Source organism: Streptomyces sp. NRRL S-1022, assembly GCF_000720135.1.
Taxonomy (GTDB): Bacteria; Actinomycetota; Actinomycetes; order Streptomycetales; family Streptomycetaceae; genus Streptomyces.
In genome coordinates, this window is sequence record NZ_JOIU01000015.1 from 1 (window position 1) to 56,922 (window position 56,922).

The following is a 56,922-nucleotide window of genomic DNA, read 5'->3' on the forward strand; positions in this document are numbered from 1 at the left end:
CCCCAACCCCCCCGCCCTGCCCCGCCGTTCCGTGCTCGCCGGTGCCGGCGCACTCGGCGTCGGGGCGGTGCTGGCCGGCTGCTCCGCCGGGCCGGAGTCGACGAACGAGACCGGTGGCGGCGGCCGGGGGAAGGACCGGACGCTGACCGCCGTGATCGGGTACGGCAACGACGGCAGCTGGGACCCGACACAGACCGCGTCGGCGTTCGCGATGGCAGCCAACCACCACATCTACGAGGGGCTGCTGGACACCGACCCGATCACCCGGGCGCCGTACCCCGCGCTCGCCACCGCCGTGCCCCGCGACCCCTCCGCCACCACCTGGCGGTTCACGCTCCGCCCGGGCGCCACCTTCCACGACGGCAAGCCGGTGACCGCCGACGACGTGGTGTTCGTCTTCGACCGGATCCTCGACCCGGGCACCCAGACCCTCGCCAAGGGCTTCTTCGCCTCCTGGCTGGAATCGGTACGCAAGACCGACTCCCGGACCGTCGAACTCAGGCTCGGGTTCCCCTTCCCGGACGGCCTCGCCCGGCTCACCCTCGCCAAGGTCATGCCACGTCACGTGTTCTCCCGGCCCGGCGCCTGGGACGACGCGGTCAAGGGACTGGCCGTGGGCTCGGGGCCGTACCGGCAGACCGCGCACCACCCGAAGTCGAACACGACCTTCGAGGCGTTCGCCGGCTACAACGGCCCGCGCAGACCGGCCTTCCGGACGATGAACTGGCTGACCATCGTGGACGCGGCCGCGCGCGTCGCGAAGATCTCCGGCACCGGCGCGGGCGCCCAGATCGCCGACAACATCCCCTACGCCAACATCCCCCGGCTGGAGCAGGGCGGGCTGAAGGTGGCCGGCGGCGCCGGGATGAACAACCTCTTCCTGATGTTCAACACCCGGCACAAGCCGTTCGACGACGTCCGCGTCCGCCAGGCCCTGCACTACGCCATCGACACCGAGAAGATGGTGCGGGTCGCGCTGAAGGGCCACGGGAAGCCCGCGTCCTCGTTCCTCGACGAGGGCAACCCCGGCTACCGGCGCGCCAGGACGGTCTACGGCTACGACCCCGCCCGGGCGAAGGCCCTCCTGGAGGCCGCCGGGGTCACCGGCCTCAAGGTCGGCATCCTCGCGGTCAACGTGAGCTGGATCGTGGACTGCCTGCCGACCATCAAGGCCTCCTGGGACGCCATCGGCGTGCGCACGACCCTCGCGCCGCAGGAGACCACGGCCGTGTTCACCAAACTGGACCAGAAGCAGGACTACCAGGTGGTCGCGGCGGCCTCCAACCCGAACCAGTTCGGGCTCGACGCCGACCTGATCATGCACTACAACTACGGCCCCGGGAACCTGTGGATGCAGTACACGCGGTGGGCCGGCCACCCCGTCGCCAGGCGGCTCTTCAAGGACATGGACCGGGCGACCCGGGAGCCGGACCCCGCCCGGAAGAAGGCGATGATCCAGGACTACATCGACGTCGTCGCCGAACAGGCCGTGCTCTACCCGGTCGTCCACAACGAGCTGATGACCGCCTGGGACCCGCGCCGGCTCAGCGGGATAAGGCCCCAGCCGTACCCGGGCGTCAACCTGCTCCAGGCCCGCTGGATCTGACGGCATGACGGCCGTCGTACGGATCCTGCTCCGCCGCGTCGCCCTGCTCGTCCCGCTGCTCCTCGGCATCGTGCTGTTCGTGTTCCTGGTGATGCGGTTCTCGGACGCCGACCCCGCGTCCGCGTTCTTCCAGGGCGCCAACCCCACCGCCCGGCAGCTGCACGAGTTCCGGGAGCGCAACGGGCTGCTGGACCCGCTGCCCGTGCGGTACGTCCACTTCGTCGGCCACCTGCTCCGCGGCGACCTCGGCACCAGCGCCCTCACCCGCGCGCCGGTGGCCGACCAGGTCACCACCGCGCTGCCGCTCACCCTCCAGCTGACCTTCCTGGGGCTGGCGATCGCGGTCGTGCTGGCGCTGGCTGGCGGGGTCACGGCGGCGGTGTACCGGGACCGGCTGCCGGACCAGGCCATCCGGATCGTGTCGCTGGTCGGGGTGGCCGCGCCCGGGTTCTGGCTGGCACTGCTGATGATCCAGTACCTGGCCGTGGACCGGGGCTGGTTCCCGACCGGCGGCTACGTCAACCCGGCCGACTCGGTCACCGGCTGGCTGCGGACCATGGCCCTGCCCGCCGTCGCGCTGTCCCTGCCGGTCGCCGCCCAGCTGACCCGGATCGTGCGGACCTCGGTGGTGGAGGAGCTGGACAAGGACTACGTGCGGACCGCCGTCGGAAGCGGGCTGCCACCGCGCGTGGTCGTCGGGCGGAACGTCCTGCGCAACGCGCTCGTCAATCCCCTGACCGTGCTGGGGCTGCGGGTCGGCTATCTCCTCGGCGGGGCGGTCGTCATCGAGACGATCTTCTCGCTGCCCGGGATGGGCAAGCTGATGATCGACGCCGTGCAGAACGGTGATCCGGCCGTCGTGCAGGGGGTCGTGCTGACCACCGCCACCGGGTTCGTCGTCGTCAACCTCGTCATCGACATCCTGTATCTGCTGGTCAACCCACGTTTGAGGGCGGGCTGATGGTCACGCGTGCGCGCATCGCCGAACGGCTCTCCCGGCCCGGAGTCCGGCTGCGCGGCCCGCGCCGGCTGCCGCTGCCGTCGAAGGCCGCCGTCTGCTTCCTGGCCGTGGTCGTCCTGGTCGCCGTCCTCGCGCCGGTGCTGGCGCCGGACGATCCGCTCGACCAGCAGGACCCGGTCGGCGGGAGCGGGGCGCCGTCGGCCGCGCACTGGATGGGGCAGGACAGCCTGGGCCGGGACGTCCTGAGCCGGCTGATGTACGGGGCCCGCTGGTCGCTGTCCATCGGGCTGGGCGCGACCGGGCTCGCGCTCGTCGCCGGCGCCCTCCTCGGGGCGTTCGCCGCCACCTCCCGCAAGGCCGTCGACGAGACGCTGATGCGCTGCCTGGACGTGGTGATGGCGTTCCCGGGCATCGCGCTCGCCGCCGTCCTGGTGGCCGTGTTCGGCGGCGGGATCCAGGTGCTGATCTGCGCGATCGCCTTCCTGTTCACCCCGCCCGTGGCCCGGGTGGTGCGGGCCAACGTGCTGGACCAGTACGGCGAGGACTACGTCACCGCCGAGCGGGTGGTCGGCGCCCGCACCGCGCACATCGTGCTGCGCCACGTGGCCGTCAACTGTGCCGCTCCGGTGCTGGTGTTCTGCACGGTCCAGGTCGCCGAGGCCATCGTGTTCGAGGCCTCGCTGTCCTTCATCGGCGCGGGGGTCCGGCCGCCGGACCCGTCCTGGGGCAGTGTCATCGCCGACGGCAAGAACATGGTGCTGACCGGCGGCTGGTGGGCGACCGTCTTCCCGGGGCTGCTGATCCTGCTCACCGTGCTGTCGCTGAACATCCTCTCCGAGGGCGTGTCGGACGCCTGGGCCGCGCCCGCCCCGCGGGAGGTACGGGCGCCGGAGGACCGGCCGCAGCCGCCCGGGCCCGGCACCGGCGAGGTGCTCGCGCTGCCCGGCCTCGCCGAGGCCGCCCGGCGGCTGCGCTCCCGGGCCCGGCCGCGTCCGGCCCCCGGCGGGCAGCCGGTGCTGGCCGTGGAGAACCTCGCCATCGGCTTCCCGGACCGGCACCGGGGCGTGGACATCGTGACCGGGGTCGGCTTCGAGGTGTATCCCGGTGAGGTGCTCGGTCTGGTGGGCGAATCGGGCTGCGGCAAGTCGCTGACCGCCCTCACGGTCATGGGGCTCCAGCCGAGGGGCGCCCGGATCAGCGGGCAGGTGCGGTTCCGGCAACGGGAGCTGCTGGCCGAGCCGATGCGGGTGCGGCGGCGGCTGCTCGGCCACGAGATGGCCATGATCTACCAGGACGCGCTGTCCTCGCTGAACCCGGCGATGACCGTCCGGGCCCAGCTGAAACAGCTGGTCCGGCGCGGCGGCAGGCGCGGTCCGCGCGAGCTGATGGAGCTGGTCGGCCTGGATCCCGACCGCACCCTGCGCAGCTATCCGCACGAGCTGTCCGGCGGACAGCGCCAGCGCGTGCTCATCGCCATGGCGCTCTCCCGGGACCCGAAGCTGATCGTCGCCGACGAGCCGACCACCGCCCTGGACGTCACCGTGCAGGCGCAGGTGGTGGAGCTGCTGCTCCGGCTGCGCGCGGAGCTGGGTTTCGCGCTGGTCCTGGTCTCGCACGACCTGGCGCTGGTCGCCGACGTCACCGACCGGGTGGTGGTGATGTACGGCGGGCAGATCGTGGAGACCGGGGTGACCGCCGACCTGGTGGCGGCACCGGCCCACCACTACACGCGCGGGCTGCTGGGCAGCGTGCTCTCGCTGGAGTCGGCCGCGCGGCGCATGACCCAGATCGAGGGGGTCGTACCGTCCCCCGCCGGCTTCCCGGCGGGCTGCCGGTTCGCCGACCGCTGCCCGCTCGCCACCGAGGTGTGCCGCACGACCGCCCCGGTCCTCGCGGGCACCCCGGTGCACACGGCCGCCTGCCACCATCCGGCGGTGGCACTGACCTCGGCGGAGAGCGAGGAGGCCCTGCAGTGACCGCTGTCGTGGAGGTACGGGACGCGCACGTCGTCCACCGGGCGCGCACCGGCGGCCTGTTCCGGCGGGACCGGGTGTACGCCCTGACCGGCGCCGATCTGTCCGTGGCGCCCGGTGAGACGGTCGGCGTGGTCGGCGAGTCGGGGTGCGGGAAGTCGACGCTGGCGAAGGTGCTGGTGGGCATCGAGCGGCCGGTGAGCGGGACGGTGTCGTTCGGGGGCCGGGAGCTGTGGGCGATGCCGGCCGCCGAGCGCCGGGCCACGGTCGGCGCGGGCACCGGCATGATCTTCCAGGATCCGTCGACCGCGCTGAACCGCCGGCTGCCGGTCCGCCGCATCCTGCGCGATCCGCTGGACGTCCACCGGCGCGGCACCCGAGCCGAACGGGAGGACCGGGTCCGGGAGTTGATGGCACTGGTGGGCCTGCCGCGGGCGCTCGCCGACGCCCTGCCGGGGCAGCTGTCCGGCGGCCAGCGCCAGCGCGTCGCGATCGCCCGCGCGCTCGCCCTGGAACCGGCGCTGGTCGTCGCCGACGAGCCGACCAGCGCGCTGGACGTGTCGGTCCGCGCGCAGGTCCTGAACCTCCTGCTGGACCTGAGGGAACGCCTCGGGCTGGCCATGGTGTTCGTCTCGCACGACATCCAGACGGTACGGCGGATGAGCGACCGGGTGATCACCATGTACCTGGGCCGGATCGTGGAGGAGGCCCCGGCCGGCCGGGTCACCGACGCCGCCCGGCACCCGTACACCCGCGCCCTGTTCTCGGCGACGCCCGGACTGCTGGACCCCGTCGACCCGATCCCGCTGACCGGTCCGGTGCCCTCGGCGACCCGCCCGCCGAGCGGCTGCCCGTTCCGCACCCGCTGCTGGAAGGCCGACGCGGTCTGCGCCGCCTCGATGCCGGAGTTCTCGGCCGCGTCACGGCCCGGACACCGCTTCCGGTGCCACCATCCTGTCCAGGAGGACATGCCGACCCGAGACCTAGCGCGCCAGGAGCCCTGAATGACCTTCCCGCTCACCGGTGTCGTACCGCCCGTCTGCACGCCCCTGACGCCGGAGCGGGAGGTGGACGAGCCGTCGCTGCTGCGCCTGGTGGACTTCCTGGTGGAGGCCGGGGTGCACGGGCTGTTCCTGCTCGGCTCGACCTCGGAGGCGGCCTTCCTCACCGACGCGCAGCGCCGGCGGGTGGTGGCGGCCGTCACCGCGCACGTGGGCGGCCGGCTGCCCGTCCTCGCGGGCGCCATCGACATGACGACGCCCCGGGTGCTGGACCATGTCGCGGCGGTCACCGCGGCCGGCGCGCAGGCCGTCGTCGTCACCGCCCCGTTCTACGCCCGCACCCACCCCTCGGAGATCGTCCACCACTACCGCCGGATCGCCGCCGCGAGCCCGGTCCCGGTGATCGCCTACGACATCCCCGTCGCCGTGCACACCAAGCTCCCCGCCGACGTGGTGCTGGGGCTCGCCGGGGACGGCGTGCTGGCCGGGCTCAAGGACTCCAGCGGGGACCTGGCGGCCTTCCGGGAGATCGTCGCGGGGGCCCGGGCGCTCCCCGGGTTCAGCGTGCTGACCGGCTCGGAGCTGATCGCCGACGCGGCGCTGACGCTGGGCGCCGACGGGGCGGTGCCGGGCCTGGCCAACGTCGACCCGCACGGGTACGTCCGCCTCTACCGCCGGTGCCGGGCCGGCGACCAGGAGGGCGCGCGGGCCGAACAGGAGCGGCTGTGCGCCCTGTTCGGGATGGTCCGCGTCGGCGATCCGGCGCGGATGGGCGGCAGCTCGGCGGCGCTGGGCGCGTTCAAGGCGGCGCTGCACCTGCGCGGGATCATCGACTGCCCGGTGACCGCCGAGCCGCAGGTGCCGCTGTCCGGCGCGGAGGTCGAGCAGGTCGGCAAGTTCCTGGCGGCGGCCGGCCTGCTGGGCCCCGGCGCGGACCGGCACTGAGGACGTACCGGCTGCCGGCGGCGCCTCCTCGTCGAACGCGGCGGGCGGTCACGGTCGTGACGAGACGGCCGTCCCCTGCTGTGACACCCGCGGCAGGCGGAGCCGGCGGAACTCCAGCGACTCGTAGGGGCCGTGGACGCCGGTCTCGTAGAGGACGCCGATCGTGCCGGGGGCGAGCTGGACCAGGTCGGAGTAGGCGGCCGGGCGGTCCGCAAGGACGTGGAGCCGGGTGAAGGCGCGGCCGGTGTCCGAGCCGGCCCACAGGGCCAGGGCGCGGCGGGCGTCCGGCACGGAGGGCGCGGAGAACAGCAGGGGCGTGCCCGGGCCGCCGGCCGCCAGGACGCTGCCCTGGACCACGGGGACGGCGTTCAGGGCGGGCTGGACGGTGAAGGGGCGCTCCAGGGTGCGGCCGCCGTCGCGGGAGGAGGCGTCGAGCCGGTTGCCGGGGTCGGTGCCGTTCTGGTCGCGGGCGCTGAAGTAGACGCGGCCGTCGGGGAGCTGGGCGGCCCCGGTCTCGTTGGTGTTGGTGCGGCCGTCGTAGGTGTCGTCCACGAAGCCCAGCCGCCAGGTGCGGCCGAGGTCGTCGCTGTAGAGGGCGTGGCCGCCGTAGTACCCGGCCTCCTGGCCGGTGTCGTGGGAGCCGGCGGGCGGGGCGGCGGAGTGGTCGGCGGGGACGAGGAGGCGGCCGGCCCACCGGCCCCGGGTGAGCGCGAGCGCGTGGCCGGGTCCGGTGGCGTACCAGCGCCAGCCCGGCCGCCACACCTGGGCGGTGATGTCCCGCGGGGCGGTGAAGTGCCGGCCGTCGTCCTCGCTGCGCTGCACGAAGACCCGGCGGGCCGGTCCCGGTCCGGCCTCGCCGCGCATGATCTGCGCCTCGGTCACGGTCCCGCTGTTCGCGCAGGTCACCAGGACGATCACGCCGGTGCGCGGGTCGACGACGGGCGCCGGGTTGCCCCGGGTGCGCCCCTGCCCGGCGGCCACCACGGTGAGCGGCCCCCAGGTGCAGCCGCCGTCGGTGGAGCGGCGCAGGACGACGTCGATGTCGCCGCTGTCGGCGGGCCCGGACCGGCGGCCCTCGGCGAAGGCCAGGACGGTGCCCTGCCGGCTCCTGACCACGGCCGGGATGCGGTAGACGGCGTAGCCGCCCTGCCCGGCGGTGTACGGCACGGAGGAGGCGCAGCCGCCGGGCGCGGCGTGCGCGGGTGTCCGGGCGGTGAGCGAGGTGAGGAGGGCCAGGCAGGTGAGGAGGGAGCGGCTGCGCGGGGTCACTCCCTGATGCTCCCCCGGTCGGCCGGGGCGGTCTTACTCCGTCCGGGTGAGTCAGGAGGGGGTCCGGGCGGCGGCCAGCAGGCGGGTCACGTCGTCGGAACAGATGGCGAGGGCCGCGCCGACGGTGGTGAGGGCGTCGCGTTCGGCGGGGGTGTAGGGGCCGTCGGCGAGGGCGATGCGGGCGCCCTGGAGGAGCAGGGACTCGCGGCCGGCCGGGGCCAGGTGCGGGGTCAGCGGGTCCAGGGCCTCGTGCAGCTCTATGGTCAGCCCGGCCCCGCACGGCTGCTCGAAGTACCGGCCGGTGTCGGCGGCGAGGGCCTCGACCAGGGCGGCCAGCCGGTCCTCGGTGCAGTCGGCGAAGCCGGCCGCGCGGACCGTCGCGGCGGCCGTCTCCAGGGCCGTACGGGAGCCGGTGCCGCCCGCGGCGAGCACGGCGAGGGCGACGGTGTGCACGGCGTCGCGGAGCATCGCGGAGAAGCGGCGGGTGGTGGGGTGGTCCAGCACCTCGGTGCCGAAGTGGTGTCCGCAGGCGGCGCACTCCACCACGGGTCCGGCCGCCCCGCGCGGCAGCACGGGCACGCCGAGCAGGGTGAGCCGGCGCCGTCCGGTGAGCCGCTGGTAGTTGCGGTCGCCGCCGCAGCCGGGGCAGAAGAACTCGCCGTCCCCGACGGGTGTCCAGGCGGTGCGGGTGCGCAGGATGCGCGCAGCCCTGGCGGCACGGCCGTCTCGTCCCCGTACTGGCAGCACGTCGCACCTCCGTAACCGCACGGCCACATCGCCGCGCTGGCGTGATGTTAGCCACATCACCGAGGTGGAGTCAGTACCCCGGAAGAGACCTTTCCGTGACCTGAGGGGCACGATGGCCGGAAACAGACGGGCCCCGCCCACCGGTGTGCGGCGGGCGGGGACCTGTGGACGCCGGGCGGGACAGCGTCCCCGAGGGGCGCGGGGAAACTGCGCCGGCCAGGACGGCGCCGTTCCCGCCCGACGGCCGATGCCCTGGTCCGCTGCCCGGCTAAGCGCTAGCGGGCCGCGCGGTTCACCGCGGAGACGACCGCCTTCAGCGACGCACGCGTCGTGTTGGCGTCGATGCCGATCCCCCACAGGACCTTGCCGTCGATCGCGCATTCGATGTAGGAGGCGGCCTGCGCGGAGGCGCCCTCGCTCATCGTGTGCTCCTGGTAGTCCAGCAGGCGTACGTCGATGCCGATGGACTGCAGGGCGTCGAAGAAGGCCGAGATCGGTCCGTTGCCGGAGCCGGTCAGGACGGTGTCCTCGCCGTCGACGGTGGCCTCGACGGTCAGGGTGTCCACGCCGTCGGTGTCGGTGGTCGACTGGCCGGTCCTCACCTGGATGCGGCCCCAGGGATTGTACGGGTTCGGCAGGTACTCGTCCTGGAAGACCGCCCAGATCTCCTTCGGCGTGATCTCGCCGCCCTCGGCGTCGGTCTTGGCCTGGATGAGCCGGGAGAACTCGATCTGCATCCGGCGCGGCAGTTCCAGCTTGTGGTCGTTCTTCAGGACGTAGGAGACACCGCCCTTGCCGGACTGCGAGTTGACCCGGATGACGGCCTCGTAGGAGCGGCCGACGTCCTTCGGGTCGATCGGCAGGTACGGCACCGCCCACTCGATGTCGTCGACCGTGACGCCCTTGGCCTTGGCGTCGGCCTCCATGGCGTCGAAGCCCTTCTTGATGGCGTCCTGGTGGGAGCCGGAGAAGGACGTGTAGACCAGGTCGCCCACGTACGGGTGGCGCGGGTGGACCTCCATCTGGTTGCAGTACTCCCACACCCGGCGGATCTCGTCGATGTCGGAGAAGTCGATCTGCGGGTCGACGCCCTGCGAGAACAGGTTCATGCCCAGGGTGACCAGGTCGACGTTGCCGGTGCGCTCGCCCTGCCCGAACAGGCAGCCCTCGACGCGGTCGGCGCCGGCCATCAGCGCCAGCTCGGCCGCGGCGACGGCCGTACCCCGGTCGTTGTGCGGGTGGACGGACAGGCAGACGTACTCGCGGCGGGTCAGGTTGCGGTGCATCCACTCGAAGCGGTCCGCGTGCGTGGACGGCGTCGAACGCTCCACGGTGGCGGGCAGGTTGAGGATGATCTCGCGGCCCGGGCCGGGCTGCCAGACGTCCATGACCGCCTCGCAGACCTCCAGCGCGAAGTCCAGCTCGGTGTCGGTGAAGATCTCCGGCGAGTACTGGTAGCCGAATTCGGTCTCGGGGCCCAGCAGCTTCTCGGCGTACTCCATCACCAGGCGGGTGCCGTCGACGGCGATCTGCTTGATGTCGTCCTTGGAGCCGCGGAAGACGACCCGGCGGAAGACCGGGGCGGTGGCGTTGTACAGGTGGACGGTGGCGCGCCGGGCGCCCTTGAGGGACTCCACGGTCCGCTCGATCAGGTCCTCGCGGGCCTGGGTCAGGACGGAGATCGTCACGTCCTCGGGGATCGCGCCCTCTTCCTCGATGATCGAGCGCACGAAGTCGAAGTCGGTCTGGCCGGAGGCGGGGAAGCCGACCTCGATCTCCTTGTAGCCCATCTTCACCAGCTGGTCGAACATGCGCCGCTTGCGCTCGGGCGACATGGGGTCGATCAGTGCCTGGTTACCGTCGCGCAGGTCGGTGGAGAGCCAGCGGGGGGCGGCGGTGACGCGCTGGTCCGGCCAGGTGCGGTCCGGGATGTCGACCTGCTCGTAGCGGCCGTACTTGTGGATCGGCAGGGCGCTGGGCTGCTGGCGGTTGGCCATGATGGCGTGGGCTCCTCAGGATGTCCGGATATCCGAGTGGACGGCCGACGACGCAACGCCGAGCTCCGCGGGGAGGGGGTCGGCCTCGACTACAGGCCCTCGCCGCGGCAGCTAAGGAGAAGCAGCCAGAAACGCATGATGCTCCGCAGCCTAGCCGAGCCGTCCCGGGTGCGCGGGCCTGTCCCAGTATGCGGGACCGTGCGGCAAACCGGGACAAAAAGTGCGCCGCATCATAGCGGCGTAGCACATCGTCACGGATCGTCGCGTTCCCTGTCCCGGTATTTCACCAATCATGGTGGCAGGTAGTGACACGGCCATCACGCAGTGCGATGGTGCCTGGCATGACGACCAACGGGGGCTCCCAGCCCGTCTTCTGCACGATCGTGCCGCCGCACGTCCTCGACAGGCTCGCCCGCAACGAGGACCCCGCGCTCTCCGGTCCGGCCCGCCGGTCCCTGGAGCACGACGCCTACCAGCGCACCAAGCGCCGCCTGACCACGGTGATCGGCGCGACCCCCGTCGCCCCGCCCGCCGGCGCCGCCGCCGACCAGCCGCACCGCACGATCTACGACGCCCGGCACACCCAGGACCTGCCCGGCACCAAGGTCCGCGAGGAAGGCTCCGAACCCGGCACGGACGCCACGGTCAACCGCGCCTACGCGGGCCTCGGCGCCACCTTCGAGCTGTACCTGACGGCGTACGGCCGGCACTCCATCGACGACAGCGGCCTGCCGCTGGACGCCACCGTGCACTTCGGCGAGGGCTACGACAACGCCTTCTGGAACGGCGAGCAGATGGTGTTCGGCGACGGCGACGGCGAGATCTTCCTCGACTTCACCATCCCGGTCGACGTCATCGGGCACGAGCTGACCCACGGCGTCACCCAGCACACCGCGAACCTGGAGTACTACGGCCAGTCCGGCGCCCTGAACGAGTCGCTCTCCGACGTCTTCGGCTCGCTGATCAAGCAGTACACGCTCGGCCAGACCGCCACCGAGGCCGACTGGCTGATCGGCGCCGGCCTGCTGGCCCCGCGCGTCACGGGCACCGCCCTGCGCTCGATGAAGGCCCCGGGCACGGCCTACGACGACGACGTCCTCGGCAAGGACCCGCAGCCGGCGAAGATGGCGGACTACGTCCGCACCGGCCGCGACAACGGCGGGGTGCACATCAACTCCGGCATCCCGAACCACGCCTTCTACCTGGCCGCCACCGCCCTCGGCGGCTACGCCTGGGAGAAGGCCGGCCAGGTCTGGTACGACGTGCTCACCGGCGGCGGACTGAGGGAGGACGCCCTCTTCGCCGACTTCGCCACCCTGACGGTGAAGGCGGCCCGGGAGCGGTACGGCGCCGGGGGCGAACTCCAGGCCGTGCAGAAGGCGTGGGAACAGGTCGGGGTGCGGACGCTGTAGTTCCGTACTACACATCGACCCATGCGGATTCGAGTGTTGCGCACGGGTGGTTTCGCGGGCATCGAGCGCCGGGCCGAGGTGGACACCTCGGGCCGGCCCGACGCCCCCGAGTGGCAGGCCCTGGCCGAACGCGTCCTGGCGGCCGGCCGGAGCACGCCTCCGGCCGGTGTCCCGGACGGCTTCGCCTACGAGATCACGGTGGACGGCCGCACGGTGTACGCGGCGGACCCCCGACTGACCGAGGACGAAAGGGAGTTGGTCTCGCGACTGCTGAAGGAGGGTGCGTAACGGGCGGTTCACGCCGGGGCGTTGACTTCCGTTACCGGGGGTAAGGATGATCCGGCCATGGCGACTGACGCAGGCACTGCGATCCCCCGGTTCCCGCCCGGCTTCCTGTGGGGCGTCTCGACCTCGGCCCACCAGATCGAGGGCGCGGCCGGGGAACGGCAGCCGTCCGTGTGGGACGTGTTCACGGCCGAGCCCGGACGGGTGAAGGACGGCTCCACGGCGGCGGTGGCCTGCGACCACTACCACCGCTATGCCGAGGACGTGGCCCTCCTCGCCGGCCTGGGCGTGGACGCCTACCGCTTCTCGGTCTCCTGGCCCCGGGTGAACTCCCCCGGCGGCCTGGACTTCTACGACCGCCTGGTGGACGAGCTGTGCGCGGCGGGCGTCCGGCCCGTCCCGACCCTCTTCCACTGGGACCTGCCGGCGCACCTGGACTGGCTGGACCGGGACACGGCGGCCCGGTTCGCCGGCCACGTGGCGGTCGTCGCGGACCGGCTGGGCGACCGGGTGCACAAGTGGATCACCCTCAACGAGCCGGCGGAACACACCCTGCTGGGACACGCCCTGGGCGCCCACGCCCCCGGCCGGCGGCTGCTCTTCGACGCGCTCCCCGTCGCTCACCACCAGCTGCTCGCCCACGGACTGGCCGTACGGGCGCTGCGCGCGGCCGGCGCCCGTGACGTCGGCATCGCCAACTCCCACGGCCCGACCTGGGCCGCCTCGCCGGAGCAGGCGGACCTGGAGGCGGCCGGCTTCTACGACCTCCTGCTGAACCGCCTGTTCGCCGAGCCGGTCATCCTGGGCACCTATCCCGACGGCATGGGCGACCTGATGCCGGGGGACGTCGAGGCCGACCTGAAGGTGATCGCCGAGCCGGTCGACTGGTACGGCGTGAACTACTACGCCCCGACGCGGGTGGGCGCCCCGCAGGGCACCGCGACCGAGTTCGGCGGGCTGACGATGCCGGCCGAACTGCCCTTCTCGGTACGGGAGATCGAGGGCCGGCCGGTGACCGACTTCGGCTGGCCGGTCGTCCCCGAGGGGCTGACGGAGCTGCTCACCGGTTTCCGCGAGCGGTACGGCGACCGGCTCCCGCCCGTCGTCATCACCGAGAACGGCTGCTCCTACGAGGGCGTCGACGACCAGGCGCGCATCGCCTACCTGGACGGCCACATCCGCGCCCTGCACCGGGCGGTCGAGGCCGGCGTCGACGTGCGCGGCTACTTCGTGTGGTCCCTGCTGGACAACTTCGAGTGGGCCGAGGGCTACGCCCGCCGGTTCGGCCTGGTGCACGTCGACTACACCACGTTGGACCGCACGCCCAAGGCCTCCTACCACTGGTTCCGGGAACTGCTGCGGGCGCAGGGGTGACCACCGTCCGCTCCGCGGCCGCCGCCCTCGCCGAGCCGGACGGACCGGTCGGCCGGGGCTGGACGGCGTCGCTGGCACTGGCCAACGGGGCGATCTGGGTGGGCTGGTTCGGCCCGCTGCAGATCCTGCTCGCCGCCCAGGCGGGGGACTTCGCGCCCGGCTCCGGGATGTCGAAGGAGACGCTGCTGGCATGGGTGACGGGCGCCGGCGCGGTGGTCTCGCTGGTCGCGAACCCGCTGTTCGGCGCCCTCTCCGACCGGACGACCGCGCGCCGGGGCCGCCGTACCCCGTGGATCGTGGCCGGGTCGGCCGGCGGCGCGCTGTCGTTGCTGCTGCTCGCGGGCGCGGGCGGGGTGTGGTCGATGGCGGCGGGCTGGTGCCTGGCGCAGCTCACGCTGAACGCGGCCTTCGCGGCGGTCACGGCGGCGGTGCCGGACCGGGTGCCGCGGGGCCGGCGGGGCGTGGTGGGCGGCTGGCTGGGCGCGGCGCAGATCCTGGGCGTGGCCGGCGGGACGGGTCTTGCCGCGGCGGCGGGCGGGACGGCGGCCGGGTACGCGGCGTGCGCGGTGGTCACCGTGGTGGGGGTGGCGCCGTACGTCCTGTGCCACGCGGACCTGCGGCTGGCGCGGGAGGACCGGCCGCCGTGGTCCTGGCGGGGCTTCCTCGCCGGGTTCTGGCTCAGCCCGCGCCGGTATCCCGACCTGGGCTGGGCGTGGCTGACCCGCTTCCTGATCAACCTCGGCAACTCCCTGGTCCTGCTGTACCTCCTGTACTACCTGCGCGACGGCCTGCACCGCTCCGACCCCGAGCGGGGCGTGCTGGTCCTGACGGCCGTCAACAGCCTGACGCTGCTGGCGACCGTCGTGGCCGGCGGGGTGTGGTCGGACCGGGTGGGCCGGCGCAAGCCGTTCGTGGTCGGGGCGGGCGTGCTGATGGCCCTCGCCACGGCGGTCCTGACCGGCTGGCAGACCTGGCCGGGCGCGCTGGTGGCGGCGGCGGTGCTGGGCGTCGGCTTCGGTGTCTTCACGTCCGTGGACTTCGCGCTGATGACGGACGTCCTGCCCACGGCGCTGGACCGGGGCAAGGACCTCGGCGTGATCAACGTGGCCAACGCCCTCCCCCAGGTCGCCGCCCCCGCCCTGGCGGCCCCGGTCGTCACCCACCTCGGCGGCTACCGGGCCCTGTACCTGATCGCGGCGGCGATCGGACTGGGCGGGGCGGTACTGGTGGGACGGATCAAAGGGGTCGAGTGACCCTCACAGCGCACCGGCGTCGCGGGCGCTCCACAAGGTGGGGAAGTACGGCCGGTAGCCCAGTTCGCGGCGGATGCGGTCGGTGGAGGCGATGCCGAACCAGGGGTCGGGGTCGGGGCCGTCCGCCGGCGGTTCCAGGCCGAGCACCTGGTGCAGTTCCAGGACGCTGACCGTGGCGTCGTCGGCGATGTTGTAGGCGCGGCCGGCGGCCCCGGGGGCGTACAGCAGGCGCAGCAGGCCCTGCGCGGCGTCCGCGACGTGCACCAGCTGGAAGACCCGCTTGGCGGCGGGCCACCCGGCGATCTGCCGGGAGGCGTTGGCCAGGTGCGGGTCGCCCTCGCCGTAGACGAAGGCGAGGCGGCCTATCCGGACGTCGAGCCCGTCCAGGGCGAGCAGCCCGCGCTCGGCCTCCAGTTTGGACTCCGGGTACGTCATCCACAGCGGGCCGCCGGGCACGGCCGGGTCGTCCTCGACGAGCGGCCGGCCGCGTCCGGTGCCGTACACCAGGATGGTGCTGGTCTGCACGAACCGGCGGACGCCCGCGGCGGCGGCCGCCCGGCCCAGTTCCAGGGCGGCGTCACGGTTGACGGCCCGCATCTCCTCGTCGGTCACGCCCCGGAAGGAGGCCGCGATGTTGACGACGGCGTCCACTCCGGCGAGCGCCTTGCCGAGGACGTCGGCGTCGCGCAGGTCGCCGACGACGACCTCGGCGCCGCGGTCGGCGAGGGCGGCGGCGCGGGACGCGTCGCGCACGATCACCCGGACCTGCTCGTCCGGCCGGGCCTGGGCGAGCAGCCGGGGGACGAAACCGCGTCCCACCTGTCCGGTGGCGCCGGTGACCAGGGTCAGCATGGTGGTGCTCCTCTCGATCGGATCCCGTACGGATCCGTGTGGTGCACCCAGCCTCGGCCGCGGGCCGGGGCGGCGGGAGAGACCTTCCGATCGGGGGACCGGCAGTCCCTGGATAAGCCGGCCGGGCTGCCCCACCCTTGTGGGGTGAACCGAGCCGAACTCGCCGACTTCCTGCGCCGTGGCCGCGCCCGGCTGGAACCGTCCGACGTGGGCCTCGCGCCCGGCGCCCGCCGCCGTACGCCCGGACTGCGCCGGGAGGAGGTGGCCTCGCTGGCCGGGATGTCGGTCGACTACTACACCCGGCTGGAGCAGCGCCGGGGTCCGCGGCCGTCGCGTCAGATGCTGACGGCGCTGGGGCGTGCGCTGCGCCTGACCGACGACGAACGGGACCACCTGTTCCACCTGGTGGGCGAGGAGCCGCCGCGCCGGGACGCGGCCTCGGGCCATGTCCGGCCCGGTCTGCTGCTGGTCCTGGACCGGCTGTACGACTCACCCGCGCAGGTGGTCACGGACTGCGGCGAGGTGCTGGCGCAGAACGCGCTGGCCAAGGCGCTGGTGGGGGACGCGTCCGCCCGGCCGCCGCGCGAGCGGAACCTGACCCGGCGGTTCTTCCTGGACCCCACGGCCCGCGCCCTGTTCCCGGCCGAGGACCTGCCGGCCCACGCCCGGGACCACGTGGCCAACCTCCGCGCGGTGGCCGCGGCCCGCCCCGACGACCCGGAACCGGCCGCCCTGGCGGCCGAACTCCGGGCGGCGAGCGAGGAGTTCGCCCGGCTCTGGGAGGAGCACGAGGTGTCCTTGCGCCGCCCCCGCATGAAGCGTTTCCTGCATCCGGTGGTGGGCCTGCTGGAGCTGGAGTGCGAGGTCCTGCTGAGCCACCACAGCCACCACCACCTCATCATCCACACGGCCCGCCCCGGCACGGAGTCACACGACAGACTCCAGCTGCTGGGGGTGGTGGGCCTCCAGGACCTGACCCCCCGGAACACCGCCCGCTAGGCCCCCCGGAAACCCGCGCACCCCAGAACCCCCGCCGCCGCAACTGCTTCGGGTCCCGTTGCCAGTCCTCGGCGACCCCCACGTGCAGGCCGAGACCGTATCGACATGCGGCCACCGCCGCGCGGCCGGCCCACCCGGCAGGACCGCGTCTCAGAACCCCAGCCGCCGCAGCTGCCTCGGGTCCCGTTGCCAGTCCTCGGCGACCCCCACGTGCAGGCCGAGACCATATCGACATGCGACCACCGCCGCACGGCCGGCCCACCCCGCAGGACCGCGCCTCAGAACCCCAGCCGCCGCAGCTGCTTCGGGTCCCGTTGCCAGTCCTTGGCGACCTCCACGTGGAGGTCGAGGCCGTATCGACATGCGGCTACCGCCGCGCGGCCGGCCCACCCCGCAGGACCGCGTCTCAGAACCCCAGCCGCCGCAGCTGCTTCGGGTCCCGTTGCCAGTCCTTGGCGACCTTCACGTGGAGGTCGAGGAAGACCGGGGTTCCGAGGAGGGCCTCGATCTGGCGCCGGGACTTGATGCCGACCTCCTTCAGGCGCTTGCCCTTGGGGCCGATGACGATGCCCTTCTGGCTGGGGCGCTCGATGTAGACGTTGGCGTGGATGTCCAGCAGCGGCTTGTCCGCCGGCCGGTCCTCACGCGGCAGCATCTCCTCGACGACCACCGCGATGGAGTGCGGCAGCTCGTCGCGGACACCCTCCAGCGCCGCCTCGCGGATGAGCTCCGCGATCATGACCTGCTCGGGCTCGTCGGTGAGGTCGCCCTCGGGGTAGAGCGCCGGGCCCTCGGGCAGCATCGGGATCAGCAGGTCCGCCAGCAGATCGACCTGCTTGTTCGCGGTCGCCGACACCGGGACGATCTGCGCCCACTCGATGCCCAGCTCCTTGCCCAGCTGGTCGATCGCGATCAGCTGCTCGGCCAGGGTCTTGGAGTCGACCAGGTCGGTCTTGGTGACGATGGCGACCTTCGGGGACTTACGGATCCCGGCCAGCTCCTTGGCGATGAAGCGGTCGCCGGGCCCGATCTTCTCGTTCGCCGGCAGGCAGAAGCCGATCACGTCGACCTCGGCCCACGTCGTCCGCACGACATCGTTGAGCCGCTCTCCGAGCAGCGTGCGCGGCTTGTGCAGCCCCGGCGTGTCCACCAGGATCAGCTGGGCGTCCGGCCGGTGCACGATGCCGCGCACGGTGTGCCGGGTCGTCTGCGGCTGGTTGGCGGTGATCGCCACCTTCTGCCCGACCAGAGCGTTCGTGAGGGTGGACTTGCCCGCGTTGGGGCGGCCCACGAAGCAGGCGAAGCCGGCGCGGTGGGCGGCCTCGGCCGGCTGCTCGGAAGACTGGGTACGAACGCTCATGGCGTTCATTGTCCCTGATCCACGAGGCTCCGCCGTACCGCCCCGGTCCGCCGCCCCTCCCGGTGAGTTTCCGGAAACCCGCCCGCAACGAAACGTCACGGAAACACACCTGTACGCGACCGGAAACGGACACCGGTGACCCTCTGACGCAGCCCCCACACCGTTGGAGACGCCCGTGACCCTCGCCGCCGCCCACGTGAACACCGGCGACACCGCCTGGCTGCTCGCCGCGACCGCCCTCGTGCTGCTGATGACCCCGGGCCTCGCCCTGTTCTACGGCGGCATGGTCCGCACCAAGAGCGTCCTCAACATGCTGATGATGAGCTTCGTGTCGATCGCCCTGGTCACGGTCGTCTGGCTGGCGGCCGGCTACTCCCTCGCCTTCGGGGACGACATCGGCGGCGGGCTGATCGGCGGTCTCCACCAGGCCGGGATGCGCGGGCTCGGCCCGGGCAGCGTGCACGGCACGGTCCCCACCGTCCTGTTCGCCACCTTCCAGCTGACCTTCGCGATCATCACGGCCGCGCTGGTCAGCGGCGCGGTCGCCGACCGGACGAAGTTCTCGGCGTGGCTGGTCTTCGTACCGCTGTGGACGCTCCTCGTATACGTTCCCGTCACCCACTGGGTGTGGGGCCCGGGTGGCTGGATCCTGGACAAGCTCGGCGCCCTGGACTTCGCGGGCGGTCTGCCCGTCGAGATCACCTCCGGCGCCTCCGGACTGGCGCTCTGCCTGGTCCTCGGCCCCCGCCTGGGCTTCAAGAAGGACTCCATGCGCCCGCACAACCTGCCCATGGTGGTCCTCGGCGCCGGTCTGCTCTGGTTCGGCTGGTTCGGCTTCAACGCCGGCTCCGCGCTCGGCGCGAACGGTCTCGCCGCCGCCGCGTTCCTCAACACGCTCGCCGCCGGCTGCACCGGCCTGCTCGGCTGGCTCTTCGTGGAACAGAAGCGCGACGGCCATCCGACCACCCTGGGCGCGGCCTCCGGCGCGGTGGCCGGGCTGGTCGCGATCACCCCGTCCTGCGGCACGGTCTCCCTGCTCGGCGCCCTCGTGGTGGGCCTCGCCGCCGGTGTCGTGTGCAGTTACGCCGTCGGCTGGAAGTTCAAGCTGAACTACGACGACTCCCTGGACGTCGTCGGCGTCCACCTGGTCGGCGGAATCATCGGCACCCTGCTGATCGGCCTGTTCGCCGAGAGGGCGATGACCGGCGGCGCGGAAGGCCTCTTCTACGGCGGCGGGCTCGCCCCGCTCGGCCGGCAGCTGCTGGCCGTGGTGGTCGTGGCCGGGTACGCCTTCACGGTGACGTACGGTCTCGGCAAGCTGCTCGACAAGGTGCTGGGCCTGCGGGCGAGCGAGGAGCAGGAGTACACCGGCCTGGACCTTACGGTGCACGCCGAGACCGCATACGATCACGGCGTCCTGGGCCACGGCGCCCCGGTCAGCTCGTCCGTCCTCTCCTCCGCCCAGAAGGTCAAGTCCCAGGCATGAAGCTCATCACCGCGATCGTCAAGCCGTACCGTCTGGACGAGGTCAAGACCGCCCTGCAGGAGCTGGGGGTGCACGGTCTGACCGTGACCGAGGCCAGCGGCTACGGCCGGCAGCGCGGCCACACCGAGGTGTACCGGGGGGCCGAGTACCGGGTCGACCTGGTGCCGAAGGTGCGCATCGAGGTCGTGGTGGAGGACGCGGTCGCCGACGACGTGATCGACGCGATCGTCAGGGCCGCGCAGACGGGGAAGATCGGGGACGGGAAGGTGTGGTCCGTGCCCGTGGAGACGGTCGTCCGGGTGCGGACCGGCGAGCGCGGACCCGACGCGCTCTGACCAGCAGCGCCCCGGTCAGCACGCCGGCGGCGAACACCAGCGTCACCACCAGCCAGGGCAGCGCGAGGAAGCCGGCGCTCGCCGTCTCCCGGGTGTCCTGGGCGCGCGCGGTGAGCGTCACGTCCGCCCGGTCGAGCTGGGGCGCCCCGTGCCAGGTCTCGGTGAGCCGCACCCGCTGCCCCGGCAGCAGTTCGGCGGGCACCCCGGTCAGCTCCCGGTCGAGCAGCGTACGGCCGAACAGTCCGCGCGCCTTCAGCTCCACCTTGGGGCTGAGCGTGACGTTCCCGGTGTTGCGCAGCGTGTAGGAGACGGTGGCGGTGCTGTCGCCGAGGCCCGGGACCAGCGGCTGGTGGTGGCCGATCCGCAGGTGCTCGACGGCGAGCGCGGGCAGTGCGGGTCCGCCGACCCGGAGGTAGACGCGGGCGCCGACGGCCCGCCGGACACCGAGGGCCAGCCTGCCGCCGCCCGGGGCGGTCCGCTCGTCGAGCGCGACGATGGCGCCGGGGTGGTCGCCGGGTCCGGCGCTCCCGGGCACCCGGAGCGTGAAGGGCACGGTGACGGTCCGGTGCCCCGGCACGGTGATGCGGGACCTGGCGACTCTGGCCCAGGCGCCGACCCCGTGCATGCGTTCCCCGGCGGTGCGCACGGCGAAACCGCCGTCCCGAGCGGTGTTGTAGGCGTCGGCCGCGTACAGCCGGAAGGTGAGCGGCCGGCTGGTCCGGTTCCGTACGGCGACCTCGTCGGTGAGGGTCTGGCCGCGTTCGGCGGTGAGGATGAAGTAGGGCCGCGCGGCGATCTCCGTGGCGACCGGGTAGACGGACCAGCTGCCGTTGTCGGCGGCGTGCGCCGGGCCCGCCGGCAGACCGAGCGGGCCGAGGAGGCAGAGCAGGCTCAGGAGGAGGGCGTGCGGCTTGCGCATGGGTGCGGACCCCCTACGGACGAGGGACAGGGCAACGGGCGGGTGCGGACGCCCGTACGCTCAGGTGAGCGTCAGCGTGAGCACGCCGGAGTACGCGCCGGGCGGTGTGAACGCCGGTACGTCCAGGGAGAGCCGGGCGTCCACGGTGAACTCGCCGCCGGTGAGCGTGCCGTCGGCGGTGGAGGCGAGGGTCGCGCCCGCGCTGCCCACGGTGCCCGCCGAACCGGCCTTGCAGGTGCTGGGGCTGCCCGCCTTGGCCGCGCAGGCCGGGGTCCAGCTCAGCCGGCCGGCGTCGATCCTGGCGCCGGGGCCGGTGAAGTCGGTGACCTTGCCGGTCAGGGACCAGCCGGCGGGCCCGCCGCGGAAGTCCTTGACGGTCACCGTGTTCAGGCTGCCGGTGGAGGCCCCGCCCTGGCCGAAGTCGACGCCCGACAGGGCGACGGAGTCCCCGGCCTGGGACATCGACAGGGTGCCCGCCTTGACGGTGGTGGTCAGCTTCTGGCTGCCGGCCGGGACGGGTGTGTTGTCGTCGACGGCGTAGGCCGCGGGCCCGGCACCCTTGTCGGGGTTCCAGGAGGCGCCCTCGTAGGCCACGATCCCGGTCGTCGCCTTGTCGTTGACGACCAGGGAGCCGTTGAAGGAGCCCTGGGCGTTCGCGGTCACGGTCGCGGTGTCCGCGGTCTGCTTGTCGCCGGCCCGCCCGGCCAGCGTGACGGCCGCACCCGGCGTGAAGTTCTTCCCGCTCACGGTGACACCGGCCCCGGCGTCACCGGAGGCGGAACCCAGCGAGATGGCCCGGGTGTTGGCCGGGGTGCCGTCGGTCGCGGTGACGGTCTGCGAGACCGGGGCGGGCGGGGTGATGACCGTGCACGGGGTGTCCAGCTCCAGGATGTAGCTGGTGTGGATGTTGTAGTCGCCGGGCGAGAGGGTGATCTGCCCGGCCTTGGTGACGGTGAAGGTGCCGGTCATGGAGAAGGACGGGAAGGCGGCCTTCCCCGGCACCGGCGGGTTCTTCTTCGGCCCGGTGACGGTGATGTCACCGCTCTGGGCGCCGCCGAGGGTGACCTTGCCGGTCGGGGTCATGATGTCGGCCGGCAGGGCCAGGTCGGTGGGGTTGCTGGCGGCGGCGGTGACCACGGTGTAGGTCACGGTGACCGTGTCACCGACCTTGGGACTGGTCTTGTCCGCCGAGACGTTGGCGGTGGTGGTGCCGTCGATCGGCGGGATGCCCGCGACGGCCGGCGGGATGCAGTGCGTGGCGAAGTCCACGTTCGTGCCGGCGGCGCCGGCCGGGCAGGCCAGCGCGCCGCCCGCGGTGACCGCGAGCGCGGCCGCCCCGAGCAGTGACGCCCAGCGCCACCGTCGGGCTCTTCGGGGTGTCGGACCCATGGGCCCCCTCCTGAGGGTTGCGGGCGCAGCGGCTCGTCTGCGCCGACAGGGGGCATTGATGTGGAGCGGGGGTGAGAAGTCAATGGAGATGCCGCAGAAATCTGACGGATCATCAGTTTCTGCGGCATCGGGGTCGGTTACGGCACGATCCGGAACGGATCGCTCAGCCGGACGGTCAGCTGAAGACGAAGGGGCCGGGCGCCTGCTTGGCCGAGGCCGTACAGGTCACGGTGATCCCGAAGATGACCATCTTCAGCGAGCCGCCGTAGGCCTCCAGGCTGTCGCCGGGGGCCACGGTGCCGGGCAGCGGGCCGACGGTGACCGCCGAGCCGCTCGCCATGGCCGGGTTCTTCGTCCCGCTGAAGACGGTGGTGCCGCCGCTCGCCTTGACCATGGTGAGCGTGGAGGCGATCGAGTCCTGGGCCACCGCGACCGGCGTCTTGATCGCGGTGGAGGTGAGGGTGAGGGTGGCCGAGCCGCCGCTCTGGGTGGCGGTGAGCGTGGCCGCACCGCCGCCGAAGATGCCGCAGTTCGCGGTGATGGTCGCCGACTGGGGAGTGACGGCGGCCGCGGTGGGCGCGAAGGCCAGTCCGGTGACCGCGAGGGCCCCGGCCGCCAGTGCCGCACCTGTTGCCGTGCGCTTGCCTCTCATGGGGATCCGCTTCCCTTCCCTGGTGGGGAGTGCCATGTGGGGACGCCCGGCGGACGGGAGGCCTGCGCAGGCGGGTGCGGGCACGTGCGCGGCGGTGCGGATCTGACGGTCCGTCGGATGCTACGGACCATTGACGCGCGCGGGCCGGACCCCGGCAAGGTTGAATTCAGGCCGACCTGTTGTTCGGTCCGTTCAGGCCGACCTGTTGTTCGCTCCGTTCAGGAAGCGGCGACGGTGGCCCGCACGGTGCCGTCGGGCGACGCGAGCAGCACCGGCGTCCCGGCACCGCCCAGGTCGGCGACGGCGGCGAGGTCCTCGGCCGGCACCGACTCCGCCTCGCTCACCACGGCCGCCGCCTCCAGGGACGCGGCCCCCGACGCCACGGCCATGGCGACCGCCGTCCGCAGTGCGCTCAGCTTCAGCGAGGCGAGCCCCACCGACCCGGCGACGTACGTCCGCCCGGTGTCGTCCCGTACGGCCGCCCCCTCGGGCACACCGTTGCGGGCCCGCGCGGAACGGGCCAGGGTGACGATCTTGCGGTCCTCGGGGTCAAGCGCGGTGCTCTCGGTCATGCCCCGAGCATACGAAGTCCTGCCGGCCCCCCGGGCCCGCGCCCCACCGGCCGCGGCCGGCACCGGATCACGGCCGGTCCAGCCGCAGCCGCTGCGCGCGGGGCAGTCCCGCGACGACGAGGTCGTACGAGTCCTCGATCAGCTCCCGCACCAGCCGGTCGGGCAGGCCGCCGTCCACGGTGACGGTGTTCCAGTGCCGCTTGTTCATGTGCCAGCCGGGGACGATCAGCCCCTCGTGCTCGCCGCGCAGCCGGAGCGCGTCCTCCGGGTCGCACTTGAGGTTGACCGTCAGGGGCCGCGCGTCCAGGTGCGTCAGGGCGAACATCCTGCCCAGCACCTTGAAGACCGAGATCTCCGGGCTGAACGGGAAGTCCTCCGCGGCCGCGTCGAAGGACAGGCAGAAGGCGCGCAGCTCCCCGGGGGTCACTCGGCCTTCTCCTCCTCGGCGGCGGGCACGGGGACCGGCTCCACCAGCACCGTGACGATCTTGTTGCGGCGGCCGGCGGCGGCCTCGGCCGTCAGCTTCAGCCGGCGCTCGTCGGGCAGTTCGACCTCGGCGGAGGCGCCGGCGATGGGCACGCGGCCGAGCGCCTTGGCGAGCAGTCCGCCGACCGTCTCCACGTCCTCGTCGTCGTACTCCTCCAGGCCGTACAGCTCGCCGAGGTCGGTGATGTCCAGGCGGGCCGTGACCCGGAAGCGGTCGTCGCCGAGGTCCTCCACCGGCGGGAGTTCCCGGTCGTACTCGTCGGTGATCTCACCGACGATCTCCTCCAGGATGTCCTCGATGGTGACGATGCCCGCGGTGCCGCCGTACTCGTCGATGACGACGGCGACGTGGTTGCGATCCTTCTGCATCTCGCGCAGCAGGTCGCCGGCGTTCTTGGTGTCGGGCACGAACACCGCGGGGCGCATGGCGGTGGACACCAGGTCGCCCTCCGCCTCCCGGCTGATGTGCGTCTTGCGGACCAGGTCCTTCAGGTACACGATCCCGACGATGTCGTCCTCGCTCTCGCCGGTGACCGGGATCCGGGAGAAACCGGAGCGCAGGGCGAGGGTGAGGGCCTGGCGGATGGTCTTGAAGCGCTCGATGGTGACCAGGTCCGTGCGCGGCACCATCACCTCGCGCACCAGGGTGTCGCCCAGCTCGAAGACCGAGTGCACCATCCGGCGCTCCTCGTCCTCGATCAGCGACTCCTTCTCCGCGAGGTCGACCAGCGCGCGCAGCTCGGCCTCGGAGGCGAACGGGCCGCGCCGGAAGCCCTTGCCGGGGGTGAGCGCGTTGCCGATGAGGATCAGCAGGGACGGGATCGGCCCCATGATCCGGGCCAGCGGCAGCAGCACGTACGCCGCCGCGGTGGCCGTGTTGAGCGGGTGCTGGCGGCCGATGGTGCGCGGGGAGACGCCGACGGCGACGTACGACACGAGCACCATGACGCCGATGGCGATCAGCAGGGCCTGCCAGGTGGCGAACTCCTGGAGGCAGGCGTAGGTCACCAGCGCCGCCGCGGCCATCTCGCAGGCCACGCGGACCAGCAGGGCCACGTTCAGGTAGCGGGTGGGGTCGGCGGCGATCTGGGCGAGCCTGGCGCCGCCGCGCCGGCCGGACTTCACGGCCTCCTCGGCGCGGAAGCTGGAGACGCGCGCGAGGCCCGCCTCCGCGCAGGCGGCGAGCCAGGCCACGACCACCAGCGCGATCGCGCCGACCACGATCTGCGGAGACATACGACCCGCTTACGAGACGGTCGGCGCCGGGGAGGGCCCGGTCATGCCGCGCTCGGCCCGCCACCCGTCCACGATGGCGGCCTGGAGGCCGAACATCTCGGCCTTCTCGTCGGGCTCCTCGTGGTCGTACCCGAGCAGGTGCAGCACACCGTGGACGGTGAGCAGCTGGAGCTCCTCGTCCATGGAGTGCTGCGTGGGCGCCTCGGCCCCCTGCTTGGCGGCGACCTCCGGGCACAGCACGATGTCACCGAGCAGCCCCTGCGGCGGCTCGTCGTCGTCCTTGGACGGCGGGCGCAGCTCGTCCATCGGGAACGACATGACATCGGTGGGCCCGGGCAGGTCCATCCACTGGATGTGCAGCTGCTCCATGGCGTCGGCGTCCACGACGATCACCGAGAGCTCGGAGAGCGGGTGGATGCGCATCCGCGCGAGCGCGTAGCGGGCGATGTCCAGGATCGCCTGCTCGTCTACCTCGGTGCCGGACTCGTTGTTGACGTCGATCGACATGGTCGTGCTGGTCTACTTCCCCTGGGTGCCCTTGGCGCCGGACCTGCCACGGCCGCCCTTGGGAGCGCCGTTCTCGGTGCCGTACTTGCTGTCGTACTGCTCGTACGCGTCGACGATACGGCCCACCAGCTTGTGCCGTACGACATCGTGGGACGACAGCCGGGAGAAATGGACGTCCTCGACGCCCTCCAGGATCTCCTGCACCTGCCGCAGGCCCGACTTCTGCCCGTTCGGCAGGTCCACCTGGGTCACGTCACCCGTGATCACGATCTTCGAGTCGAAGCCGAGGCGGGTGAGGAACATCTTCATCTGCTCGGGGCTCGTGTTCTGGGCCTCGTCCAGGATGATGAAGGCGTCGTTGAGCGTGCGGCCGCGCATGTAGGCGAGCGGCGCGACCTCGATCGTCCCGGCGGCCATCAGCCGGGGGATGGAGTCCGGGTCGATCATGTCGTGCAGCGCGTCGTACAGCGGGCGCAGGTACGGGTCGATCTTCTCGTAGAGCGTGCCGGGCAGGAAGCCGAGCCGCTCGCCCGCCTCCACCGCGGGGCGGGTCAGGATGATCCGGTTGACCTGCTTGGACTGGAGGGCCTGCACGGCCTTGGCCATGGCCAGGTAGGTCTTGCCGGTACCGGCGGGGCCGATGCCGAAGACGATCGTGTGCTTGTCGATCGCGTCGACGTACCGCTTCTGGTTGAGGGTCTTGGGGCGGATGGTGCGTCCGCGCGAGGACAGGATGTTCTGCGTCAGCACCTGCGCCGGGGTCTCCGACCCGTCGCTCGTCCCGTTGTCGCTCGCCTTGAGCATGGCGATCGAGCGTTCCACTGCGTCCTCCGTCATCGGCTGCCCGGTGCGGAGCACCAGCATCATCTCGTCGAACACGCGCGAGATCAGGGCGACGTCCCCCTTGTCGCCGACCGCGCTGATCTCATTGCCCCGGACGTGGATGTCGGCCGCCGGGAAGGCCCTCTCGATCACACGCAGAAGGGAGTCGCCGGAACCCAGCACCGTCACCATGGGGTGCTGGGCAGGGACGGTGAACTGCGCTCTCGCCTGCTCTTGCGCGGGGGTGTGAGCTGTGGATGTCTCTGTCATGGGCCGGCGCTGAAGGCCTGCGCTTCCTCCTCGTCACGGCCGCACAGCTGAGGGCGGCCTCGCATGTCCAGGGTACGACGGAGGACTCGCAACGCCGTAGGACTTTTCATACGACCGGTTCATCCGGGCCGCGGCGACAGAAACCGCACTCCGGCCAAGCGCCGGCCGGCGGGGGCGGGCGCCGGCCGGCGGCGGCGGGCGCCGGCCGGCGGGGGCCGAGGGATCAGCCGAGGCGGGAGTCGGTCGGGCGGGCGTCAGTCGGAGCGGGCACCGACCGGAGCGGGCATCAGCCGAGCTGGCGCAAGCCGATGGCCGGCACCACCCGTCAGATGGAACAGCCGGAGCGGGCGTCAGCCCAGACGGGCGTCAGCCCAGACGGGCGTCAGCCCAGACGGGCGTCAGCCGGCGGGAGCGGCCGGCGGGAGCGGCCCGTGGCGCCAGCCGGGCGAGGCCGGCGGGGCTGGCCGAGGGGTAAGCCGGGGCGGACGTCGGCCAAGGGGCAGCCCGGGCGGACGTCGGCCGAGGGGCAGCCCGGGCGTACGCCGGCCGAGGGGTCAGCCGGAGCGGGCGTCAGCCCAGGCGGGCGTCAGCCGGCGGGAGCGGCCGGTGGCGCCGGCCGGGCGAGGCCAGCGGGGCCGGCCGAGGGGTCAACCGGGGCGGGCGTCGGCCGAGGGGTCAGCCCGGGCGGGCGTCGGCCGAGGGGTCAGCCCGGGCGGGCGCCGGCCGAGGGGTCAGCCGGAGCGGCGGAAGCCGATGGTGGGGACGGCTCGGCGCAGCGGCCAGGGGCGGTCCAGCTGCTCCGGGACCAGGCCCTCCAGGAACTCGTACCGGCGCAGGGCCGCGGGCGACTGCCCCGGCAGCGACTGCACGCGCCGCCACCACGCCCCGATCTCCGACCACCCCGGCGCCGACAGCGACCCCCCGAACTCCTGCACCGACAGCGCGGCCGTGAGCCCGGCGAAGGCCAGCCGGTCCGCCAGCGGCCACCCCGCGAGGGAACCCGTCACGAACCCGGCGACGAACACGTCCCCGGCCCCCGTCGGATCCAGCGCCTCCACCGCGATCGCCGGCACCTCCGCCGTCTCCCCGGTCCGCCGGTCCACGGCGTACGCGCCCTCCGAGCCGCACGTCACCACGGCCACCGGCACGTACTCGGTCAGGGCGTGCGCGGCCAGCCGCGGGCAGTCGGTCCCGGTGTACCGCTTCGCCTCCTCCGCGTTGGGCAGGAACGCCTCGCAGTGCGCCAGGTCGGCCAGGCCGGACAGGTCCCACGCGCCCGTCTCGTCCCAGCCGACGTCGGCGAAGATGCGGGTGCCCGCGCGGGCGGCCTGCGCGACCCACGGCGCGCCGCGCCCCGGCGTGAGGGAGGCCACGGCGGCCCGCGAGCGGAGCGGCCGGTCGGCGGCGCCCTCCTGGAGGAGGACGGCCTCCGCCGGCGGCTCGTGCCCGTGGGAGACCATGGTCCGCTCGCCCTCGTAGGCCATGGAGACCGTCACCGGGGAGTGCCAGCCGGGCACGGTCCGCGAGGCCGAGAGGTCGATGCCCTCGCCCCGTTCCAGCGCGTCCCAGCAGTACTCGCCGTAGTGGTCGTCGCCGAAGGCCGCGGCGAGCGCGGTGCGCAGGCCGAGCCGGGCCAGGGCGGCGGCCATGTTGGCGACCCCGCCGGGGCTGGAGCCCATGCCCCGGGCCCAGGACTCGGTGCCGCGGACCGGTGCCGAGTCCAGGCCGGTGAAGATGATGTCGAGGAAGACCGTGCCGGTGAGGTAGACGTCCCAGGGCGGGTCGCCGGGGGCGCGCAGCGCGGCGAGCGGGTCGACCTGGATCTGGCAGCGTGCTGCCTGGGTGAGGTGTTCCGGTTCCTCTCCGGTGAGGGTGTGCGACGGCGTCACGGTGCGCTCCCTGGCGTGGTGCGGTTCTGGCCAGTGTGCACCAGGTCACGCACCGGTATCCCGTGCGGCGCCGGTCACCAGCGGGGCATCACCGGTGTCCGCCAGCCCGGTTCGGCCCTGCGCAGGGCCGCGGCGTCGTCGCGGTCGCGCAGCGAGCCGTCGTCCTCGGTCCACCGCCGGTGCAGCCGGTCCAGTTCGCCGCGGTCCAGCTCGACGCCGAGGCCGGGCGCGTCGGACACGGCGACCCGGCCGCCCTCGAAGACGAGCCGCTCGGTGAGGACGTCCTCGGACTGCCACGGGTAGTGGGAGTCGCAGGCGTGGTGCAGGTCCGGGACGGTGGCCGCGACCTGGGTCATCGCGGCGAGGCTGATGCCGAGATGGGTGTTGGAGTGCATGGACACGCCGACGCCGAAGGCGGCGCAGATCGCGGCGAGCCGCTGGGTGCTGCGCAGCCCGCCCCAGTAGTGGTGGTCGGAGAGCACGACCTGGACGGCGTCCTTCGTGAACGCCTCCCTGATCTCGCCGAAGGTGGTCACGCACATGTTGGTGGCCAGCGGGACCTCCGTGCCGGCGGCCACCTGTGCCATGGCGGGCGTGCCGAGCGTCGGGTCCTCCAGGTACTCCAGGACGTCGCCGAGTTCCTCCGCGACCTTCAGCGAGGTCTCCACCGACCAGGCGCCGTTGGGGTCGAGCCGCAGCGGGTGGCCGGGGAAGGCCTCGGCGAGGGCGCGGACGGCGGCGATCTCCTCGTCGGGCGGGAAGACGCCGCCCTTGAGCTTGAACGAGCCGAAGCCGTGCAGCTCCTGGAGCCGGCGCGCCTGTCGCACCACGCCGGCCGGGTCGAGTGCGGCACCCCACGGGTCCGGTTCGGCGGGGACGCCCGCCGGGTGCCGGTCCCACTTGTAGAAGAGGTAGGCGCTGTACTCGACGGCGTCCCGCACCTTGCCGCCGAGCAGCGCGTGCACGGGCAGCCCGAGCGCCTTGCCCTGGGCGTCGAGGCAGGCGACCTCGAAGGCGGACAGCACGGACAGCCGGAGTTTGTCGGCGCTCTGCACACCGCGCAGCCCGCCGGCGTCCACCTCGCCCTGGACCCGGGACTCGTCGACGTCGAGGTCGATCCGGAAGAGGCCGTTCACATCCATGACCGAGCGTCCGATGAGCCGCTCGGCCAGCGGCCGGGCCAGTTCCAGGTACTTGGTGTCGCCGTAGGTCTCGCCGAGCCCGGTGACGCCGTCGGCGGTGACGAGTTCCACGATCAGCCGGGGGGTGTACGGCTGGTGCACGCCCTGGGTGTTGAGCAGCGGCGGGTCGGCGACCAGGATCGGGGTCAGCCGTACCTCGGCGATGGTCAGGTCACGGGTCACAGGGAGGCTCCTACGAGGTCGAGTCCGGCGGTGAGGAGGGCCTTCAGGCCGGCGAGGTCGGCGGGCGCGGGGTCGGTGAGCGGGGCGCGCACGGGTCCGACGCGCTGGCCGCGCAGCCGGGCCGCCGCCTTCACCAGGGACACGGCGTATCCGGGTGCGCGGTCGCGGAGTTCGACGAACGGGACGTAGAAGGCGCGCAGCAGCTTGTCGACGGTGCCGTGGTCCCCGTCCCGGAACGCGGTGAAGAAGGCGCCGGCGATCTCGGGGGCGAAGGCGTGCACGGCGGAGGAGTAGGCGGGGACGCCGACGGTGGCGTAGGCGCGGGCCTGGATCTCGGCGGTGGCGGCGCCGTTGAAGAAGAGGAAGCCGTCGGGGGCGGCCAGGGTGAGGCGCTGGAGCCGGTCGAGGTCGCTGTGGCCGTCCTTGACGCCGATGACGTTGGGGATGCGGGCGATACGCCGCAAGGTGTCGGCGGTGTAGGCGACTTGGCCGCGCTGGTAGGCGACCAGCGGCAGCCGGGTGCGGGCGGCCAGCTGTTCCAGCTGGGCGGCGAGGCCGTCCTGCGGGGCCTCGGTCAGGTAGTGCGGCAGGACGAGCAGGGCGTCGGCGCCGGCCTCCTCGGCGATCCGCGCGAACCGGGCGGCCTGGGCCCAGCCGTATCCGGTGCCGGCGACCACGGGCACCCGGCCGGCCGCCTCCTGGACGGCGACGGTGACGACCGTGCGGTACTCGTCCTCGTCCAGCGAGAAGAACTCGCCGGTGCCGCAGGCCGGGAAGACGGCGCCCGGCCCGGCGGCGAGCCGGCCGGTGACGTGGGCGCGGAAGCCGTCGGGGTCGAGGGCGCCGTCGTCGCGGAAGGCGGTGAGCGGGAAGGAGAGCACGCCCCGCGCCATCCCCTCCCGCAGCCGTCGCGCCACGTCCTGCGGAGCCGGGTCGCCGCCCACCTGGACCATCTCCTCTTATGAATAGCGTCTACATATGAGAACAGGCTAGACGTTCCTACCCCCTTGCAACACCCTCAAACGCGACAGTGGCCCGGATCACACCCGCCGGGCTTCTTCCGGAACCGCGTGCTTGATACAACTTGCTCGCGCGTTCCCGTCCCCCGACGGCCGTCGCCCAACCCCCTTCTCCCAGCCGCTCCTTCCGCCTGCCCCGGGAACGCCCGTGTCCGCCCCCCGCACCCTGCCCTGGCCCCTCGTCGCCCTGTTCGCGGCCGGGTACCTGGCCCCGTACCTGCTGCCCACCACCGTCGGCCGGCTCGCCGCCGGGCTCCCGCTCACCGCCACCCAGGCCGGGGCCGTCGGCAGCGCCCTGCTGCTCGGCTCGGCGACGGCGGGCTTCTGGCTGGCCTCCCGCGTCGACCGGATCGGCCCGCGCACCCTCGCCCGCGCCGGCCTCGCGCTCGCCGCCCTCGGCTACGGCGGCGCCGCCCTCACCACCGTCGTACCGGCCGTCGTCGCGGGCGCGGTGCTCGGCGGCCTCGGGTCGGGAACGGTGACGGCGGTGGCCGCGAGCGGGATCGCCGCCCAGGCCGACCCGCACCGGGTCACCACGGCGGGCCTGCTCGGCGTCTCCGCCCTCGCCGGCGCCCTGTACCTGACGATCCCCCACCTCGGCCCCGGCCACGGCCAGCCCCTGGCCGCGATCGCCCTGACCGCGCTCGCCGTCCGGCCGCTCACCGGCCGCCTGCCCGCCCGTACCGCCCCGGCCCGCAGCTCCGCCGGGTACGACCGTCTCCCCCACCCCCGGGCCGGACTCCTCCTGGCCGCCGCGATGCCCGTCTGGTCCCTCGCCCAGAACGCCCTCTGGGGCGTCAGCGGGCGGATCGGCCTCGACCAGGCCCACCTCGGCGAGGTCACCGTCGGCGCGGTCTTCGCGGTCGCGCTCGGTGCCGGGCTCCTCGGCGTCGTAGGCGCGGGCGCGCTCGGCCCGCGGCTGGGCCGGGCGCTGCCCATCGGCGCCGGTACGGCCCTCATCGCGGGCTGCGTCGCGCTCAGCGCGGCGGCCACCGGCCTGCCGGCGTTCGCAGCGGGCGAGATCGCCTGGAACCTGCTCTACCCGGTCGTGCTGTCCTACGTCATCGCCCTGGCCGCGTCGCTGGACCCGCGCGGCCGCTGGACGGTCCTGGTCGGCTCGGCGTCCTCCCTGGGCACGGCGGCGGGCCCGCTGGCCGGCAGCGTGCTGGCGGAACGGGCGGGCTTCCCCGGGATGGGGCTGGCGCTCGCCGCCGGGCTGCTGCTGATCGCCGTACCGCTGACGGCGGTGGCACTGCGGACCGGCAGGCGCGCCCTGCCGGCCACCGGACTCCCTGTGCTCGAGGTCCCGGTGGAGACGCCCGCCGTGCCCGTCCGGCGCGCCTACGACACCGCGTCCCCGAACGTGTAGGCCTCCACCTCGGCCAGACAACGGGCCCTGCGCTCCTCGTCGTCCTCCAGGAAGGAGGCGAGGAAGGAGTTGCGGGCCAGCTCGCGCAGCCGTTCCGCGTCCAGGCCCAGCGCCGAGCGCACCGCGTCGAAGTTGTCGCCCGCGTATCCGCCGAAGTACGCCGGGTCGTCGGAGTTGACCGTGCACAGCAGTCCGGCGTCGAGCATGGCCGGCAGCGGGTGGTCGGCGAGGGTGTCCACGGCGCGCAGCCGGACGTTGGAGAGCGGGCACAGGGTCAGCGGCACCCGCTCCCGCACCAGCCGCTCGACCAGCGCCGGATCCTCCATGCAGCGCAGGCCGTGGTCGACGCGCTCCACGCCGAGCACGTCCAGCGCCTCGGTGATGTACTCCGGCGGGCCCTCCTCGCCGGCGTGCGCGACCCGGCGCAGCCCGAGCGCGGCGGCGGCCTCGTACACCTCCCGGAACTTCACCGGCGGATGCCCGACCTCGGCGGAGTCCAGGCCGACACCGGTGATCCGGTCCAGGTACGGCTCGGCGGCCCGCAGGGTCGCCAGGGCCGACTCGGCGGACTCGTCGCGCAGGAAGCACATGATCAGCCTGGTGGAGACGCCGTGGTCGGCCTCGCTGTCGCCCAGTGCCCGCCACAGCCCCTCGACGACCGTGCCCATGTCCACGCCCCGCGTCAGGTGGGCCTGCGGGTCGAAGAAGATCTCCGCGTGCCGCACGCCCTGTGCGGCGGCCCGGGCAAGGTAGGCGTCGGCCAGGTCGGCGAAGTCCTGCTCGGTGCGCAGCACGGCCATCAGCGCGTAGTACAGGTCCAGGAAGGACTGGAGGTCCTCGAACCGGTAGGCCTCGCGGAGGGCGTCGGTGTCCGCGTACGGAAGGGTCACACCGTTGCGGGCGGCCAGCCGGAACGCCAGCTCGGGCTCCAGGGTGCCTTCGATGTGGAGGTGCAGTTCTGCTTTCGGGAGGGGCATCGAAGCATCGTACGGGTGGTTTACCGCCGTTTCGGAACCGGCACCCGCAGCAGGTCGTACGCCACGGTCAGCTCGCCCTCGAACCCGGCCGCCCGCGCCTGCCGCTCGAACTCCTCGGGGTCGGTGTAGCGCTGGCTGAAGTGGGTGAGGACCAGGTGCCGCACGCCGGCGTCGCGGGCCACGGCGGCGGCCTGTCCGGCCGTCAGGTGCCCGTGCTCCACCGCGAGTTCGATGTCCTCGTCGAGGAACGTCGACTCGATGACGAGCAGGTCGCAGCCCTCCGCGAGCGCGTGCACGCCGTCGCAGAGCCGGGTGTCCATGACGAACGCGAACCGCTGCCCGCGCCGCACCTCGCTGACGTCCTCCAGGGTGACGTCCCCGAGCCGGCCGTCGCGCTGGAGACGGCCCACGTCCGGGCCCCTGACACCGTGCGCGGCGAGCCGCTCGGGCAGCATGCGGCGGCCGTCGGGTTCGATCAGCCGGTAGCCGTAGGACTCGACGGGGTGCGAGAGCCGGCGGGCCTCCAGGGTGTACGAGCGGGTCACCGCGAGGATGCCGTCGGCGGCGACCGGCGCCTCGGTGAGGCCCACCGTCTCCCGGTAGGCGGTCGCGTAGCGCAGGCGGTCGAAGAAGCGCCGGCCGGAGCGCGGGTAGTGCGCGGTGATCTCGTGCGGCACCCGGTCCAGGTTGATCCGCTGGATGACGCCCGCGAGGCCGAGGGAGTGGTCGCCGTGGAAGTGCGTGACGCAGATCCGGTTCAGGTCGTGGGCGGCGACCCCGGCGCGCAGCATCTGCCGCTGCGTGCCCTCGCCGGGGTCGAACAGGATGCCCTCGCCGTCCCACCTCAGCAGGTAGCCGTTGTGGTTGCGGTGCCGGGTCGGGACCTGGCTGGCGGTGCCGAGCACCACCAGTTCACGTACGGACACGGTGGCTCACCCGGGGGGCCACTGGAGGCCCCGGCCGCCGAGGACGTGCGCGTGGGCGTGCCAGACGGTCTGGCCGGCGCCGCTGCCCGTGTTGAAGACGAGGCGGTAGCTGTCGAGCTTCTCCTCGTCGGCGACGGCCTTCGTCTCGGCGAGCACGTCGGCGGCCAGCTGCGGGGCGCCCGCAGCGAGTTCGGCCGCGTTCTCGTAGTGGGCCTTGGGGATCACCAGGACGTGGGTCGGGGCCTGGGGGTTTATGTCCCGGAAGGCCACGGTCGTCTCGGTCTCGCGGACGATCGTCGCCGGGATCTCCCCCTTGACGATCTTGCAGAACAGGCAGTCGTCCTGCGGTTCTCCGGCCATGAATGTGCCTCCTGTGATCATTTACGGTGGGCATCGTAGTCGGTCAGGCGGGCATGCCCGGCGGAGATTTCGCGGGGCTGGTCTCCAGGGCCTCCAGTGCGAGCCTGACGGCCTCGTCCAGTTGGGCGTCCCGGCCCGCCGCCCAGTCCTGCGGGGTCTGTACGACCTCCACGTCGGGGTCCACCCCGTGGTTCTCCACGTCCCAGCCGGCGCCCTCCAGCCACATCGCGTACTTCGGCTGGGTGACCAGGGTGCCGTCGACCAGGTGGTAGCGGCTGTCGATGCCGATGACGCCGCCCCAGGTGCGGGTACCGACGACCGGGCCGATACCGAGGGCCTTGACGGCCGCGTTGACGATGTCGCCGTCGGAACCGGAGAACTCGTTGGCGACGGCGACGACCGGGCCTCGCGGAGCGTCCAGGGGGTAGCTGGTGGGGCGCATGCCGCGCGGGACGTCCCAGCCGATGATCCGGCGGGCCAGCTTCTCGATGACGAGCTGGGAGGTGTGGCCGCCGCGGTTCTCCCGGACGTCGACCACGAGACCCTCGCGGGCCACCTCGACGCGCAGGTCCCGGTGGATCTGGGCCCAGCCGGGGGCCTGCATGTCGGGGACGTGGAGGTAGCCGAGGCGGCCGGCGGAGGCCGCGTGGACGTGGGCGCGGCGGCCGGCCACCCAGGCGTGGTAGCGCAGGGGCTCCTCGTCGGCGACGGGGACGACGACGGTGTGGCGGGGTTCGCCGCCGCCGGCCGGGGAGACGGTCAGTTCGACGGGGTGGCCCGCGGTGCCCACGAGCAGCGGGCCGGGGCCCGTCACGGGGTCCACGGCATGGCCGGCGACCGCGATGATCGCGTCACCGGGGCGGACCGCGACGCCGGGTGCGGCGAGCGGGGAGCGGGCGTCCGGGTCGGAGGTCTCCGAGGGCAGGATGCGGTCGATGCGCCAGCTGCCGTCCGCGTGCCGGGAGATGTCGGCGCCGAGCAGGCCCTGCCGGTGGCCGCCGGAGCGGCCGCGCGGGATGACGTAGGCGTGCGAGGTGCCGAGTTCGCCGTGCAGCTCCCACAGCAGGTCGACCAGGTCGCTGTGGGTGGCGAGCCGGCCGAGCAGCGGGCGGTAGCGGTCCAGGACGCCGGCCCAGTCGGTGCCGCCGAGGTCGGGCCGCCAGAAGTGGTCGCGCATGAGCCGGCCGGTCTCGTCGTACATCTGCCGCCACTCGGCGGCCGGGTCGACGGTCTGCCGGACGCGGGCGAGGTCGACGGTGACGCTGGTGTCACCGTCGTCCTCGGTGCCGGTGCGGCGGTCGCTCGGGACCACCCGCAGGCGGCCGTCGCTCCACAGCAGGACGCGTTTGCCGTCGCCGCTGACCTCGAAGTGGTCGGCGGTGGAGGCGAGGTGTTCCAGGCGGCGCTGGGCCAGGTCGTAGCGCTCCAGCTCGCTGTGCGGTTCGGGGTCCTCGGGGTGGGCGCGGGAGGCGCCGAGGACGCCCTCGACGGGGTGGCGCAGCCAGAGGACGCCGTCCTTGGCGGCCCGCAGGGTGCTGTAGCGGCCGGCCTCCACCGGGAAGGGCACGATCCGGTCGGCGAGCCCTTCGCGGTCGATCCGGGTGGCCGGGGTGCCCTCGCTGTCGGGGGTCTCGTCCTTGTCGGGGGCCTCGGACGGGCGGCCGTGGCGCTGCGGGCCGAACGGCGAGGGGGTGGTCGCGGCCAGGGTGATCAGGTGCGGGCGGGCGCCGACCACGAACGCGAGGTCGAAGGCGTGCTCGTCGTAGACCGGGTCGAAGGCGCGGTTGGAGAGGAACGCGAGGTGCTTGCCGTCGAGGGTGAAGGCGGGCGCGTAGTCCTGGAAGCGCAGCGGGGTCGCCTCGGTGACCGACAGGTCGGTGGTGTGGGCGATGCGCAGCTGGGACAGCGGGCGGGGGCCGGGGTGGGCCCAGGCGAGCCAGGCGGAGTCGGGCGAGAAGGCCAGCCCGAAGACCTCGCCGTCGTCGCTGCGGTCGACCTCGCGGACCTCGCCGGTCTCCCGTTCCACCATGAGCAGTCTGCCGTCGTGCGCGGCCACGGCGGCCCGGCCGCCGTCGGGGGCCACGGCCAGCTCCAGGACCCGGCCGAGCTGTCCGGCGGCGAGCCGGCGCGGCGGGGCGCCGGGCACGGTGCCGGTCGCGGGCGCGAACTCCAGGGCGTCCTCGCCCTCGGCGTCCGTCACCCACACCACCCACTCCTCGCCCTCGGCGCGGAAGGCGCGCGGCATCCGGGCGCGCACGCCGGGGGTGGCGGCCAGGGCGCGGGCGGGACCGGAGCGGTGGGTGACCCAGTGGATGCCGCCGCGCACGCAGACGGCGCTGCCGCGCGCGGTGTGGTCGGGGGACGCGGCGTCGCACCAGTGGGCGGCGTTCACCGGGCGGGGACGCAGATCGATCCGCGGCCCGCCCAGCCGTACGTCCAGCCGGCGCGGCTCGGCGCCCTCCAGGTCGTCCAGCAGCCAGAGTTCACCGGCCGAGGCGTAGACGACCCGGGTGCCGTCACCGGCGGCGTGCCGGGCGTAGAAACCTCCCCCGTGCGGGGAGTGCCGGCGCAGGTCGGAGCCGTCGGCGAGCGAGGAGTAGAGCGCGCCGGTGCCCTCGTGGTCGGAGAGGAAGGCGATCCGGTCACCCGCCCACACCGGGCACTCGATGTTCCCGGCGATGTCCTCGTGCAGCCGGACGAACGTGCCGCTGCCGTCCCGGTCGATCCACAACTTGCCCGCTGTACCGCCCCGGTAGCGTTTCCAGTGGGCGGCCTCGCGGCCCATCGGCGCGGACAGCAGCACGGTGGCCGGGCCGAGGGCCACGTCGCCGACCGGGCCGTAGGGCAGGGTCTCGGCCGGTCCGCCGTCCAGCGGGACGGCGTGCGCCCAGCTGTGCCGGGAGCTGGGCCGGCCCTGCGCGCCGAGCGCGAGCACCCGCCCGTCGGTGGTCCAGCCGAGCACCTCGGTACGGCGGTTGCCCCAGTACGTCAGCCGCTCGGCGGGACCCCCGTCGACCGGGGCCACGTGCACCTCGGGGGCGCCGTCCCGGGTGGAGGTCCAGGCGAGGTGCCGACCGTCCGGCGACATCCGGGGCCGGGTCACCGGCGTGTTGTCGGCGCTGACCCGCCAGGCCCGGCCGCCGTCCAGCGGCGCGAGCCAGACGTCGTCCTCGGCGGCGAAGGCCACCAAGTCGCCGTGCGCGTGGGGGAATCGGAGGTAGGCGGACGTTCCGGATTCCGTGGTTCCCGTCGAAGCACCCTGAGTCACGCCGTCACTCTACGCAGCGACCGGTGCGCCCCGCTCCCGGTTTCGGATCACTTGCCCTGCACGGGCCAGACGGTCCGCGTGACGGTGACGGTCACGGTGACGTCCGGCTTCGGCTGTCCCCCGGTCGGCGGGCGGTACGTCGGTCCGGGCGTCGCCGCGCAGTTGCCGAGCCCGTCGGCGTGGAACACCTGCCGGCCGCCGACCTCGGCCGTCAGGTCGCCGCGCACGCAGGCGCCGTCGACGGCCCTGGTCACCAGCCCGGTGACGACGATCTTCCGCCCGTCGTGCGTCTCGCCCCGGCAGTCGACGGAGACGACGGTGCTCTCGGAGGGCGCGGGCGAGGTGCCGTGCGTGCGGTCGTCGCCCTGCCGTCCGGTGCAGGTCAGCCAGGCGACGTCCACATGCCGGTGCTCGAGCGCGGCGGTCGCGGTCCGGTCGGTGGTGTAAGCGACGGTCGCGGACCCGAGCCCGCCCGGCTGGCACGCGGTGACGGCACCCGCGCCGACCCCGACGAACCCCACCACGGCCGCCGCGCGCGCCCCGCGCCTTATCCGCCTCGATACACCCATGCAGGGCAGCGTGCCACCGGCCCGAACGGTGCGGAAGACCGCATACGGCCACTCACCCGTTCGGGAAGCCGGTTCCGGGGGGAAGCGCTCGGAAGGGGCGCGCTCAGCCGCGCAGCAGCAGCCACTCCTGGAGTTCGACCAGGTTGCCCTCCGGGTCCTTGAGGTGGGCCACGCGCATGCGGTCGGTCATGGGGGCCGGGCCGTGCAGCAGGACCGCGCCGCGGGCGGTGATCCCGGCGCAGTAGGCGTCGAGGTCGTCGACGCGCAGGACCACCAGGGAGCGGTGCCCGGTGGCGGTGTCGCCCAGTTCGTTCAGCACCTCGGCCATCATCGCGCGGTCCTGCAGCGCGATCCCGGCGGAGCCGGTGTGCGGGCTGAACTTCTCGTACGGGCCGCGGGCCGCCCCGGACTGCGGCTTGAGGCCGAGGACATCGGCGTAGAAGCGGTAGCAGGCGGCGAAGTCGGTGACGAGCAGCCGGACTTGGGCCAGTTCCAAGGTGTTCCCCCGGGGAGTCAGGACCAGCGGCCGGTACGGCCCAGCAGCAGGGCCGCGGCGGCGGTGCCGGCGGTGGATGTGCGCAGGACGGTCGGACCGAGGACGTAGGGCCGCGCACCCGCCTCCGCGAAGAGCGCCAACTCCTCCGGGGAGACGCCGCCTTCGGGACCGACGACCAGCACGATCTCTCCCTCGGCGGGCAGTTCGGCGGTGGCCAGGCGCGCGTCGCCGCTCTCGTGGAGCACGGCGGCGAAGTCCGCCCGGGCGAGCAGCGCGCCCACCTGCTTGCTCGTCGCCGCGTCCGCGACCTCGGGGAAGCGAACCCGGCGGGACTGCTTGCCGGCCTCCCGGGCGGTGGCCCGCCATTTACCGAGGGCCTTCAGCCCGCGCTCGCCCTTCCACTGGGTGATGCAGCGCGACGCCTGCCACGGCACGATCGCGTCGACGCCGACCTCGGTCATCGTCTCGACGGCCAGTTCGCCGCGGTCGCCCTTGGGCAGGGCCTGGACGACGGTGATGCGCGGGCTGGCCGGCGGCTCCTCGTGCACGGACGCCAGGCCCGTGACGACCAGCCGGTCCTTGCCCTCGGCGGCCTTGACGACGCCCTCGGCCCAGCGTCCGCGCCCGTCGGTGAGGACCACGTCCTCGCCGGGCCGCAGCCGCTTCACGGACACGGCGTGCCGTCCCTCGGGGCCGTCGAGCACGAACTCGGGCCCGGTCGGGTCGAGCTGCTCGACGACGAAGACGGGCGCGGTCATCGCGGGTCACCTCCGGCTCGCCGCGGGTCCGACAACGCTGTCCCGGCTTCGGCGAGTTCGGCCACCAGCACCTCCACCAGCCGTCCGGCGGGCAGTTCCCGGGCCATCCGGTGGCCCTGCCCCGCCCACAGCGCCATGCCCTGCGCGTCCCCGGCCTTGGCGGCGGCCTTGCGCAGCGGGGAGGTGAGGTGGTGGACCTCCGGGTAGGCGGCGGGGGCGTACGGGCCGTGCTCGCGCAGGAAGCGGTTGACCAGTCCGCGGGCCGGGCGGCCGGAGAAGGCGCGGGTCAGTTCGGTGCGCGCGAACAGGGGGTTCGTCAGCGCCTGTTTGTGCAGGGCGTGCGCGCCGGACTCCGGGGTGGCGAGGAAGGCGGTGCCCAGCTGGGCCGCGCTCGCGCCCGCCGCGAGGACGGCCGCGATCTGGCTGCCCCGCATGATGCCGCCGGCGGCGACGACCGGGATGCGGACGGCCTCCCGGACCTGCGCGACCAGCGCCAGCAGTCCGATGCCGGAGCCGTCGTTCTCCGGGAGGTCCCGGTGGCTGCCCTGGTGTCCGCCGGCCTCCACGCCCTGGGCGATCACCGCGTCCGCGCCGGCCTGCTCGACCGCGCGGGCCTCCTCGGCGGTGGTGGCGGTGACCAGGGTGAGGGTCCCCGCCCGGCGGAAGGTGTCGAGCACCTCCCGGGCCGGCACGCCGAAGTGGAAGGAGACCACCGGCACCGGGTTGTCGAGGAGGACGGCGAGCTTGGCGTCGTAGCCGTCGTCCCGGCCGCTGTCCGGGTCGCCCAGCTCGGTCTCGTACCAGGCGGCCTCGCCGGCCAGCTGGTGCGCGTACACCTCCACCGCGCCGGAGGGGGGCACGGCGCCGGCGGCTCCGGTGGAGCCGGTGCTCGCACCGGGGTACTCCGGCTGCGGCATGAACACGTTCACGCCGAAGGGCCGGTTCGTGAGCCCCCGCAGCTGCTTGATGTCCTGGTACATGCCGTCGGCGGTCTTGTACCCGGCGGCGAGGAACCCGAGGCCGCCGGCCTCGGAGACGGCGGCGGCGAGCTGCGGGACGGAGACACCGCCCGCCATGGGGGCCTGCACGATCGGGTGGGGAAGGAGATCGGTCAGCGCGGAGGACATGACCGCATGTTGTCACGTCCTCCGAACAAGTCCGAATCCGGGCGCCCCGGCCCAGGACACCGGCACGGAGGGCACCGGAGCACCCCGCACACCCGGTTCCAGCACGCCTGCCCGGGGGCGCCCGCGGCCCGCGTCAGCGGCCGTTGAAAGCGTCCTTCAGCCGGGAGAACAACCCCTGCTGGCCCGGCTGGAACTGGCCCTGCGGGCGTTCCTCGCCGCGGAGTTTGGCCAGCTCGCGCAGGAGTCGTTCCTGCTCGGGGTCCAGCTTGGTCGGCGTGGTCACCTCGACGTGCACGATCAGGTCGCCCCGGCCACCGCCGCGCAGATGCGTGACACCCCGGTTGTGCAGCGGGATCGACTGGCCGGACTGGGTGCCGGGCCGGATGTCGACCTCCTCCATGCCGTCCAGCGTCTCCAGCGGCACCTTCGTGCCGAGGGCCGCCGCCGTCATCGGGATCGTGACCGTGCAGTGCAGGTCGTCGCCGCGCCGCTGGAACATGGGGTGCGGCAGCTCGTGGATCTCGACGTACAGGTCGCCGGCCGGACCGCCGCCGGGGCCGACCTCGCCCTCGCCGGCGAGCTGGATCCGCGTGCCGTTGTCCACACCGGCCGGGATCTTCACGGTGAGCGTGCGGCGGGAGCGGACCCGGCCGTCGCCGGCGCACTCCGGGCACGGGGTGGGCACGACCGTGCCGAAGCCCTGGCACTGGGGGCAGGGACGCGAGGTCATGACCTGGCCCAGGAAGGACCGGGTGACCTGGGAGACCTCACCGCGGCCGCGGCACATGTCACACGTCTGCGCGGACGTCCCCGGGGCCGCGCCCTCACCGTTGCAGGTGTTGCAGACGACCGCGGTGTCGACCTGGATGTCCTTGGTCGTCCCGAAGGCCGCCTCGTCCAGCTCGATCTCGATCCGGATCATCGCGTCCTGGCCGCGGCGGGTGCGCGAGCGCGGCCCGCGCTGCGACGCCGTGCCGAAGAACGCGTCCATGATGTCGGAGAAGTTCCCGAAGCCGCCGGCGCCGAAGCCGCCCGCGCCCGCGCCGCCCGACTGGGAGAGCGGGTCGCCGCCGAGGTCGTAGACCTGCTTCTTCTGCGGGTCCGACAGCACCTCGTAAGCGGCGTTGATCTCCTTGAACCGCTCCTGGGTCTTCGGGTCGGGGTTGACGTCCGGGTGCAGCTCGCGCGCGAGCCGGCGGAACGCCTTCTTGATCTCATCCTGCGACGCGTCGCGGCGCACGCCGAGAACGGCGTAGTAGTCCGTGGCCACTTACGACTCCGCCAGGATCTGTCCGACGTACCGTGCCACTGCGCGTACCGCTCCCATCGTTCCCGGGTAGTCCATGCGGGTCGGTCCGACCACGCCGAGCTTGGCAACCGCCTCGCCGCCCGAACCGTAGCCGACCGACACGACGGAGGTGGAGTTGAGTCCCTCGTGGGCGTTCTCGTGGCCGATCCGCACGGTCACGCCCGGTTCCTTCGCCTCGCCGAGGAGCTTGAGGAGCACGACCTGCTCCTCAAGGGCCTCCAGGACGGGCCGGATGGTGAGGGGGAAGTCATGTCCGAAGCGGGTGAGATTGGCGGTACCGCCGATCATCAGCCGCTCCTCGTTCTCTTCCACCAGTGTCTCCAGCAGGGTGGAGAGCACCGTGGAGACCGTACCGCGGTCCTCCGGCTCGAAGGCGTCCGGGAGGTCCTCGACCAGCTTCGGCACATCGGCGAAGCGACGGCCCGCGACCCGGCTGTTGAGCCGCGCCCTGAGATCCGCCAGCGCGGTCTCGCCGAACGGCGCCGGGCAGTCGACCATGCGCTGCTCGACCCGTCCGGTGTCCGTGATCAGCACGAGCATCACACGGGCGGGAGCAAGCGAGAGCAGCTCCACGTGCCGGACGGTGGACCGGGTCAGCGACGGGTACTGCACCACGGCGACCTGCCGGGTCAGCTGCGCGAGCAGCCGCACCGTCCGCGCCACGACGTCGTCGAGGTCGACGGCGCCCTCCAGGAAGTTCTGGATGGCCCGCCGCTCGGGCCCGGTCATCGGCTTGACGCCCGCGAGCTTGTCCACGAACAGCCGGTAGCCCTTGTCGGTGGGGATCCGCCCGGCGCTGGTGTGCGGCTGGGCGATGTACCCCTCGTCCTCCAGGGCCGCCATGTCGTTGCGGACGGTCGCCGGGGAGACCCCGAGGTTGTGCCGCTCGGTCAGGGCCTTCGACCCGACCGGCTCCTCGGTGCCGACATAGTCCTGGACGATGGCGCGGAGTACCTGAAGCCTGCGTTCACTCAGCATTCGCGCGCACCTCCCGCATGTCGTCCCCATCGTCCCTTCGGGTGATCGGCCTGGCACTCTTCGCATGCGAGTGCCAACGTTCCCCCGCCCAGTGTAAGGCTGTCGGGTGCACACCGGGCAAGGCCGGACCCCGGCGCGGGTCGTACCGCTAGCGTCGCCGGTATGAGCGTGACTTGGGAAGAGCTGGGGTGGGAACGGCTGACCGCGAGGGTGGGGCGGTGCCGGCTGCCCGGCTGGGACTGCACGGCGGGACTGGTCCTCGGGGAGGGGACCGCGCTCCTCGTGGACGCCGGGTCGAGCCTGGCGGAGGGGGTCCGGCTGCGCGCGGCGGCCGAGGAGCTGGCGGGCGGCCGTGTGACCCATCTCGCGCTCACCCACCCCCATTTCGACCACGTCTTCGGCGCGTCCGCGTTCGCCGGGGCGGAGGTGTTCGCGGCGGTGGGCCTGGACGCGGCCCTGGCGTCCGAGCGCGAGGAGCTGCGCCTGGACGCGGTAAGGAACGGGCTGCCGGTGGCGGACGCGGACCAGGCGGTGGACGCGCTCCTCCCGCCCGGCCACCTGGTCTCCGGCGAGTGGACCCTCGGCCTCGGCGGCGGCCGGCAGGCACTGCTGGCCAACGTGGGTCCCGGCCACACGGCGTACGACCTCGCGGTCCTGGTGCCGGGCGATCCGGAGGTGGTGTTCTGCGGCGACCTGGTGGAGGAGTCCGGCGAGCCCCAGGCCGGCCCGGACGCGGTCCCGGCCCGCTGGCCGGACGCCCTCGACCGGCTGCTGGCCCTCGGCGGCGAGGACGCGTTGTACGTGCCCGGTCACGGAGCGGTCGTGGACGCGGGGTTCGTCCGCCGCCAACGGGACGCCCTGGCAACACGGTTCGGCGTGATCTGAGCGCCCGTTCCCGGCCTCCCCCGGCGTGTCGTACGCCCCCGCGCGCGGCTTCTCCTATCGTCATCCGAATGCGCCAGTACTCCGCCGACCTGACTCCTCCGTGGAAGAAGCCGAAGCGAGCGCCGGAGGTTCCGGCCGAGCCGGGCCTGGTGGTGGAGGAGCCCGGCACCGGGTTCTGCGGGGCGGTGATCGGCTGCGAGGCCGGCACGGTGACCCTGGAGGACCGGTTCGGCAAGCACCGCGTGTTCCCGCTGGAGCCGCGCGGCTTCCTGCTGGAGGGCAGGGTGGTGACGCTGGTCCGGCCGTCCTCCCCGGCGCCGGTACGGCCCGCCCGCACGGCCTCCGGCTCGGTCGCCGTCCCCCGGGCACGCGCGCGCGTGGCCCGCGCCGGCCGTATCTACGTGGAGGGCCGGCACGACGCCGAGCTGGTCGAGAAGGTGTGGGGCGACGACCTGCGCATCGAGGGCGTGGTCGTGGAGTACCTGGGGGGCGTGGACGACCTGCCGGCGATCGTCTCCGACTTCGCCCCGGGTCCCGACGCCCGCCTGGGCGTCCTGGTGGACCACCTGCTGCCCGGCACGAAGGAGTGGCGCATCGCGGAGTCGGTGACCAGCGAGCACGCGCTGGTCGTCGGCCACCCGTTCATCGACATCTGGCAGGCGGTGAAACCGGCGTCACTGGGCATCCCGGCGTGGCCGGCGGTGCCGAAGGGGCAGGACTGGAAGACAGGGGTGTGCCGGGCCCTGGGCTGGCCGGCGGAGAACACCGGCGCGGTGTGGCAGGCGATCCTGCAGCGGGTGGGGTCCTACAAGGACCTGGAGCCGGAGCTGCTGGGGCGCGTGGAGGAGCTGATCGACTTCGTCACGGGCGACGCCGGGGCCTGACGGCCGGACCCGGTGATCCGCGAGCGGAGCGGCCGGGACCGCAACCGATAGTCCACGCCGCCGCGCGCCTGTCCCCGCGCCTTTCCGACGCGCGGTCAAGCGGAATCGACCTCGGTACCCGAATGCGGCGGACCGGTCCCGCGATCATCGGGCGGGGACCCGGTGGCTCCTTCACCCTCGACGGCACGCCCCGGATCAGTCCACCAGGTCCCGCACCACCGCGTCCGCCAGCAGCCGCCCCCGCAGGGTCAGCGCGGCGCGCCCCTCCTCGTACGGGCCCTCCTCAAGGAGTCCGTCCGCGAGCGCGCGCCGGGAGGCCGCGAGCCCCTCCTCCTTCAGCAGGGACAGCGGAACCCCCTCACGCAACCGCAGCTCCAGCAGGATGCGCTCCACCCGCCGGTCCTCGTCGGACAGCAGTTCCCGGCCCGCGCCCGGGGAGCGGCCGGAGGCCAGGGCCGCCGCGTACGCGCCCGGGTGCTTGACGTTCCACCAGCGGACCCCGCCCACGTGCGAGTGGGCCCCGGGGCCCGCGCCCCACCAGTCGGCGCCGCGCCAGTACAGCTCGTTGTGCAGGCAGCGGCCCGCCTCGGAGGTGGCCCAGTTGGAGACCTCGTACCAGTCGAAGCCCGCCTCGCCCAGCATCTCCTCGGCGATCAGGTACCGGTCGGCGTGCGCGTCGTCGTCCGTCATCGGGACCTCGCCCCGGCGGATCCGGCGGGCCAGCTGGGTGCCCTCCTCGACGATGAGCGCGTAGGCGCTGATGTGGTCGGGGCCGGCGCCGAGGGCGGCCGCCAGGGACGCCCGCCAGTCGTCGTCGCTCTCCCCCGGCGTGCCGTAGATCAGGTCAAGGTTGACGTGCTCGAAGCCCGCCGCCCGCGCCTCCGCGACGCAACGCTCGGGGCGGCCGGGGGTGTGGGTCCGGTCGAGCACGCGCAGCACGTGCTGCCGCGCGCTCTGCATGCCGAAGGAGATCCGGTTGAAGCCGCCCTCGCGGAGGGTGGCGAGGTAGGCGGGGTCGACGGACTCCGGGTTCGCCTCGGTGGTGATCTCCGCGTCCGGCGCGAGACCGAACTCGGCGCGGATCACCCCCAGCATCCGTACGAGGTCCTCGGCGGCCAGCAGGGTCGGCGTACCGCCGCCGACGAAGACCGTGCGGACCTCGCGCGGGTCGTCGCCCAGCACCTTGCGCGCCAGCCGGACCTCGTCGGCCAGCGTGTCGGCGTAGTTGTCCCGGGAGGCCAGCACACCGCCCGTGCCGCGCAGCTCGGTCGCGGTGTAGGTGTTGAAGTCGCAGTAGCCGCAGCGGGTCGCGCAGTACGGGACGTGCAGGTAGAAACCGAGCGGGCGGCCTGCGGCCCCGGCGAGCGCGTGCGCGGGCAGCGCGCCGTCGGCGGGGACGGGCTCGCCGTCGGGGAGTGCGGAAGGCATGCCCCCATTGTCCCGTACCGGTGGCGTTACTCCGCCTGGAGCACCAGCAGGGCCAGGTCGTCCTCGGGCAGGCCGCCGCCGAAGTCGTGGACCAGGCGGCGGATCCTTTCCGCGATCAGCTCGGCACTCAGCCCCGCGCAGCCGGACAGGGCGCGGGCGAGCCCGTCGCCGTCGTCGAACTGGCGGCTGCCGGAGCGTCGCTCGGTGACCCCGTCGGTGACGCACAGCAGGCTGTCGCCCGGCCGCAGCTCCAGGGTCTCGCTGGTGTACGTCTCGTCCTCCACGACGCCGAGCAGTGTCTGCGGGCGGGCGGCGGTGCGCACGGTGCCGTCGGGGCCGAGGACGAGCGGCAGCGGGTGGCCGGCGGAGGCGAGGGTGCAGCGGACCCCGCCGTCGTACGGCGTCAGCTCGCCGTAGAGCAGGGACAGGAACCGGGTCTGCGGGCCGTCGCCGGCGGCCATCGGCCGGCCGCCGGCGACCAGGGCGCGGGCGGCTGCGTCGGCGGCCTCGGTGGCGTCGTCCAGCAGGAGCTGGTTGAGGCGGTCCAGGACGTCGGCGACCCGGTAGCCCTCGCGGGCGAGGAGGCGCAGCCAGGGGCGGGCCAGACCGATCACCACGGCGGCCTCGGGGCCCTTGCCCTGGACGTCGCCGACGGCGAAGCACCAGCGGCCGTCGCCCGCCGGGAACACGTCGTAGAAGTCGCCGCTCGGGCCGCCCTTGTCGCAGGGCTCGTAGACGAGGGCGCTGCGCACGCCGGGGATCTCGGCGACCGCGCCGGGCAGCAGGCCGCGCTGCAGGACGGCGCTGATGGTGACCTGGCGGGCGTACTGGCGGGCCGCGCCGATGGCGAGGGCGACCCGGCGGCCGAGGTCCTCCACCAGCCCGGTGACCTCGTCGGGGAAGCCGGCGATCCCGCACCGGCCGATGACCAGCGTGCCGAGCGGCCGGCCGCCTGCGATCAGCCGGTACGACAGCGCCGTCCCGTGGGCGCCCTGCGGGCCGAGGGCGTGGCCGGGCCAGGGGTAGGGCTCGGGGCCGGAGCGCGGCCCGTCCGGCGGGCACGGCGGCTCCTTCTCCAGGGCGCACCGCAGTTCCTCGATGCGGGCCTCGCTGGCGTGCCAGACCCGGGCGGGGCCGCCGCAGACGCCGCCGCGTACGGTCGCCTCGTCCTCCAGCCACACCGCGCACCAGTCGGCGAGCCGGGGCACGATCAGCTGGCCGGTGAGGGCCGCGACCAGGTTCTCGTCCAGCTGCCCGGCGAGCAGGTCGGAGGCCTCGGCGAGGAAGGACAGGGCGCCCCGGCCGAGCCAGTCCCGGTCGCCCTCGGCGCGCTGCGGCTGCGGGGCGAGGTTCTCGGCGATGCCCAGCGCGGGTTCCGGGCCGAGACCGTCCAGGTCATCGCTGCCGCCCGGGGGCAGCCGGGCCCAGACGGTCTTGGCGCCGGCGCGGTAGGTGACGCCCCAGGACTCGGCGAGCGTGGCGACCAGGCGCAGGCCGCGCCCGTACTCGGGGGTGTCGTACGTACCCTCGCCACCCGTGGCGTCCCGCGGGGCCCGGGAGGGGTGCTGGTCGTGCACCTCGACCACGAACGCGCCGGTCTGCTCCAGCCGCCACTCGACGTGCACCTCGGTACCGGCGTGCACGACGGCGTTGGTGACCAGCTCGCTGACGACGGCCATGACGTCGTCGGCGAGCCGGGCGGAGACACCGGGCGCCTCGGCCAGCGCGGCCCGCACCAGCGCCCGGGCCGAACCCGGGGCGAGGGGACTTCCGGGCAGCGTGGCCCGCCCCCGTGTCTCACCGGGGTGGGTGCCGCCGCTCTCCCGCTGCGTCGGTATGGCCGCCATGTCCATGCGGCCAGGGTGACAGACGGGAGGCACCCGTCAGCGTTGAGTTACCGAAGTGACCAGAAGAGGCAAACTTTCGGGCACCGGCGGGCACCAAAGGAGCGCGGGGAACCGTGTGACGCGCCACGGACGGCCCACGGCCGTCCATGGCCGCCCACGGTCCACGCGTCCCTCCGGATCCGCGCTACGCCTCCCGCGTCCCGGCGTACATCTCGTCGATGAGGTGCTTGTACTCCCGCTCGACCACCGGCCGCTTCAGCTTCAGGCTCGGCGTGATCTCGCCGTGCTCCACGTCGAGGTCCCGCGGCAGCAGCCGGAACTTCTTGATGGTCTGCCACTTCTGCAGCCCGGCGTTGAGCTCCCGCACGTACCCGTCGACCATCTCGACCGTCTGCGGCGCGGCGACGATCTCGGCGTACGGCTTGCCCTCCAGCCCGTTCTCCTTCGCCCAGTCGAGGATGGCGAGCTCGTCCAGGGCGATCAGGGCGGTGCAGTAGTTCCGGTCGGCGCCGTGCACCAGGATGTTGGAGACGTACGGGCACACCGCCTTGAACTGGCCCTCGACCTCGGCCGGGGCGACGTACTTGCCGCCGGAGGTCTTGATGAGGTCCTTCTTGCGGTCGGTGATGCGCAGGTAGCCGTCGGGCGACAGCTCGCCGATGTCGCCGGTGTGGAACCAGCCGTCGGACTCCAGCACCTCGGCGGTCTTCTCGGGCTGCTGGTGGTAGCCCTCCATGATGCCGGGGCCGCGCAGCAGGATCTCGCCGTCGTCGGCGATGCGGACCTCGGTGCCGGGCAGCGGCTTGCCGACCGTGCCGGTGCGGTAGGCCTCGCCGGGGTTGACGAAGGAGGCCGCGGAGGTCTCGGTGAGGCCGTAGCCCTCCAGGATGTGGATGCCGGCGCCGGCGAAGAAGTAGCCGATCTCCGGGGCGAGCGCGGAGGCGCCGGAGACGCAGGCGCGCAGCCGGCCGCCGAAGGCCTCGCGGAGCTTGCCGTAGACGAGGGTGTCGGCGACCTTGTGCCTGGTGGCGAGCCCGAACGGCACCGAGGCGGTGCCGGTGCGCCGGAAGTTGTCCTGGCTGGCCTTGGCGTACTCGCGGGCGACCTCGGCGGCCCACTGGAAGATCCGGTACTTGGCCCCGCCGCCCTCGCGGGCCTTGGCTGCGACGCCGTTGTAGACCTTCTCGAAGATGCGCGGCACGGCCGCCATGTACGTCGGCTGCACCACCGGCAGATTCTCGATGATCTTGTCGACCCGGCCGTCCACGGCGGTGACGTGCCCGACCTCGATCTGCCCGGAGGTGAGCACCTTGCCGAAGACGTGCGCGAGCGGCAGCCACAGGTACTGCACGTCCTCGGCACTGATCAGGCCGGTCCCGGCGATGGCCTTCGCCATGTAGGCCCAGTTGTCGTGCGGCAGGCGCACGCCCTTGGGGCGGCCGGTGGTGCCGGAGGTGTAGATGAGGGTGGCGAGCTGGTCCTTGGTGATCGCGCCGACCCGCTCCTTGATCAGCTGCGGGTGCTGCTCCAGGTAGGCGGTGCCGCGCTCCTCCAGCTCGGCCAGGGTGAGCACCCAGTCGCCGCTCTCGACGCCGGCCGGGTCGATGACCACGACCTTCGTCAGCGCGGGCAGCTCGGCACGCTTCTCCACGGCCTTGGCGAGCTGGGCCGCGTCCTCGGCGATCAGCACCCGGCTCTCGGAGTCGGAGAGGATGAACGCCGACTCGTCGGCGTTGGTCTGCGGGTAGACGGTCGTGGTCGCACCGCCGGCGCACATGATGCCGAGGTCGGCGAGGATCCACTCCACCCGGGTGGAGGAGGCGAGCGCCACCCGCTGCTCGGGCTGGATGCCCAGCTCGATGAGCCCGGCCGCGATCGCGTAGACCCGCTCGGCCGCCTGGCCCCAGCTGAGCGACCTCCAGTCGTCGGGGCCCTGGCCGGAGGCCGGCGGCACGGGGTGGCGGTAGGCCTCGGCGTCCGGTGTGGCCGCCACGCGCTCCAGGAAGAGGGCTGCCACGGACGGCGGACGGTTCTCGATCAGGGTCTGTGTGTCGCTCACGACATCCTCCGGGGGCCCGCGACGGTGCGGCTGACTCGGTGCGGCTGGGTTAACTCACGGTGGGGGTTCGGGCTGTTGTTTAACTCGCGAGTAACTATCGAGCAGGGATCAGGTTAAGGGTCGACCGGCCGCTGCGTAAGGGGCTTCGGCCTGTCACTTTCCCCTCAGCATGACGCCGGGCACGCGCGGAGGCCCGCCGCGCTTTCGCACGACGGGCCCCCACATGCCCGGTTTGCGGGCGTGACCGGTTGTTACCTCCGGTTACTTCTTGCCCTTGCCCGACCCCGCGCTGTCATCGCTGGACAGGACCGCGATGAAGGCCTCCTGCGGAACCTCCACGGAACCCACCATCTTCATCCGCTTCTTGCCTTCCTTCTGCTTCTCCAGCAGCTTCCGCTTACGCGAGATGTCACCGCCGTAGCACTTGGCGAGAACGTCCTTGCGGATGGCACGGATGGTCTCGCGGGCGATCACCCGCGAGCCGATGGCGGCCTGCACCGGCACCTCGAAGGCCTGCCGCGGGATCAGTTCCTTGAGCTTGGCGACGAGCCGCACACCGTACGCGTACGCCTGGTCCTTGTGGGTGATCGCCGAGAACGCGTCCACCTTGTCGCCGTGCAGCAGGATGTCGACCTTGACCAGGGAGCTGGTCTGCTCGCCGGTGGGCTCGTAGTCCAGCGAGGCGTAACCGCGGGTCTTGGACTTCAGCTGGTCGAAGAAGTCGAACACGATCTCCGCGAGCGGCAGCGTGTAGCGGATCTCGACCCGGTCCTCCGACAGGTAGTCCATACCGAGGAGGGTGCCGCGCCGGGTCTGGCACAGCTCCATGATCGAGCCGATGAACTCGGTCGGCGCGAGGATGGTGGCCCGCACGACCGGCTCGTACACCTCGTCGATCTTGCCCTCGGGGAACTCGCTCGGGTTGGTGACGGTGTGCTCGCTGCCGTCCTCCATCATCACCCGGTAGACCACGTTCGGCGCGGTGGCGATCAGGTCGAGGCCGAACTCGCGCTCCAGCCGCTCGCGGATCACGTCCAGGTGCAGCAGACCGAGGAAGCCGACGCGGAAACCGAAGCCGAGAGCGGCGGAGGTCTCCGGCTCGTAGACCAGCGCGGCATCATTGAGCTGCAGCTTGTCCAGGGCCTCGCGCAGCTCCGGGTAGTCCGAGCCGTCCAGCGGGTACAGGCCCGAGAAGACCATCGGCTTCGGGTCCTTGTAACCGCCGAGCGCCTCGGTCGCGCCCTTGGCCTGGCTGGTGACGGTGTCACCGACCTTGGACTGCCGGACGTCCTTCACACCGGTGATGAGGTATCCCACCTCACCCACGCCGAGGCCGTCCGCCGGCAGCATCTCGGGCGAGCTGACGCCGATCTCCAGCAGCTCGTGGGTGGCGCCGGTCGACATCATCCTGATGCGCTCGCGCTTGTTGAGCTGGCCGTCGATGACACGGACGTACGTCACGACACCGCGGTACGAGTCGTACACCGAGTCGAAGATCATCGCGCGGGCGGGTGCGTCGGCGACCCCGACCGGTGCCGGGATCTCCTTGACGACCTTGTTCAGCAGCGCGTCCACGCCCAGACCGGTCTTCGCGGAGACCTTGAGCACGTCCTCCGGGTCGCAGCCGACCAGGTTCGCCAGCTCTTCGGCGAACTTCTCCGGCTGCGCGGCCGGCAGGTCGATCTTGTTCAGCACCGGGATGATCGTGAGGTCGTTCTCCATCGCCAGGTACAGGTTGGCGAGGGTCTGCGCCTCGATGCCCTGAGCGGCGTCGACGAGGAGGACGGTCCCCTCGCAGGCGGCGAGCGACCGCGAGACCTCGTAGGTGAAGTCGACGTGCCCCGGGGTGTCGATCATGTTGAGGATGTGGGTCGTGCCCTGGTCGGGGCCCTCGGTCGGGGCCCAGGGCAGCCGCACCGCCTGGGACTTGATCGTGATGCCGCGCTCGCGCTCGATGTCCATCCGGTCGAGGTACTGAGCACGCATCTGCCGCTGCTCGACCACACCGGTCAGCTGGAGCATCCGGTCGGCGAGCGTGGACTTGCCGTGGTCGATGTGCGCGATGATGCAGAAATTGCGGATCAGAGCCGGGGCGGTACGGCTCGGCTCGGGCACATGGTTAGGGGTCGCGGGCACGCAGGGTCCTGTCTCTTGAGGCGCCTTATGCCTCGGGTCGGATCGTTACGTAGTCTCCATGGTCCCACGGGCAGGGACCCGGGACCGTTTTGGGCCGTCCGGAGGGCCACTGGTACTGTAGATGGCTGTGCCTCATGCCCTCTCAGCACGAGGCGCGACAGAAAATTTTGGATCACCGGTACGGGACCCGAGCGGCCCCGCACCTGAACCTGAAAAGGCTCCTTCGTGGCGAACATCAAGTCCCAGATCAAGCGGATCAAGACCAACGAGAAGGCTCGGCTGCGCAACAAGGCCGTCAAGTCCTCCCTGAAGACCGCGGTCCGCAAGGCCCGTGAGGCCGCTGCCGCGGGTGACGTCGAGAAGGCCACCGAGCTGCAGCGCGCTGCCGCGCGTGCGCTCGACAAGGCCGTCTCGAAGGGCGTCATCCACAAGAACCAGGCCGCCAACAAGAAGTCGGCGCTCTCTTCCAAGGTCGCGTCCCTCAAGGGCTGAACCTCTCTGATCTGACCGCCGGAAGGACCCAGAGCGGGCCCTCTCTCATCCGCTCCCGTCCGGCACCACGAGCCTGTTCGCGGCCTGCGTTCGCCACGCGGGAACGGGCTCACCAGCTTGGTCCCGAGGCCCCGGTGCCCTCCCTTCCCCAGGGTGTGCGCCGGGGCCTTCGGCATGCCCGGCCCGGCTCCTCCACGCGGGAGTGGGGCATGTGGGGTAGGTGTTGGGCACGGGTGGGTGTCGGGCGCGCGCGTGGGTGTCGGGCGCGAGCGGGCGCGAGGCATGGGGAGGTGCCGGGTGTCAGGCGCGCGCGTGGGTGTCACGCGCGCGTGGGTGTCGGGCGCGCGTGGGTGTCGGGCGCGAGCGGGCGCGAGGCATGGGGAGGTGCCGGGTGTCGGGCGCGCGCGTGGGTGTCAGGCGCGAGCGGGTGTCGGGCGCGAGCGGGCGCGAGGCATGGGGAGGCGTCGGGTGTCGGGCGCGCGCGTGGGTGTCAGGCACGCGTGGGTGTCGGGCGCGCGTGGGTGTCGGGCGCGAGCGGGCGCGAGGCATGGGGAGGTGTCGGGTGTCGGGCGCGCGCGTGGGTGTCACGCGCGTGCGGGTGTCCGGCCAGGGCGATCGCCATCTTCTGGCCGTCGCGCTGCGCACGGCGGCCCTGCGCCTCTCTCTCCTCGCCGGCGACCCCGCGGCGACCGGGTCAGCCCCGCCCTCTGGAGCGCGCGGCCCGCGCGATCGTCACGACCGCCTTCTCCAGGGCGTACTCCGGGTCGTCCCCGCCCCCCTTCACTCCGGCGTCGGCCTCGGCCACGGCCCTGAGCGCCACCGAGACCCCGTCCGGCGTCCATCCCCGCATCTGCTGCCGCACCCGGTCGATCTTCCACGGCGGCATGCCCAGCTCGCGTGCCAGATCGGCCGGCCGGCCGCCCCGGGCCGAGGACAGCTTCCCGATCGCCCGCACGCCCTGCGCCAGCGCGCTGGTGATCATCACCGGCGCCACGCCCGTCGCCAGCGACCATCTGAGCGCCTCCAGCGCCTCCGCCGTGCGGCCCTCCACGGCCCGGTCGGCGACCGTGAAGCTGGAGGCCTCGGCCCGGCCGGTGTAGTACCGCCCGACGACCGCCTCGTCGATCGTCCCCTCCACGTCGGCGACGAGCTGCGAGACCGCCGAGGCCAGCTCCCGCAGATCGCTGCCGATGGCGTCGCACAGCGTCTGGCACGCCTCGGGTGTGGCGGACCGCCCGAGGGAGCGGAACTCCCCCCGTACGAAGGCCAGCCGGTCCGCCGGCTTGGTCATCTTCGGGCAGGCCACCTCCCGCGCCCTCGCCTTGCGCGCGGCGTCCAGCAGCCCCTTGCCCTTGGCGCCGCCCGCGTGCAGCAGCACGAGCGTGATCTCCTCGGCGGGCGAACCGAGGTACGCCTTCACGTCCTTGACCGTGTCGGCGGACAGGTCCTGCGCATTGCGTACGACCACGACCTTGCGCTCCGCGAAGAGCGACGGGCTGGTCAGCTCGGCGAGGGTGCCGGGCTGCAGCTGGTCCGGGGTCAGGTCGCGTACGTCCGTGTCGGCGTCGGCGGCCTTGGCGGCGGCCACCACCTCCTGCACGGCACGGTCGAGCAGGAGGTCCTCCTGGCCCACGGCGAGCGTCACCGGGGCGAGAGGGTCGTCATTCGCAGTCTTCCTGGCCATCGCTTACAGCATCCCACGCGGCACTGACATCGATGCGGTCCCGGCACCCTGACCGGCCCCGGAGCGACCCCCGAGTCAGTGTCGGGGGCACCTGTTCTCGGGGGGTGAGGGCACAGATCGGGGCGCGCGGGCCGGGGCAAGCGTGGGCAGGGACGCGTGGGCCGGGGCTCGGTAGTGCGGGCCAAGACTCCGAAGCGCGGGCCAAGGCTCCGAAACGCGGGCCGGCGCCGGAGCGGTCACGCGCTCGGCGTCACGGCTCCTCGCGCCAGCCGTCCCACTCCCCCGCGAACGCGTCCAGCTCGGCGGGGTCCAGCCGCTCGCCCTCGTCCCGCAGGACCACGAGCCACTGGGCGTCCTCCGCGTCGTCCTCGCCGGCCAGGGCGTCCCGGACGAGCCGGGGCTCCTCGTCGGTCCCGAACCGCTCCCCGAGCGCCTCGGCCACCTCCTCGGCGGCATCGCGGTCGGGCAGCACCAGCACATGTCTCACATCACTCACGGGGCCATTCTCCGGCACCGGCAACACCGCGAAGGGGCAGGTCAGCCATGACGGGGCGCGCTCAGGTCAGTCTTGCGGGCAGGAGCCACCCGGTGCCGGGCCCGATCGTGCGGGCCACGCTGTCGTTCAGTCAGGGTTGCGCACGGTCGGCACGCGGCTCAGCTCGATCCCGAACAGGTCCCGGTACGCGGTCAGCACCTCCTCGTCCGTCTCCAGCTCGCGCGACTCCTGGGCGCCGTCCACGACGGTCGTCTTCAGCTTGCGCCCGCTGAGGGTGACCCTCCCTCCGTCCTCGGTGAGCCGCGAGCAGACCAGGGACCGGGTGAAGTGCGACGTCGGAGAGGTGCTGTGCCACCAGGCGCCGGCCGCGAAGTCCCCGAGCGCCCGGGGGCGGGTCTCCAGCCGGTACTGCGGCCTGCCGTCCCACAGGACGTCCAGATCCCCGCTGCGCACCCCGGCTGCGTCCGGCCCGGCCTCCACCACCTGGAACCTGCCGCCCGGGTCGTCCTGCTCCCCGCGTTCCGCACAGTCCAGCGGGTAGTGGCTGTGCGCCCCGAACCCGACGTCGGCGAGCCAGGTGTCCGCCTCCATCGTCCGCACCCGCAGCGCGAGATGGTCGTAGGGGATCCCCAGCCGTCCTTCGTCGGCGTACACGCGTCCCGCGAGCAGCTCCACCTGGTAACCGAGGGCGGCGAGCAACGTCCCGAACGCTCCGTTCAGTTCGTAACAGAAGCCGCCCCGCCGGGCCCCGGTCACCTTGTCCAGCAACCGCTGCTCCTCCAGCGTGATCTCCTCTCCGAGGTGGACCGACAGGTTCTCGAAGGGGATGGTTCGCAGATGGCTCAGGTGCAGGGCGCGCAGCGCGTCACTGGTGGGCCGCTGCGGGCGCTCGCTCCCGAGCCGGTGGAGGTAGGCATCGATCTGTGCTGACGTCATGGGCCCAGTCTGAGCCAGTCCCGTCCCCTCACTCGCTGATCTCCTCTCCCTCTAGTCCTCCCTCGTCACCCGTATCCGCCCCTCGGCCCCTCCGGTCCCGGTGACCGCGAGGGCGCCGTCGCGGTCGGTGCTCAGGACGGTCGCGCCGCCGGCCCGCAGCGCGGCCATGGTCGCCGGTGCCGGGTGGCCGTAGGGGTTGCCGGCGCCTGCGGAGACGAGCGCCACCCGCGGCGCCGCGAGGTGTATCAGTTCAGGGTCCTGATAGGCCGACCCGTGATGGGCCACCTTCAGGACGTCCACTGCGGCCAGATCGGGCGCCGCCGGGGACCGCAACAGCGCCTGTTGCGCCGGGGGTTCGAGGTCTCCGAGCAGCAGCAGCCGCAGCCCGCCGGTGCGCACGAGCAGCGCGATGCTGGCGTCGTTCGGCCCTTCCGGCTCGTACAGGGCACCCGGCCGGCCCGGCGGCACCGTCGCCCCGGAGGGCAGCCGTGTGCTCCGCGGCGGGACGCTCGTCGGCTGAGTGCTCGACGGCTGAGTGCTCGGCGGCTGGGCGCCCTGTGGCTGGGTGTCCTGTGGCTGGGTGTCCTGTGGCTGGGTGCTCTGCGCTGGGGGCCACAGGACGCGCCAGGTGAGCGGTCCCGCGCGCCGCTCCTCGCCCGCGGCGGCCGTCGTGACCGGGATGTGCCGTGCAGCCGCCTCCCTGCGGACGAACTCCGCCTGCTCCGCCGGTTCCGCGAGCCCCGTCGTCTCGATCTCGGCCACCGAGCGGCCCCGCAGGACTCCGGGCAGGCCCGCCACATGGTCGGCGTGGAAGTGGGTGAGGACGAGAAGGGGGACGCGGGTGATGCCCAGCCGGCGCAGACACTGGTCGACCAGTGCCGGATCGGGTCCGGCGTCCACGACCACCCCGGCGCCCTCGCCCGCCGCCAGCACGGTCGCGTCACCCTGCCCGACGTCG

Annotated in this window: 50 protein-coding genes (1 of these 50 only partly in view); 16 read left to right on the plus strand and 34 right to left on the minus strand. The window is 73.2% G+C overall.

Annotated features, from left to right (window positions below; genetic code table 11):
* The first annotated feature begins 16 nt into the window (after window positions 1-16).
* The 5 genes from IG05_RS0121560 to IG05_RS0121580 are packed head-to-tail and all read left to right on the plus strand — an operon-like array spanning window position 17 to window position 6,486.
* On the plus strand, window positions 17-1,606 hold the full coding sequence (locus IG05_RS0121560) for an ABC transporter substrate-binding protein (protein WP_051790119.1): 1,590 nt from the start codon (window positions 17-19) through the stop codon (window positions 1,604-1,606).
* A 4-nt stretch (window positions 1,607-1,610) separates the two neighbouring features.
* Window positions 1,611-2,567: an ABC transporter permease gene (locus IG05_RS0121565; protein WP_030344923.1), complete on the plus strand. Its 957-nt coding sequence runs from the start codon at window positions 1,611-1,613 to the stop codon at window positions 2,565-2,567.
* The gene (locus IG05_RS0121570; RefSeq protein WP_030344924.1) at window positions 2,567-4,543 is read left to right on the plus strand and encodes a dipeptide/oligopeptide/nickel ABC transporter permease/ATP-binding protein; all 1,977 of its coding nucleotides are present in this window, start codon (window positions 2,567-2,569) and stop codon (window positions 4,541-4,543) included. Before IG05_RS0121565 ends, IG05_RS0121570 begins: the two co-directional genes overlap by 1 nt.
* Entirely contained in the window at window positions 4,540-5,544 is a 1,005-nt protein-coding gene (locus tag IG05_RS0121575) for an oligopeptide/dipeptide ABC transporter ATP-binding protein (protein WP_030344925.1), read from the plus strand. The genes IG05_RS0121570 and IG05_RS0121575 overlap by 4 nt, the downstream gene beginning before the upstream one ends.
* Complete coding sequence (locus tag IG05_RS0121580) at window positions 5,545-6,486, plus strand: dihydrodipicolinate synthase family protein (RefSeq protein WP_030344926.1); 942 nt, start codon at window positions 5,545-5,547, stop codon at window positions 6,484-6,486.
* Between the two features lie 48 nt (window positions 6,487-6,534).
* Here the strand turns inward: IG05_RS0121580 and IG05_RS0121585 are convergent, their stop codons facing one another.
* From IG05_RS0121585 to leuA, 3 genes are all read right to left on the minus strand, one after another.
* Window positions 6,535-7,755: a sialidase family protein gene (locus IG05_RS0121585; protein WP_030344928.1), complete on the minus strand. Its 1,221-nt coding sequence runs from the start codon at window positions 7,753-7,755 to the stop codon at window positions 6,535-6,537.
* Window positions 7,756-7,806: 51 nt separating this feature from the next.
* Complete coding sequence (locus tag IG05_RS0121590) at window positions 7,807-8,502, minus strand: TerB family tellurite resistance protein (protein ID WP_030344930.1); 696 nt, start codon at window positions 8,500-8,502, stop codon at window positions 7,807-7,809.
* A gap of 275 nt (window positions 8,503-8,777) precedes the next feature.
* Window positions 8,778-10,499, minus strand: coding sequence for a 2-isopropylmalate synthase (leuA, locus tag IG05_RS0121595; RefSeq protein ID WP_030344932.1), 1,722 nt, complete (start codon window positions 10,497-10,499; stop codon window positions 8,778-8,780).
* Between the two features lie 341 nt (window positions 10,500-10,840).
* On the opposite strand from leuA, the gene IG05_RS0121600 reads away from it, so the two are divergent.
* The 4 genes from IG05_RS0121600 to IG05_RS0121615 are packed head-to-tail and all read left to right on the plus strand — an operon-like array spanning window position 10,841 to window position 14,823.
* Window positions 10,841-11,911: a M4 family metallopeptidase gene (locus tag IG05_RS0121600; RefSeq protein WP_030344935.1), complete on the plus strand. Its 1,071-nt coding sequence runs from the start codon at window positions 10,841-10,843 to the stop codon at window positions 11,909-11,911.
* 21 nt (window positions 11,912-11,932) lie between these two features.
* Window positions 11,933-12,199 (plus strand): protealysin inhibitor emfourin, encoded by a 267-nt coding sequence (locus tag IG05_RS0121605; RefSeq protein ID WP_030344936.1) that lies wholly within the window; start codon window positions 11,933-11,935, stop codon window positions 12,197-12,199.
* A 57-nt stretch (window positions 12,200-12,256) separates the two neighbouring features.
* The gene (locus IG05_RS0121610; RefSeq protein ID WP_030344938.1) at window positions 12,257-13,570 is read left to right on the plus strand and encodes a GH1 family beta-glucosidase; all 1,314 of its coding nucleotides are present in this window, start codon (window positions 12,257-12,259) and stop codon (window positions 13,568-13,570) included.
* On the plus strand, window positions 13,567-14,823 hold the full coding sequence (locus IG05_RS0121615) for an MFS transporter (protein ID WP_030344940.1): 1,257 nt from the start codon (window positions 13,567-13,569) through the stop codon (window positions 14,821-14,823). The genes IG05_RS0121610 and IG05_RS0121615 overlap by 4 nt, the downstream gene beginning before the upstream one ends.
* 3 nt (window positions 14,824-14,826) lie before the next feature.
* Here IG05_RS0121615 and IG05_RS0121620 read toward each other — a convergent pair whose 3' ends face one another.
* Entirely contained in the window at window positions 14,827-15,675 is an 849-nt protein-coding gene (locus tag IG05_RS0121620; protein WP_030344942.1) for an NAD-dependent epimerase/dehydratase family protein, read from the minus strand.
* A 144-nt stretch (window positions 15,676-15,819) separates the two neighbouring features.
* On the opposite strand from IG05_RS0121620, the gene IG05_RS0121625 reads away from it, so the two are divergent.
* Window positions 15,820-16,674, plus strand: coding sequence for a helix-turn-helix transcriptional regulator (locus IG05_RS0121625; protein WP_030344943.1), 855 nt, complete (start codon window positions 15,820-15,822; stop codon window positions 16,672-16,674).
* Between the two features lie 406 nt (window positions 16,675-17,080).
* Here IG05_RS0121625 and era read toward each other — a convergent pair whose 3' ends face one another.
* Window positions 17,081-18,034, minus strand: a complete 954-nt coding sequence (era, locus tag IG05_RS0121630) for a GTPase Era (protein WP_030344945.1) — start codon at window positions 18,032-18,034, stop codon at window positions 17,081-17,083.
* 175 nt (window positions 18,035-18,209) lie between these two features.
* Here era and IG05_RS0121635 point away from each other — a divergent pair, with 175 nt between their 5' ends.
* Together IG05_RS0121635 and IG05_RS0121640 are read left to right on the plus strand one after the other, a co-directional pair.
* Window positions 18,210-19,520: an ammonium transporter gene (locus tag IG05_RS0121635; protein WP_030344947.1), complete on the plus strand. Its 1,311-nt coding sequence runs from the start codon at window positions 18,210-18,212 to the stop codon at window positions 19,518-19,520.
* Window positions 19,517-19,855 (plus strand): P-II family nitrogen regulator, encoded by a 339-nt coding sequence (locus IG05_RS0121640; protein ID WP_030344948.1) that lies wholly within the window; start codon window positions 19,517-19,519, stop codon window positions 19,853-19,855. The genes IG05_RS0121635 and IG05_RS0121640 overlap by 4 nt, the downstream gene beginning before the upstream one ends.
* Here the strand turns inward: IG05_RS0121640 and IG05_RS0121645 are convergent.
* The 11 genes from IG05_RS0121645 to IG05_RS0121700 form a co-directional block, all read right to left on the minus strand.
* The gene (locus IG05_RS0121645; protein ID WP_037814393.1) at window positions 19,749-20,774 is read right to left on the minus strand and encodes a WxL protein peptidoglycan domain-containing protein; all 1,026 of its coding nucleotides are present in this window, start codon (window positions 20,772-20,774) and stop codon (window positions 19,749-19,751) included. The two genes, IG05_RS0121640 and IG05_RS0121645, sit on opposite strands and share 107 nt — an antisense overlap.
* Before the next feature lie 60 nt (window positions 20,775-20,834).
* Window positions 20,835-22,163, minus strand: a complete 1,329-nt coding sequence (locus tag IG05_RS0121650) for a beta-xylosidase (protein ID WP_030344952.1) — start codon at window positions 22,161-22,163, stop codon at window positions 20,835-20,837.
* Window positions 22,164-22,338: 175 nt separating this feature from the next.
* Window positions 22,339-22,815: a hypothetical protein gene (locus IG05_RS0121660; RefSeq protein WP_030344953.1), complete on the minus strand. Its 477-nt coding sequence runs from the start codon at window positions 22,813-22,815 to the stop codon at window positions 22,339-22,341.
* Window positions 22,816-23,033: 218 nt separating this feature from the next.
* Entirely contained in the window at window positions 23,034-23,387 is a 354-nt protein-coding gene (locus IG05_RS0121665; RefSeq protein WP_030344954.1) for a cytidine deaminase, read from the minus strand.
* 67 nt (window positions 23,388-23,454) lie between these two features.
* Window positions 23,455-23,814: an MmcQ/YjbR family DNA-binding protein gene (locus IG05_RS0121670; RefSeq protein ID WP_030344955.1), complete on the minus strand. Its 360-nt coding sequence runs from the start codon at window positions 23,812-23,814 to the stop codon at window positions 23,455-23,457.
* The gene (locus IG05_RS0121675; protein ID WP_030344956.1) at window positions 23,811-25,109 is read right to left on the minus strand and encodes a hemolysin family protein; all 1,299 of its coding nucleotides are present in this window, start codon (window positions 25,107-25,109) and stop codon (window positions 23,811-23,813) included. Before IG05_RS0121675 ends, IG05_RS0121670 begins: the two co-directional genes overlap by 4 nt.
* Window positions 25,110-25,118: 9 nt before the next feature.
* Window positions 25,119-25,616, minus strand: coding sequence for an rRNA maturation RNase YbeY (ybeY, locus tag IG05_RS0121680; protein ID WP_030344958.1), 498 nt, complete (start codon window positions 25,614-25,616; stop codon window positions 25,119-25,121).
* A gap of 12 nt (window positions 25,617-25,628) precedes the next feature.
* Entirely contained in the window at window positions 25,629-26,708 is a 1,080-nt protein-coding gene (locus tag IG05_RS0121685; protein WP_078894378.1) for a PhoH family protein, read from the minus strand.
* 731 nt (window positions 26,709-27,439) lie between these two features.
* Window positions 27,440-28,597, minus strand: a complete 1,158-nt coding sequence (locus IG05_RS0121690) for a carbohydrate kinase family protein (RefSeq protein WP_030344961.1) — start codon at window positions 28,595-28,597, stop codon at window positions 27,440-27,442.
* 74 nt (window positions 28,598-28,671) lie between these two features.
* Entirely contained in the window at window positions 28,672-29,961 is a 1,290-nt protein-coding gene (locus IG05_RS0121695; RefSeq protein ID WP_030344962.1) for a glucarate dehydratase family protein, read from the minus strand.
* Window positions 29,958-30,914 (minus strand): 5-dehydro-4-deoxyglucarate dehydratase, encoded by a 957-nt coding sequence (locus tag IG05_RS0121700; protein ID WP_030344964.1) that lies wholly within the window; start codon window positions 30,912-30,914, stop codon window positions 29,958-29,960. The genes IG05_RS0121695 and IG05_RS0121700 overlap by 4 nt, the downstream gene beginning before the upstream one ends.
* A gap of 214 nt (window positions 30,915-31,128) precedes the next feature.
* Between IG05_RS0121700 and IG05_RS0121705 the strand changes: the two genes are divergently transcribed.
* On the plus strand, window positions 31,129-32,349 hold the full coding sequence (locus IG05_RS0121705; protein ID WP_030344966.1) for an MFS transporter: 1,221 nt from the start codon (window positions 31,129-31,131) through the stop codon (window positions 32,347-32,349).
* Here IG05_RS0121705 and IG05_RS0121710 read toward each other — a convergent pair.
* From IG05_RS0121710 to hrcA, 10 genes are all read right to left on the minus strand, one after another.
* A complete protein-coding gene (locus tag IG05_RS0121710; RefSeq protein WP_030344967.1) occupies window positions 32,322-33,326 on the minus strand; it encodes an adenosine deaminase in 1,005 nt (334 codons plus the stop codon). The genes IG05_RS0121705 and IG05_RS0121710 overlap by 28 nt on opposite strands.
* Window positions 33,327-33,346: 20 nt before the next feature.
* Window positions 33,347-34,252: a ribonuclease Z gene (locus IG05_RS0121715; RefSeq protein WP_030344969.1), complete on the minus strand. Its 906-nt coding sequence runs from the start codon at window positions 34,250-34,252 to the stop codon at window positions 33,347-33,349.
* 6 nt (window positions 34,253-34,258) lie between these two features.
* Window positions 34,259-34,612, minus strand: a complete 354-nt coding sequence (locus IG05_RS0121720) for a histidine triad nucleotide-binding protein (protein ID WP_030344970.1) — start codon at window positions 34,610-34,612, stop codon at window positions 34,259-34,261.
* Window positions 34,613-34,655: 43 nt separating this feature from the next.
* Window positions 34,656-37,880 carry a S41 family peptidase gene (locus IG05_RS0121725; protein ID WP_199808359.1) on the minus strand — a complete coding sequence of 1,075 codons (3,225 nt, stop codon included), beginning with the start codon at window positions 37,878-37,880 and terminating at the stop codon, window positions 34,656-34,658.
* A 47-nt stretch (window positions 37,881-37,927) separates the two neighbouring features.
* A complete protein-coding gene (locus tag IG05_RS0121730) occupies window positions 37,928-38,449 on the minus strand; it encodes a hypothetical protein (protein ID WP_051790107.1) in 522 nt (173 codons plus the stop codon).
* Window positions 38,450-38,552: 103 nt separating this feature from the next.
* Window positions 38,553-38,945, minus strand: coding sequence for a VOC family protein (locus IG05_RS0121735; protein ID WP_030344975.1), 393 nt, complete (start codon window positions 38,943-38,945; stop codon window positions 38,553-38,555).
* A 17-nt stretch (window positions 38,946-38,962) separates the two neighbouring features.
* On the minus strand, window positions 38,963-39,703 hold the full coding sequence (locus IG05_RS0121740; protein WP_030344977.1) for a 16S rRNA (uracil(1498)-N(3))-methyltransferase: 741 nt from the start codon (window positions 39,701-39,703) through the stop codon (window positions 38,963-38,965).
* On the minus strand, window positions 39,700-40,830 hold the full coding sequence (locus IG05_RS0121745; protein ID WP_030344979.1) for a nitronate monooxygenase: 1,131 nt from the start codon (window positions 40,828-40,830) through the stop codon (window positions 39,700-39,702). Before IG05_RS0121745 ends, IG05_RS0121740 begins: the two co-directional genes overlap by 4 nt.
* 133 nt (window positions 40,831-40,963) lie before the next feature.
* Window positions 40,964-42,100 (minus strand): molecular chaperone DnaJ, encoded by a 1,137-nt coding sequence (dnaJ, locus tag IG05_RS0121750; RefSeq protein WP_030344981.1) that lies wholly within the window; start codon window positions 42,098-42,100, stop codon window positions 40,964-40,966.
* The gene (gene hrcA, locus IG05_RS0121755) at window positions 42,101-43,117 is read right to left on the minus strand and encodes a heat-inducible transcriptional repressor HrcA (protein ID WP_030344982.1); all 1,017 of its coding nucleotides are present in this window, start codon (window positions 43,115-43,117) and stop codon (window positions 42,101-42,103) included.
* A gap of 162 nt (window positions 43,118-43,279) precedes the next feature.
* On the opposite strand from hrcA, the gene IG05_RS0121760 reads away from it, so the two are divergent.
* The gene (locus tag IG05_RS0121760; RefSeq protein ID WP_030344984.1) at window positions 43,280-44,002 is read left to right on the plus strand and encodes an MBL fold metallo-hydrolase; all 723 of its coding nucleotides are present in this window, start codon (window positions 43,280-43,282) and stop codon (window positions 44,000-44,002) included.
* A gap of 68 nt (window positions 44,003-44,070) precedes the next feature.
* Window positions 44,071-44,886 carry a DUF3097 domain-containing protein gene (locus tag IG05_RS0121765; protein WP_030344985.1) on the plus strand — a complete coding sequence of 272 codons (816 nt, stop codon included), beginning with the start codon at window positions 44,071-44,073 and terminating at the stop codon, window positions 44,884-44,886.
* Between the two features lie 195 nt (window positions 44,887-45,081).
* On the opposite strand, the gene hemW is transcribed toward IG05_RS0121765, so the two are convergent.
* The 4 genes from hemW to lepA form a co-directional block, all read right to left on the minus strand.
* Window positions 45,082-46,314, minus strand: coding sequence for a radical SAM family heme chaperone HemW (hemW, locus tag IG05_RS0121770; RefSeq protein ID WP_030344987.1), 1,233 nt, complete (start codon window positions 46,312-46,314; stop codon window positions 45,082-45,084).
* 26 nt (window positions 46,315-46,340) lie between these two features.
* Window positions 46,341-48,161 (minus strand): SpoIIE family protein phosphatase, encoded by a 1,821-nt coding sequence (locus IG05_RS0121775; protein ID WP_030344989.1) that lies wholly within the window; start codon window positions 48,159-48,161, stop codon window positions 46,341-46,343.
* A 184-nt stretch (window positions 48,162-48,345) separates the two neighbouring features.
* Window positions 48,346-50,220: an AMP-dependent synthetase/ligase gene (locus tag IG05_RS0121780; RefSeq protein WP_030344991.1), complete on the minus strand. Its 1,875-nt coding sequence runs from the start codon at window positions 50,218-50,220 to the stop codon at window positions 48,346-48,348.
* Window positions 50,221-50,481: 261 nt separating this feature from the next.
* Window positions 50,482-52,356, minus strand: coding sequence for a translation elongation factor 4 (gene lepA, locus IG05_RS0121785; protein ID WP_030344993.1), 1,875 nt, complete (start codon window positions 52,354-52,356; stop codon window positions 50,482-50,484).
* A 225-nt stretch (window positions 52,357-52,581) separates the two neighbouring features.
* Here lepA and rpsT point away from each other — a divergent pair, with 225 nt between their 5' ends.
* Window positions 52,582-52,848 carry a 30S ribosomal protein S20 gene (rpsT, locus tag IG05_RS0121790; protein ID WP_030344995.1) on the plus strand — a complete coding sequence of 89 codons (267 nt, stop codon included), beginning with the start codon at window positions 52,582-52,584 and terminating at the stop codon, window positions 52,846-52,848.
* A gap of 694 nt (window positions 52,849-53,542) precedes the next feature.
* Here rpsT and holA read toward each other — a convergent pair.
* From holA to IG05_RS0121810, 4 genes are all read right to left on the minus strand, one after another.
* Complete coding sequence (gene holA / locus IG05_RS0121795; RefSeq protein ID WP_030344997.1) at window positions 53,543-54,532, minus strand: DNA polymerase III subunit delta; 990 nt, start codon at window positions 54,530-54,532, stop codon at window positions 53,543-53,545.
* Window positions 54,533-54,782: 250 nt separating this feature from the next.
* Entirely contained in the window at window positions 54,783-55,028 is a 246-nt protein-coding gene (locus tag IG05_RS0121800; protein WP_030344999.1) for a hypothetical protein, read from the minus strand.
* Window positions 55,029-55,154: 126 nt separating this feature from the next.
* Window positions 55,155-55,964, minus strand: coding sequence for an arylamine N-acetyltransferase family protein (locus IG05_RS0121805; protein WP_030345000.1), 810 nt, complete (start codon window positions 55,962-55,964; stop codon window positions 55,155-55,157).
* A gap of 51 nt (window positions 55,965-56,015) precedes the next feature.
* On the minus strand, window positions 56,016-56,922 hold the final stretch of the coding sequence (locus IG05_RS0121810; protein WP_030345003.1) for a ComEC/Rec2 family competence protein. It continues 1,616 nt past the right edge of the window; only the last 907 of its 2,523 coding nucleotides appear in the window; its start codon lies beyond the right edge, outside the window; the stop codon is at window positions 56,016-56,018.

What these genes read in the sequence shown, in the direction of transcription:
- IG05_RS0121565 (WP_030344923.1), top strand. Translation starts at nt 1,611, where the DNA reads ATGACGGCCGTCGTACGGATCCTGCTCCGCCGCGTCGCCCTGCTCGTC.
- IG05_RS0121570 (WP_030344924.1), top strand. Translation starts at nt 2,567, where the DNA reads ATGGTCACGCGTGCGCGCATCGCCGAACGGCTCTCCCGGCCCGGAGTC.
- IG05_RS0121580 (WP_030344926.1), top strand. Translation starts at nt 5,545, where the DNA reads ATGACCTTCCCGCTCACCGGTGTCGTACCGCCCGTCTGCACGCCCCTG.
- leuA (WP_030344932.1), bottom strand. Translation starts at nt 10,499, where the DNA reads ATGGCCAACCGCCAGCAGCCCAGCGCCCTGCCGATCCACAAGTACGGC.
- IG05_RS0121600 (WP_030344935.1), top strand. Translation starts at nt 10,841, where the DNA reads ATGACGACCAACGGGGGCTCCCAGCCCGTCTTCTGCACGATCGTGCCG.
- IG05_RS0121605 (WP_030344936.1), top strand. Translation starts at nt 11,933, where the DNA reads ATGCGGATTCGAGTGTTGCGCACGGGTGGTTTCGCGGGCATCGAGCGC.
- IG05_RS0121610 (WP_030344938.1), top strand. Translation starts at nt 12,257, where the DNA reads ATGGCGACTGACGCAGGCACTGCGATCCCCCGGTTCCCGCCCGGCTTC.
- IG05_RS0121620 (WP_030344942.1), bottom strand. Translation starts at nt 15,675, where the DNA reads ATGCTGACCCTGGTCACCGGCGCCACCGGACAGGTGGGACGCGGTTTC.
- era (WP_030344945.1), bottom strand. Translation starts at nt 18,034, where the DNA reads ATGAGCGTTCGTACCCAGTCTTCCGAGCAGCCGGCCGAGGCCGCCCAC.
- IG05_RS0121640 (WP_030344948.1), top strand. Translation starts at nt 19,517, where the DNA reads ATGAAGCTCATCACCGCGATCGTCAAGCCGTACCGTCTGGACGAGGTC.
- IG05_RS0121645 (WP_037814393.1), bottom strand. Translation starts at nt 20,774, where the DNA reads ATGCGCAAGCCGCACGCCCTCCTCCTGAGCCTGCTCTGCCTCCTCGGC.
- IG05_RS0121650 (WP_030344952.1), bottom strand. Translation starts at nt 22,163, where the DNA reads ATGGGTCCGACACCCCGAAGAGCCCGACGGTGGCGCTGGGCGTCACTG.
- IG05_RS0121660 (WP_030344953.1), bottom strand. Translation starts at nt 22,815, where the DNA reads ATGAGAGGCAAGCGCACGGCAACAGGTGCGGCACTGGCGGCCGGGGCC.
- IG05_RS0121665 (WP_030344954.1), bottom strand. Translation starts at nt 23,387, where the DNA reads ATGACCGAGAGCACCGCGCTTGACCCCGAGGACCGCAAGATCGTCACC.
- IG05_RS0121675 (WP_030344956.1), bottom strand. Translation starts at nt 25,109, where the DNA reads ATGTCTCCGCAGATCGTGGTCGGCGCGATCGCGCTGGTGGTCGTGGCC.
- ybeY (WP_030344958.1), bottom strand. Translation starts at nt 25,616, where the DNA reads ATGTCGATCGACGTCAACAACGAGTCCGGCACCGAGGTAGACGAGCAG.
- IG05_RS0121685 (WP_078894378.1), bottom strand. Translation starts at nt 26,708, where the DNA reads ATGACAGAGACATCCACAGCTCACACCCCCGCGCAAGAGCAGGCGAGA.
- IG05_RS0121700 (WP_030344964.1), bottom strand. Translation starts at nt 30,914, where the DNA reads ATGGTCCAGGTGGGCGGCGACCCGGCTCCGCAGGACGTGGCGCGACGG.
- IG05_RS0121710 (WP_030344967.1), bottom strand. Translation starts at nt 33,326, where the DNA reads ATGCCCCTCCCGAAAGCAGAACTGCACCTCCACATCGAAGGCACCCTG.
- IG05_RS0121720 (WP_030344970.1), bottom strand. Translation starts at nt 34,612, where the DNA reads ATGGCCGGAGAACCGCAGGACGACTGCCTGTTCTGCAAGATCGTCAAG.
- IG05_RS0121730 (WP_051790107.1), bottom strand. Translation starts at nt 38,449, where the DNA reads ATGGGTGTATCGAGGCGGATAAGGCGCGGGGCGCGCGCGGCGGCCGTG.
- IG05_RS0121740 (WP_030344977.1), bottom strand. Translation starts at nt 39,703, where the DNA reads ATGACCGCGCCCGTCTTCGTCGTCGAGCAGCTCGACCCGACCGGGCCC.
- IG05_RS0121745 (WP_030344979.1), bottom strand. Translation starts at nt 40,830, where the DNA reads ATGTCCTCCGCGCTGACCGATCTCCTTCCCCACCCGATCGTGCAGGCC.
- hrcA (WP_030344982.1), bottom strand. Translation starts at nt 43,117, where the DNA reads ATGCTGAGTGAACGCAGGCTTCAGGTACTCCGCGCCATCGTCCAGGAC.
- IG05_RS0121760 (WP_030344984.1), top strand. Translation starts at nt 43,280, where the DNA reads ATGAGCGTGACTTGGGAAGAGCTGGGGTGGGAACGGCTGACCGCGAGG.
- IG05_RS0121765 (WP_030344985.1), top strand. Translation starts at nt 44,071, where the DNA reads ATGCGCCAGTACTCCGCCGACCTGACTCCTCCGTGGAAGAAGCCGAAG.
- hemW (WP_030344987.1), bottom strand. Translation starts at nt 46,314, where the DNA reads ATGCCTTCCGCACTCCCCGACGGCGAGCCCGTCCCCGCCGACGGCGCG.
- IG05_RS0121775 (WP_030344989.1), bottom strand. Translation starts at nt 48,161, where the DNA reads ATGGCGGCCATACCGACGCAGCGGGAGAGCGGCGGCACCCACCCCGGT.
- holA (WP_030344997.1), bottom strand. Translation starts at nt 54,532, where the DNA reads ATGGCCAGGAAGACTGCGAATGACGACCCTCTCGCCCCGGTGACGCTC.
- IG05_RS0121805 (WP_030345000.1), bottom strand. Translation starts at nt 55,964, where the DNA reads ATGACGTCAGCACAGATCGATGCCTACCTCCACCGGCTCGGGAGCGAG.